Origin of the sequence: Citrobacter sp. Cpo126 (assembly GCF_030332445.1) — a bacterium.
Taxonomy (GTDB): domain Bacteria; phylum Pseudomonadota; class Gammaproteobacteria; order Enterobacterales; family Enterobacteriaceae; genus Citrobacter; species Citrobacter portucalensis.
In genome coordinates, this window is the sequence record NZ_JAOWHT010000021.1 from 1 (window position 1) to 57,671 (window position 57,671).

Consider the following 57,671-nt stretch of genomic DNA (forward strand, 5'->3'; position numbering starts at 1 on the left):
GTCAGTGGAGGCGCATTATAGGGAGTTATTTCAGGCTGACAAGGGGAAATTTAAAATAATCTTCCGAGTGCGTATTTTTTATTCTTTGCGCTTATTTTAACAACGCTTTGTTGGTTAATTGGGCTATTTCTCGCGCGAATCTCGCAACCTGTTCCCAATCGGTATACACCACTTCTTTATTCGTATCCGTTTCACCGCCTGACATCTTCATTATCAGTTGGATCATAACGCGGTCATACCAGCGATAGCGTGGATACCGCAAAGCACCCGCAATGACTGCGCTGTGGTCTGGTCGCCACGGCGAACTCATCAGGAACTTACGCGCATAGCTGTTGGTTTGCGGCGTACGTTTCTCCGGTTTACGGGCAACCAGGTTTACGGAGTAGAACGCGCTCGGCATCGAATTCAGCCGTGTGGCATGCTTTTTCACAAACTCCTGAAAAGCAGCATGGTAATGACCGTAGCGAATCGAGGCGCCAATTACCACGCTGTCATAATTTTGCCAGTCCGGCTCCGCGGTACGATGCAAATTAACAACATCTGCCCAAACGCCCAGCTCTTTGAGTTCAGAAGCCAGATACTCAGCGATTTCACGCGTTTGTCCGTCCCGGGAAGAAAAAAGAATCAGTGTTTTCACGTGTTACTCCATTATTCACGCCAGAAGGTAGGGGTAAAGAGCACCAGCAGAGTAAAGACCTCCAGACGACCAAACAGCATATTGGCAATCAGGATCCACTTCGCCACAGGGTTCATACTGGCAAAGTTGTCGGCGACAACCCCCAGTCCAGGCCCCAGGTTATTCAACGTTGCCACTACGGAGGCAAACGCGGAGAAGTCATCAACACCGGTCGCAATAATCGCCAGCATACTGATAATAAAGACCAGCGCATAGGCAGAGAAGAATCCCCATACGGCTTCAAGAATTCGCTCCGGCAACGCACGGTTACCCAGTTTGATACTGTAAACCGCATTCGGATGGACCAGTCGTTTCAATTCGCGGTTACCCTGCTTAAACAGCAGCAGGATACGAATCACCTTCAAGCCACCGCCCGTCGACCCGGCACAGCCGCCGATAAAAGCAGAACACAGCAACAGCACTGGCAGAAACAGCGGCCAGCGGGCAATACTGTCCGTGGTAAATCCGGCGGTCGTCGCCATCGATACCACCTGGAAAAAGGCCTGGTTGATCGTCGTGAGCGCCGAGCCATAGGTATTGTGTATCCATAGCACCAGCGTACAGACTGCCACCAGCGTCAGCTGCACGCCGATAAACATGCGGAATTCCGGATCCCGCCAGTAGACCTTCAGACTACGCCCACTTAATAAAGAGAAGTGCAGACCATAGTTACAACCGGAGATCAGCAAGAAGATAGCAATGATGGTGTTAATCGTGGGACTGTCGAAATACCCCACGCTGGCATCGTGTGTGGAAAAACCACCGATGGCGATTGTGGCAAAACTGTGCCCAATGGCGTCAAACGCGGGCATCCCGGCAAACCATAGCGCCAGCGCGCACGCCACCGTCAGTAATACATAGATTAGCCACAGCGTTTTCGCCGTTTCGGCAATACGCGGGCGCATTTTATTATCTTTCAGCGGCCCCGGCATTTCTGCACGATAGAGCTGCATCCCACCAACGCCAAGAATAGGCAGGATAGCCACCGCCAGCACGATGATCCCCATCCCGCCGAACCATTGCAGCATCTGGCGATAAAAGAGAATCGCGTGTGGCAATGAATCCAGCCCCACCAGCGTCGTCGCACCTGTAGTGGTTAATCCGGAAAAGGATTCAAAAAAAGCGTCGGTTATCGTTAGGTTAGGGCTTTCTGCAAAGATGAACGGTAGCGCACCCACACTGCCCAGAACGGTCCAGAACAAAACGACAATCAGAAATCCTTCGCGCGATTTCAGCTCGCCCTTCTCTTTACGGTTTGGCCACCACAGCATGGAGCCGATCGCCAGAGCAACGAAGAAAGTTTGGGTGAATGCACGCCCTGCCCCATCGCGGTAGATGAGCGCTACCAGTCCGGGGATAATCATTGTCCCCGAGAATAAGATGACCAGTAGTCCAACGATTCGGGTGATGGCGCGAAAATGCATCTCTGCCGCTTCCTTAGTTCTTTAAAATGAGGTGGGGATTATTCTTCAATCGCTAACAATTGCAATGAACCACGACTAAAATCCGCCAGTTTTGCCGAAAACTCATCCACTTTGGCAAAAGGAAGCGCCACCCTGAGCCGAACAAAAGCCTGGTAATCACTGGCAACGACTTTACCGTCAAACTGCCCCAGCAAGGCTTCAATGCCTGCCAGCTGACCGTACTCACACTGCAAAGTATATTCGGTTAATGGCGTCTTGCGCTGTGTCGTTAACTGGCGCAACGCTTGATTCACACCACCACCGTAGGCTTTTACCAACCCTCCAGTACCGAGAAGGATACCGCCGTAGTAGCGCACGACTACAGCGGTAATCTCGCCGACACCGCTCCCCATCAGCTGCGCGAGCATCGGTTTACCTGCCGTACCCGCCGGTTCGCCATCGTCTGAAAACCCTAGTTGCTGCGAGTCATTGGGCGCACCCGCCACCCACGCCACACAATGGTGGCGGGCGTCCGGGTGTTCCGCTTTGACTGACTCAACAAACGCCTTTGCCGCTTCTACGCCGTCCGTATGGGCGAGCAGCGTAATGAAGCGGCTTTTTTTGATCTCTTCGACGACGCTAACCGGCGCCGCAGGGATTAACCAACTGTCCATTACGCCAGTTTCAAATCCCGCGTCATGTTTTCGATATTGTTTTCGTGGACCACCACGTTGTCTTCAATACGAATACCGCCGAACGGTTTCAGTGCTTCAATTTTCTGCCAGTTGAAGTGCTTGCTGAACTGTCCTTCACGCCACGGTGCCAACAGAGATTCAATGAAGTAAATGCCCGGTTCGATGGTCAGAACCATGCCTGGTTGCAGTACGCGGGTGCAACGCAGGTAAGGATACTTCGACGGCGCGGCCAGATGAGTACCGCTGTCATCCTGCATAAAGCCTGCGACATCATGTACCTGCAGGCCCAGCGGGTGACCAATACCGTGCGGCATAAACGGCCCGGTAAGATCGTTTTCCACCATCGCTTCTTCACTCATACTGGTGATGATTTGATGCTTACGCAGCAGCTTCGCGATACGTTGATGGAACTGAATGTGATAATCCACGTAGCTGGTGCCTGCTTTCATGGTGGCAATCAGCGCCAGCTCTTCGTCGTTAACGTCTTTCACCAGATGCGCATAGTCGTTGTCGTTTTTCGCCGACCAGGTACGCGTCAGGTCTGCCGCATAGCCGTTGTATTCCGCACCAGCGTCGAGCAGGAAACTGCGGATTTCAGACGGTGCCTGATGATCCAGCTTGGTGTAATGAAGAACCGAAGCATGCTCGTTAAGCGCCACGATGTTGCTGTATGGCACGTCGGTGTCGCGGTGACCGGTGGCAGTCAGGTAAGCGAGGTTGATGTCAAACTCGCTCATTCCGGAACGGAACGCTTCTTCTGCTGCACGGTGTCCATTTACCGCCATTTTCTGCGCTTCGCGCATACAGGCTAGTTCGTATTCCGTTTTATAGGCGCGGTAATAATGCAGGTAGTCGATCACCCCTTTCGGGTTGATGTTGCTGGCCGCGATGTCTAGTTGCAGCGCACGTTCCGGAACCGGGCCGATATAACCAATATTGCCTCGAGCAGCAGGCAGTTGGCTACCGATACCATCCGCTTTCGGCAGCGCGATGATCTCGATTTCTTCCGTCCAGAAAGAGGTTGGTAGCGGCTCAACGTTGTGCCAGTAATCGACCGGCAGGTAGAACCACAGTTTCGGCTTGTTTACGCCATCCACCAGCAACCAGCAGTTAGGAACCTGTGTTACAGGCACCCAGGCTTTAAATTGTGGATTGACCTTAAACGGATATGGATGATCGTCGAGAAAGACGTTAACAAGTTCGCCAGAGTGAATAAGTAACGCATCCAGTTTGAAGCGATCCAGCGCGTCGCGCGTCCGTTCCTGTAAGGTAACGATATGATTTTTATAGAGTGCGGCCAGCGATTCCATTTTCTATCCTTCTGTTTTTTGACCTCAAGTCTCCGCATCTTAGCACATCGCTTTGTGAGTGCGTGATTTCTGCCGAGCGTGATCGAATCGTCATTTCTTTAATCATTCATTTGCATTTTATTAACATAAAACACACACTTCGATTCATCTGGTATGACCAGATCACCTTGCGGATTCAGGAGACTGACATGCTTTACAAAGGCGACACCCTGTACCTCGACTGGCTGGAAGATGGCATCGCCGAACTGGTGTTCGATGCCCCTGGTTCGGTCAATAAACTCGACACGGCCACCGTTGCCAGCCTGGGCCATGCGCTTGATGTGCTGGAAAAACAACCGAATTTAAAAGGGCTGCTGCTGCGTTCTAACAAAGCAGCCTTTATTGTTGGTGCCGATATCACCGAATTCCTTTCACTGTTCCTCGTGCCTGAAGAACAACTGAGCCAGTGGCTGCATTTTGCCAACAGCGTCTTTAATCGCCTCGAAGATCTGCCTGTTCCGACCCTGTCAGCAGTAAACGGCTACGCGCTGGGTGGCGGCTGCGAGTGTGTTCTGGCAACCGATTATCGTCTGGCAACGCCGGACCTGCGCATTGGCCTGCCGGAAACCAAGCTGGGCATTATGCCGGGCTTTGGCGGCTCCGTGCGTATGCCACGTATGCTGGGTGCGGACAGCGCGCTGGAAATTATTGCGGCAGGTAAGGATGTTGGTGCTGAGCAGGCGCTAAAAATCGGCCTGGTCGATGGCGTAGTGAAGCAAGACAAACTGCTTGATGGCGCGATCGCAGTATTACGTCAGGCGATTAACGGCGACCTCGACTGGAAGGCCAAACGTCAGCCGAAGCTGGAGCCGTTGAAACTCAGCAAAATTGAAGCGGCTATGAGCTTTACCATCGCTAAAGGTATGGTGGCACAGACGGCAGGGAAGCATTATCCCGCGCCGATTACCGCGGTAAAAACCATTGAAGCAGCGGCCCGTTTTGGCCGTGAAGAAGCGCTGAATCTGGAAAATAAAAGCTTTGTTCCACTGGCGCACACCAGTGAAGCTCGCGCGCTGGTTGGGATCTTCCTTAACGATCAGTTCGTCAAAGCCAAAGCCAAAAAACTCACCAAAAATATTGAAGCACCGAAGCAAGCTGCGGTGCTGGGCGCGGGCATTATGGGCGGCGGCATCGCTTACCAGTCAGCCTGGAAAGGCGTGCCGGTTGTCATGAAAGATATCAACGACAAATCATTAACGCTGGGCATGACCGAAGCGGCCAAGCTGCTGAACAAACAGCTTGAGCGCGGCAAAATTGACGGTCTGAAAATGGCGGGCGTGATTTCCACTATTCATCCAACCCTCGACTATAGCGGTTTTGAGCGTGTGGACGTGGTGGTTGAAGCTGTCGTGGAAAACCCGAAAGTGAAAAAAGCGGTACTGGCAGAAACCGAAGATCAGGTACGCCCGGACACCGTACTGGCTTCAAATACCTCCACCATCCCAATCAACGAGCTGGCCAGCGCGCTCAAGCGCCCGGAAAACTTCTGTGGGATGCACTTCTTTAACCCAGTACACCGCATGCCACTGGTTGAGATTATTCGCGGCGAGAAAAGCTCGGATGAAACCATCGCCAAAGTTGTCGCCTGGGCAAGCCAGATGGGCAAAACCCCAATTGTGGTCAACGACTGCCCCGGTTTCTTCGTGAACCGCGTGCTGTTCCCGTATTTTGCCGGTTTCAGCCAGCTGCTGCGCGATGGGGCGGATTTCCGCAAAGTCGACAAAGTCATGGAAAAACAGTTTGGCTGGCCGATGGGCCCGGCTTATCTGCTGGACGTGGTGGGAATTGATACCGCACATCACGCGCAGGCAGTGATGTCCGCAGGCTTCCCTCAGCGTATGCAGAAAGATTATCGCGACGCGATAGACGCCCTGTTTGATGCGAACCGTTTCGGACAGAAAAACGGTCTTGGATTCTGGCGTTATAAAGAAGACAACAAGGGCAAGCCGAAGAAAGAAGAGGATGCCACCGTTGACGATCTGCTGGCAGAAGTCAGCCAGCCGAAACGCGACTTCAGTGATGAAGAGATTATCGCTCGCATGATGATCCCAATGGTCAACGAAGTGGTGCGTTGTCTGGAAGAAGGCATTATCGCCAGCCCGGCAGAAGCCGACATGGCGCTGGTGTATGGCCTGGGCTTCCCTCCGTTCCATGGTGGCGCGTTCCGCTGGTTGGATACGCTCGGCAGCGCGAAGTATCTCGATATGGCCCAGCAGTATCAGCACCTCGGAGCACTGTATGAAGTTCCGGCTGGTCTGCGTGATAAGGCGCGCCATAACGAACCGTATTATCCCCAGGTTGAGCCTGCCCGCCCGGTTGGCAGCCTGAAAACGGCTTAAGGAGTCACAATGGAACAGGTTGTAATTGTTGATGCGATCCGTACCCCGATGGGCCGTTCGAAAGGGGGCGCGTTTCGTAACGTGCGGGCAGAAGATCTCTCCGCACACTTAATGCGTAGCCTGCTGGCGCGAAATCCTGCGCTGGAGCCATCCGCGCTTGATGATATTTACTGGGGCTGTGTGCAGCAAACGCTGGAGCAGGGTTTCAACATCGCCCGTAACGCCGCGCTGCTGGCGGAAGTTCCTCACTCCGTTCCAGCCGTCACGGTCAACCGCCTGTGCGGTTCGTCCATGCAGGCGCTGCACGATGCGGCACGCATGATCATGACCGGCGATGCTCAGGCGTGCCTGATTGGCGGCGTGGAGCATATGGGCCATGTGCCAATGAGCCACGGCGTTGATTTCCATCCGGGCATGAGCCGCAACGTGGCAAAAGCCGCGGGAATGATGGGTCTGACTGCGGAAATGCTCTCTCGCATGCACGGCATCAGCCGTGAAATGCAGGATGCTTTCGCCGCACGTTCACATGCTCGCGCCTGGGCTGCAACACAGTCTGGCGCATTTAAAAACGAAATCATCCCGACCGGCGGCCATGATGCCGACGGCGTGCTGAAGCAGTTTAACTACGATGAGGTTATCCGCCCGGAGACAACCGTTGAAGCGCTCTCCACCCTGCGTCCGGCGTTCGATCCGGTTAGCGGAACGGTCACTGCCGGTACCTCCTCCGCACTCTCCGACGGCGCTGCGGCGATGCTGGTCATGAGCGAAAGTCGCGCCCGTGAGCTGGGTCTGACGCCGCGTGCCCGTATTCGTTCGATGGCTGTTGTTGGCTGCGACCCTTCAATCATGGGTTACGGCCCGGTTCCGGCCTCAAAACTGGCGCTGAAAAAAGCGGGACTCTCCACCAGCGATATCGGTTTGTTTGAGATGAACGAAGCCTTTGCCGCTCAGATCCTGCCGTGCATTAAAGATCTGGGGCTGATGGAGCAGATCGATGAGAAGATCAACCTCAACGGCGGGGCGATCGCTTTGGGCCATCCGTTGGGTTGCTCTGGGGCGCGTATCAGCACCACCCTGCTCAATCTGATGGAACGCAAAGACGTACAGTTTGGCCTGGCGACGATGTGTATCGGTTTAGGCCAGGGCATCGCGACGGTATTTGAGCGAGTTTAATCAAAGCATGTGACTTATTGTAGGCCGGGCAAGCGAAGCGCCCCCGGCGACTATGCCGGATGGCGACGCTGATGCGTCTTATCCGGCCTACAACACAAATGCCATTGTATAACAATTTAGTTGCCGTTCTTCCCGCCTGTCAGGGGCGGGTTTTTTATTTCCCTGAACTACCACGTACCACTAACTGCACCGGCAACAGCAGATTCTCTTCCTGATTTTCTTCCAGCAATAAACGCAGCGCTTCACGCCCCAATTGTTGTTTATCAACCGCAATGGTGGTGAGTGGTGGATGTGACCATGCCGCAGCATCGATATCATCAAACCCAACCAGCGCCAGATCTTCCGGGATACGTATACCCTGCTGCGCACACACCCGTTGAACGACCAGCGCTGCCGCATCGTTATAGGCAAAAATAGCGTCGGGCGGCTCTGGCAGACTGAGCAATTCATTCACCGCCTCCACCAAAGATTGCTCGGTATCCAGCAGCGGCGGCGCAATGGCTTCATACTCTGGCGGCATCAGCAAACGGGCCTCATACAATGCCTGACGGTAACCCTTCTCGCGCTGACGGATGCTGTAGTGCGCAAGCGTGCTGGCAAGAAAAGCAATACGGCTGCGACCTTGTGCAATCAAATGTTGTGTAGCCAGATAACCGCCCTGGGTGTTGTCCGGATTCACGCAAGGCAGGCCCGGCGCCCAGAGATCCACCAGCACCAACGGCAGCTTCATCTGTTGCAGCAAGCCAAGTAATTCAGGCTCAAAAAATCCGGCACAGATCAGCGCATCAGGCTGGTGCAGCAGCACCTGTTCACTCACTGCATCGCCTGGACCAATGGAGAGAAAGCTCAGCGCAATACCATGGTCACGGCAGTTATCTTCTATGCCCAGCAGCAGTTGAGAGTAAAACGGCAATGCCCGGCTGATATTGTGCTGGCGGTGAAGCAAAAACAGGACGCGTTTGATCTTGTCAGTGCGCAGACGGGAAAAATCATAACCCTGCTGCTGCGCCACAGAAATAATGCGCAGCCGGGTGTCTTCACGCAGCCCCGGCTGCCCTTTTAGGGCGCGGGAAACTGCACCAACTGAAACACCACAAGCTTCGGCAATATCTCTGATACGTACAGGTTTTGTCATTTCACTCTCATTGATTCTACTATGGCTTGTTGCGCCCCCAGCCAGGCCGCACCGCGTACGCCGCTGCTGTCGCCGTGACGGGCCCGAACGATCGGTGTGCGGCACTGCTTACCAAATACGTACTGCGCCACTCGCGCCTGCAAACCCGAATACAGTAAATCGATATTGGATACCCCACCCCCAAGCACGATAACATCGGGATCGAGCGTATTCACCACGCCCGCCAACGCACGCGCCAGTTGATCGCAATAACGTTCCCATACAAAGCAGGCATCCGCATCACCCGATTCTACCTGTTGCATAATTTGTGGCACACCCACATGCTGCGCGGTGTGATTCAGGTACTGGCGTTCCAGACCGCTGCCGGAAATAAAGCTCTCAATACAGTTCAACTGTCCGCAATAGCATCTCACTCCAGCCCCGTCCTGAGATTCGTGGTAGCGCGGCAATGCATTATGCCCCCACTCTCCTGCGCAGGCGTTAGGTCCAGAGATCAAGCGGTTATCGATGCATAGTCCACCGCCGCAACCGGTACCGAGGATCACGCCAAATACCACGCTATACCCGTGTCCGCTACCGTCCATCGCTTCCGACAAGGTAAAGCAGTTGGCATCATTAGTAACCGGCACTGGCATTCCTGATGCTCGCTCAAGGTCTTGCGCAAAGGCCTGTTGATTGAGCACCAGGATGTTCGAATTCTTAATCAAACCTTCGCTATCCACCGCGCCTGGCACCCCAACGCCAACCGATAAAGGCTGATTAACGGCCAGTCTGGCCTTAACAATCATCTCCGTCACGGCCTGGAAAAAATCACCGTAACTCTGCTTTGGTGTCGCGCATCGCTCGCGGTAAACAATTTCCCCCGCGTTATCAATCACCACCGCTTCGATTTTAGTCCCGCCAATATCCAGTCCGAGTCTCATGGTCTTCCTCGTTTGCGCCTCGCAATTTGATTGTGTCTAGTTTGCCAATTTTGTTTACTAAACAAAAAGAGACCTGTCACAAAAGCTAATTTTTGTGATTAATAGATAGGAAAAACATGTTTACTAAAAAACGTGGTGAAAAAGAGAAACAACGAGACCGGGCTTGCACCCTGTTAGAAGAAGTAAGGTTGGTGATGAATGCGCCGGAAGGGCTCCGGCGCACAGCGCTTAAATGAACGCGAAAGCGTCGCCAAACAGGCGATCTTCACGCGCACTGCGCTCATTACAGAAGAGATCGCGCGCGATTTTGGCCATTTCAAAACGCCCGGCAATGTAGATATCATGCTCCGCCAGGGTACCGTAATCCTGCAATACTGCCGTTAACACGGTTCCCGTACGACCACGCCAGCCGTCTTCAGGCTGTTCCACCACTGGCTCAACGCGCAGATTCGGGTGGTTCACAGACAGCGCTTCCAGCTCGGAGAGATCGTAGAGATGCTTCTCCTCGCGACCGCCCCAGTAAATGGTGATATCGCGGTTTGGGTTGCGCGCGAGCGCGGTAAGCAGAATAGAACGCACGTAAGAGAACCCTGTACCACCGGCAATCAGGATCAGCGGGCGCTCGTCTTCATCTCGCAGCCAGGCTTCGCCATGCGGAATGTCGACTTTGATTTCCCGGTCTTTCAGAATGCGGTCCATCACGGCCATGGCGTAAAGATTTAGCTCAGAGGCGCCAACGTGCAGCTCAATGAATCCTTGCTCGTCCGGCGTTGATGCCATGGAGAACGGACGCTTATCCCTTTCATCCATCACGACCATTAAATACTGGCCAGCACGAAAGGAAAACGCCGCGTCTGGCACTAAACGAACGCGATATACGGTGTCAGTGATAGCTTCTACCGAGGTCACTTTACAGCTTAAGGTTGTCATGCGCTCTCTCTGTCGGATCAATAGGCAAAACGATCGCGCCTCAGGCGCTTTTGCCGTCATTAAAGATGGCCAGTTCATCCCAAATTGCGTCAATGCGCGCAGTCACTTCAGGATCTTTTTTAATCGGACGTCCCCATTCACGTTGGGTTTCGCCCGGCCATTTATTTGTGGCATCCAGCCCCATTTTTGAACCAAGGCCGGAAACCGGCGAGGCAAAGTCCAGGTAATCAATTGGCGTATTCTCTACCAGTACCGTATCCCGGGCCGGGTCCATACGGGTAGTAATTGCCCAAATCACATCATTCCAGTCGCGTGCGTTGACGTCATCATCGCAAACAATAACAAATTTGGTGTACATAAACTGACGCAAAAACGACCAAACACCCATCATGACGCGTTTGGCATGGCCAGCGTACTGTTTTTTCATCGTCACGACGGCCAGGCGATATGAACAGCCTTCCGGAGGTAGATAAAAATCGACGATTTCCGGGAACTGCTTTTGCAGAATAGGCACGAAGACTTCGTTCAGCGCCACGCCGAGCACCGCGGGTTCATCTGGCGGGCGTCCGGTATAGGTAGAGTGATAAATTGCATCTTCACGCTGGGTAATGTGCGTGACGGTAAAGACCGGGAAGCTATCTACTTCGTTGTAGTAGCCGGTATGATCGCCATACGGCCCTTCCGGAGCCAGCTCGCCCGGTTCAATGTACCCTTCCAGCACGATTTCTGCGCTGGCAGGCACTTCCAGGTCGTTGGAAATACATTTAACCACTTCGGTCTTGGTTCCGCGCAACAGCCCGGCAAATGCGTACTCGGATAATGTATCAGGGACCGGCGTCACGGCCCCCAGAATGGTCGCAGGATCTGCTCCTAACGCCACAGAAACCGGGAAGCGTTCACCCGGATGCGCTGCGCACCACTCCTGGTAATCAAGCGCGCCGCCGCGATGGGACAGCCAGCGCATAATGAGCTTGTTTTTGCCAATCAGCTGCTGACGATAGATGCCCAGATTCTGCCGCTCTTTATGCGGACCACGCGTTACGGTGAGCCCCCAGGTAATCAGCGGCGCGGCATCTTCCGGCCAGCAGGTCATAATCGGAATGCGGTTTAAATCAACGTCATCGCCTGAGTAGATTTTTTGCTGACAAGGCGCACCGCGCAACCGCTTAGTCGGCATGTTCAACACCTGCTTAAACTGCGGCAGCTTATCAAACAGATCGCGGAATCCTTTCGGTGGCTCTGGCTCTTTCAAAAACGCCAACAGTTTACCGACTTCTCGTAGCGCCGAGACATCTTCTTGTCCCATCCCCATCGCAACACGCTTTGGTGTGCCAAACAGGTTACACAGCACCGGCATTGAATAGCCTTTCGGATTCTCAAACAGTAACGCAGGCCCACCGGCACGCAGAGTGCGATCGGCAATTTCAGTAATTTCCAGATGGGGATCCACCTCAAGCGAAATGCGTTTGAGCTCGCCCTGCTGTTCAAGCAGCGTCAGGAAGTCGCGTAAATCGTGATATTTCATGGCGTCCATTGTGGCCTCTTCGTAAGCGCTTCATTATACGGCGTTCATCATTGTGATGCTGTATTTTTGTTAAATTAGCGTGAACTCTGGCGATACATATAAGCCCCGGGCGTATATACCCATTGGGTTTCAGCCTGCGTTGAGGTGGGTATAATTAACTTAACGCATGGCTTTTGCTATGCTTGCGCTCAGAACAAGCGGATAAGAGTTATTATGCAATCCTGGTATTTACTGTACTGCAAACGTGGGCAACTTCAGAGAGCCCAGGAACACCTGGAAAGACAGGCGGTGAACTGCCTGACGCCTATGATCACCCTGGAAAAAATAGTGCGCGGTAAACGTACCACAGTCAGTGAACCACTATTCCCTAATTACATGTTTGTCGAGTTCGACCCGGAAGTGATCCACACCACCACTATCAATGCCACGCGTGGTGTCAGCCATTTCGTCCGTTTTGGCGCGACGCCTGCGACCGTCCCTTCTCCCGTTATTCACCAGCTTTCTATCTACAAGCCTGAAGGTATTGTGGACCCGCAAACTCCTCAGCCAGGGGACAGCGTGATTATTACTGAAGGGGCATTTGAGGGGCTAAAAGCGATCTTCACCGAACCGGATGGCGAAGCGCGTTCCATGCTACTGCTTAACCTGTTGAATAAAGAAGTTAAGCAGAGCGTGAAAAATACCGGTTTTCGAAAAATTTAAGCCGTTTAGAAGGTCACTTCGAACAACGTTCGGACGTTAGCATCAATGGTTGCTGACAGCCATTGAGGATCTTCTCCGCGCCAGTGGGCAATACGCTCAAGAATATGTGGCAGGTGCGCCGGTTCATTGTGCCGTGACGTCGGTTTAGGCGTTAAGTCGCGAGGAAGTAGGTAAGGCGCATCGGTTTCGATCAGTAGTCTTTCTACCGGAATAAACGGCAGCAGTTCCCGCAGTTCCATCCCACGGCGCTCATCACAGACCCAGCCGGTAATACCAATATAAAGCCCTCGGTCCACACAATCCTGCATCTCCTGCCGCGTTCCGGTAAAACAGTGCAGCACCGCGCCCGGGAGACTATCCAGCCACGGCTCCAGCAACGTCAGAAAACGCTCATGGGCATCCCGACAATGCATGAAAACCGGCATCTGCAGTTCAGCGGCAATGCGCAGTTGTGCCTCAAAAGCACGTTCCTGCTCCTGTGGCGTGGAGAAATTGCGATTGAAATCCAGACCGCACTCGCCAATAGCGACCACCTCAGACTGGTTTGCCAGCGCGATAATCTCGTCTTCCGTTGAGGATTGCCATTGGCTACTGTCATGCGGGTGCACGCCAGCCGTGGACCAGCAATGCGGATAATGTTGCGCCAACTTCAGCGCCTGCTGGCTTTCGTGCAGGTTTGTTCCGGTCAGAAGCATACCGTTTACGCCCGCAGCAAAGGCGCGCGCCACAACATCATCCCTGTCTTTCGCAAATTGTGAACTGGTTAAATTAACGCCAATATCAAACATGCTACCTCCCATATGACAACCGCCCTGACGGGCGGTTGAATTTACTCTTCTGTTTTCTCGGTGGCTTCGGCTTCTTTTGCTTCTTCAGCCTCGTTGTCCTCATCTCGCGTACGTCGCTTACCGACATAGAAACGAGAGAAGAAAACGCCCACTTCAAACAGGCAGTACATCGGTATCGCCAACAACGTTTGCGAGAAGACATCTGGCGGGGTCAGTAACATCCCGACGACGAATGCTCCCACCACAACGTAAGGTCGTTTCTTACGTAAATCTTCAGGTGTCGTAATGCCCATCCAGCATAGCAGCACAATGGCGACAGGGACCTCAAAAGAGACACCGAAAGCCATAAATAGCGCCATTACGAAGCTGAGATAGCTGGCAATGTCCGTCGATACCTGCACGCCTTGCGGAGCCGTGTTAGCCAGAAAACCAAACGCCAACGGGAAGACGACAAAATAGGCGAATGCCATGCCGATGTAGAACAACAACGAGCTGGAGACCAGCAGCGGCACAACCAGGCGACGTTCATGTTTGTACAAAGCAGGCGCAATGAATGCCCATACCTGGTAGAGGATCACTGGCGCTGACAGGATCAGCGACACCATGAAGGTTAACTTTATAGGGGTAAAGAACGGTGAGGCCACATCGGTGGCGATCATCGTTGCACCCTGCGGCATCTGTTTAATCAGCGGTGCCGCAACCATATGGTAAATGTCGTTGGCAAAGTAAACCAACGCCAGAAAGATCACGATAACCGCAATAATGCAGTTCAGGAGTCGCTTACGCAGCTCGATAAGATGCGTAATGAGCGGTTGGGTATCTTCTACAGCCATGTTTACGGTTTATCACTCGACGAGGGGGAGGATTCGACAACAGGTGCGGCAGCTTTCTTTTCTGCATCCATCAACGTGGCGGAAGTGTTTTCCGTCTGCTCTGGCGTTTTAGCACCCGCGGATTCCGGTTTTTGCTCCGGCGAACTGGCCTGGTTTTCAGCGGCGGCAGGGGTGACCCCTTCTCGCTGCGCTTCACCTTCTTTCACCACCGGATTATGGATAGTGTGCGCTTCATCGCTCGCTTTCTCAGGATCGTGCACGCTGTAAGAACGCTTCATCGATTCCGCCGCTTCACGCAGCTCATCCATTGACGCTTTCAGCTCCGGGGTCAGATTTGTCAGGCTCGCTTTCTCTACTTTCTTCAGGCTGTCCTGAAACTCCTGAAGCTTAAGCTCCTGGGTCAGTTCATTCTGAACAGTAGTTGCAAGGGAACGCAAAGCGCGAACCCAGCCAGCAACCGTTTTTACCGCTACAGGTAATCGTTGCGGCCCCAGAACAATGAGGCCGATCACGAACACCAATAACAGTTCGCTAAAACCGATATCAAACACGGATTATACCTGCTCTTTATCTTGGCTTTTGGCGTCTTCCTTTTTCACTTCACCCTGCTTATCGGTGATGGATTTAGCAGTAAAATCAGCGTCCTGGCTGGTCTTATCTTGCTTAGGCTCATCATCACCCATCGCTTTTTTGAAGCCTTTGATCGACGCGCCAAGATCGGAACCGATGGAGCCGAGTTTCTTGGTGCCAAATAGCAGTACAACGATGACGGCAATGATCAACAACTGCCAAATACTGATACCACCCATACATGTTCCTCTGTCATAGATGATGAATTAATAAGGCCGTAGTATACGTTACACGACCTGCCTTGGGCGATGAAAAATTCAGCGCATTTTGCGCCAGCCGATCAACCAGGCTATGACGCCTCCCGCCATTAACCAGCCCGGCATAAGCCCCCACTCAGGGCGGCTTACCAGCAGGAATGTTCCACTTAGCAACAATGTTGCGCCAATGCCCAATAAATAACGGGATTGTCCCTGGCGTACATGATTCGCGTGAAGCTCGCGGGCAATCTTATCAACACTGTGCTGTAAATATTTGCCCTGGCGCAAACTGTCATACACCAGTTCAGGTATTTCTGGCATTTTTTCGACCCAGAACGGTGCTTTTTCTTTAAATGCCCTAACGAGCGCTGGAATACCGACCTGATCTTTAATCCAGGATTCGAGGAATGGCTTAGCCGTTTTCCACAAATCTAACTGCGGGTAGAGTTGTCGTCCGACACCTTCAACGTACAGCAGCGTCTTCTGGAGCAATACCAGTTGAGGCTGAACTTCCATATTGAAGCGGCGCGCAGTGTTGAACAGATTCAACAGCACGTGACCAAAGGAAATCTCCGCCAGCGGCTTTTCAAAAATCGGCTCGCACACGGTACGAATGGCAAATTCAAACTCTTCTACGTTGGTATCCGGCGGAACCCAACCAGAATCTACGTGCAGTTCAGCAACTTTGCGGTAATCGCGGTTAAAGAACGCAATGAAGTTTTCAGCCAGGTAACGCTTATCTTCTTTGTTTAAAGAGCCCACAATCCCACAATCAATACCAATGTATTTCGGGTTTTCAGGGTGCTCATAACTGACAAAAATGTTCCCGGGGTGCATATCCGCATGGAAAAAGCTGTCGCGGAATACCTGAGTAAAGAAGACCTGAACACCACGCTCGGCCAACAGTTTCATATTGGTGCCGTTCTTCTCAAGCGTGGTGACATCTGAAACCGGGATGCCGTAAATACGCTCCATCACCATCATGTTCTGACTGCAGTAGTCGGAATACACTTCCGGGATGTACAGCATCGGACTATCTTCAAAATTACGTCGTAGCTGAATGGCGTTCGCCGATTCGCGCAGCAGATTCAGTTCATCGATCAACGTTTTTTCATATTCACGGACGACTTCTGTTGGTCGCAGGCGACGCCCATCTGGCAGCAGACGAGGAACCCAACGAGCCAGGCGGTAGATCAGTTTTAAATCCGCTTTGATGACCGGGAGTATGTCCGGGCGAATAACTTTGATCACCACCTCTTTGCCATTCGATTTCAATCGCGCAGTGTGGACCTGAGCAACAGACGCAGATGCCAGTGGCGTGATTTCAAAATCATCAAACCATTCCTCAACGGGCAGCCCGCCCATAGCCTCTTCGATTTGTTTTTTCGCTCTAAGCCCATCGAACGGGGCAACCCGATCCTGCAATAGCGCAAGCTGATCGGCGATGTGCGGAGGGAAAAGGTCACGACGGGTAGAGAGCATTTGCCCAAATTTGATCCACACCGGGCCCAGTTCCTGTAAAGCCAGTCTCAGCCTTTCTCCCAGCGGTTTGTCTTTATGTCGGTTGGGCATCCAGAACAACGAGTAACGCCACAACCGAAGCGGCAGCGTGATTCGCATTTTGGGGATGAGTTCATCAAGACCGTAGCTTAAAAAAGTGCGAATGATGAAATAAAGGCGCCGTACTTCACCTGGCGTCATTTGGCCTCCAGTTTTTCCAGCCGTTTGGCCAGAGATTCAACCGCGCGCTCAACGGCTGCCGTTTCTTCAGCAAACCATGCAACCTCTAGTGGACCAGGAGCCATGCGCCACTCTTCAGTGATCGCTTCGGCGACATAGCGCTGCTGGCGCTGAAAGTTATGGCACAGGAACTTCACTCCACCACGCAAGACTTTGCTGACCCCTTCCGCGACGATATCGCCGGTATAGGGTGCTAACAGTTCTGCAGGATCCAACTCCGCCAGATCGGCCAGCGCAACAAAGTTCTGTACTACCTGGATATCGCCCTGGACTTCCAGCTCACCGCTGCGGATAAGCGTGGTGAGTTGCTGTCGATCACGCAATTTCGGTAACACACTGGCATATGTGATTACGGTGCAATCGGCTTCGCCTTCCCATGCCCCCAGCACATCGACCTGGCGCTCGCTAAATACCAGGACTAACGGTGTTGAAAATCCTTTGAGATCAACACGCAGCACCTTACCCTGTAAACGCGTTCGGGCTGACTTCAGCGCAGGAGAACGGTACAGAAAGGTGTTGAGCAGATTTTCAACGCCTGCGGTTACTAAGGGTTTTAAAGGCATCCCCACTCTCCTGTCAGAACTTGTAACCACGATGCAGCGCAACGACACCTGCTGTCAGGTTGTAGTAATCAACGCTTTCGAACCCGGCATCTTGCATCATTGCTTTTAAGGTGTCCTGATCGGGATGCATACGGATGGACTCCGCCAAATAACGGTAGCTGTCCGCATCGCTTGCTACCATTGAACCTATGCGCGGCAGAACATGGAAAGAGTATGCGTCGTAGGCTTTGCTCAACGGTTCGATGATGGGTTTGGAGAATTCCAGCACCAGTAGACGTCCGCCTGGCTTCAATACGCGGTACATGGAGCGTAATGCTTTGTCTTTATCCGTTACGTTGCGCAGACCGAAAGAGATGGTGATGCAGTCAAACGTGTTGTCAGGGAAAGGTAATGCTTCCGCATTCGCCTGAACGTACTCAACGTTACCTACCACGCCAATATTACGCAGCTTTTCGCGACCCATTTTGAGCATTGAGTCATTGATATCCGCCAGCACAACTTTGCCGGTTTCACCAACCATGCGAGAGAATTTCGCCGTCAGATCGCCGGTACCGCCTGCTAAATCGAGAACGGTTTGCCCGCGACGCACGCCACTGCAATCAATGGTGAAGCGCTTCCACAAACGATGAATGCCAAATGACATTAAGTCATTCATAACGTCATATTTAGACGCCACAGAATGAAAAACGTGGGCCACCATGTCAGCTTTCTGCTCTTTAGCGACGGTCTGAAAGCCAAAGTGCGTCGTTTCTTGTGAATTATCCACCATCTCAGTGCCTGCTCATCCAAAAAATGTTCGAGAAGTGTAACAGATTGGGCCAATTTGCCCTACCCTTCTGCCGGGTTCAACTACCCCAAATGGGCTAGTTTGATTGCTGATTTACCGCTTCATCCTCGGGGTAAGACGCATCTTGTTGCGTCTCAGGGACCGAGCGCAAGCGGTATTCTTCATCCTGTGTAGTAGCTTGTTCAGCCAGCTCAGGATTAATCTCGCGCTTAATTTCCACGCCTAAACTACGAAAAGCTTCTGCCTGCGACAGGACGTTTCCACGACCGGAAGAGAGTTTTTTCATCGCCTGTCGGTAGTTGTCCTGGGCTTTGTCCAGGCTTTGACCTATTGCCGACATATCATCCACAAACAACCGCATCTTGTCATAAAGTTTGCTGGCCCGATCGGCAATTTGTTGCGCATTACGACTCTGATGCTCGTAGCGCCACAGGTTGGCGATCGTGCGCAATGCCACCAACAGCGTAGTAGGGCTCACCAGCATAATGTTATTTCTAAGCGCTTCGGTAATCAGTTCGGGCTGTCGGTCGAGCGCCAGTAAAAAAGCGGGCTCAACGGGGATAAACATCAGCACGTAGTCAAGCGTACGCAGCCCAGGAAGCTGCTGATAATCTTTGCGCCCCAGCAGACGGATATGGTTTCGCACCGAGGCGATGTGCTCCTGCAATGCACTTTCGCGGGTGTATTCGTCTTCTGCGTTAAAATAGCGCTCATAGGCGACCAGCGTCATTTTCGCATCGATCACCACATCTTTACCCTGCGGTAGCCGAACGATGACATCAGGCTGCATTCGCGAACGGGCGTCGTTTTCGATGCTGACCTGGGTTTCATATTCATAACCTTCACGCAGACCAGAGGCTTCGAGTACCCGCGTGAGTACGACCTCTCCCCAGTTACCCTGCGTTTTGTTATCGCCTTTTAATGCCCGCGTCAGGTTCACCGCTTCCTGCGCCATCTGCGCATTCAGTTGCTGGAGATTACGAATTTCGTGTGCCAGGGTATGGCGTTCTTGCGCCTCTTTACCAAAGCTATCCTGAACCTGGCGACGAAAACCGTCCAGTTGTTCACGAAGCGGCGCAAGCAGGCTGTTCAGACTTTGGCGATTTTGCTCATCAACACGGCGGTTGCTGTGCTCAAAAATACGATTCGCCAGATTTTCAAACTGTTCACTCAGACGCTGTTCGCTGTTGATCATCTGGCGGATTTTATCTTCCGCATGCTGTTGCGTTGCTTCCAGCCGGGTAGTGACTTCACGGAGATCGGCTTCCAGAGAGGTGTTGATACTGTGCAGACTGCGTAATTCGTTATTGAGTAGTTCGCACTCATCACGCCAGTGAGCTTCCTGCGAGAGCTGCTGGCGAGCGGCGCTTAGCGCAATATCCAGTTCACGTCGCTCTTCGATGAGGTCGGCACGGATTTGATCGGCGCGTGCTTTTGTCGCCAGCCACCCTACCAGTAGCCCTGCGGCTAACGCCAACACGGCACTCATCATAATTGAAATATCCACAACGCCCCCTTACAGCAACGACTTACCCGCACAAAATAGAATTGTGCTGTATAAACGTCCAGTTTAAAAGGAATTTCCTGCGAGGCACTACGCAAAATAAAAAGGCCGAACGCGTCGGCCTTTTTGAATAGACGGGAGAATTACAGTAAACGACGCGCGGCTTCTACCACGATTTTCACCGCGTGACTTTCCGTTTGTTTCATCGTTTCCGCATTAGGGATCTCTTGCTGAGTACGGTTCACGATAACACCCGCGACCATACCGGCACGCAGACCCTGGCTTGCGCACATGGTCAGCAGCGTAGCAGATTCCATTTCGTAGTTCATGACGCCCATAGACTGCCACTCTTCCATTGAGCCTTTGAAACGGCTCACGACGCGACCAGAGAAGGTGTCATAACGCTCCTGGCCTGGGTAGAAGGTGTCAGAAGACGCAGTAACACCCACGTGAGTGGTGGCGCCGATAGATTTCGCCGCTTCCACCAGCGCGGTGGTGCACTCGAAGTCCGCAACGGCCGGGAATTCCATTGGTGCGAAGTGTAGGCTTGCACCGTCCAGACGAACAGATGCAGTGGTAACCAGTACATCACCCACGTTGATATGCGGCTGGATAGCGCCAGTCGTACCGATACGCAGGAAGGTACGAATGCCCAGCTGTGCCAGTTCTTCTACGGCAATAGAGGTGGACGGGCCGCCGATACCGGTAGAGCAAACGATCACGGCTTTACCATCCAGCTCAGCACGCCAGGTGGTGAACTCGCGATGAGATGCCAGCTTAACCGGCTTATCCATCAGCGCGGCGATCTTTTCCACACGCTCCGGGTCGCCAGGGACGATAGCAAGCGTAGCCCCTTGTAAATCGTTCTTAGTGAGGCCGAGATGAAAAACATCAGACTTAGACATAAAAACTCCTCTGTGAATCGGTTTTGTCAGAAGAAGCAAAAACACACTTTACCGAAGGCATAAACATATTTTCGTGACAGTCATCACTATGATGTAAATCAATTGCATTCGATTACCATTAAATAGTGATCTTTATCACATAAATGATGCGATATAAGTAAGCCCTGCACAAAAGATAGACCGTTTAAGGCAATGTGGTTCGTTGCATGTGTCTATAGTTAACAATGCGCTTTTTTGCTGAATATTTAAGGGTACGGAGAATACCATGACAACACGACAATCTGGCTTTGCACCTGCTGTATCTCCACCGACGTCTACCACGGTTCACACCCCGGATAATGCAATTATCGCCGGTGTAACGTCTATACCTTCACAAGGCGATGATATGCCAGCGTATCACGCACGACCAAAACAGACTGATGGCCTGCTGCCCGTAGTCATTGTCGTGCAGGAGATTTTTGGTATTCATGAGCACATTCGTGACGTTTGCCGTCGTCTGGCACTGGAAGGGTATCTGGCTATCGCACCAGAACTCTATTTTCGCGAAGGCGATCCCAATGACTTTGCCGATATCCCTACGCTGCTTAGTGGCCTTGTCGCCAAAGTGCCTGACTCTCAGGTACTGGCCGATCTGGACCACGTCGCCAGCTGGGCCTCCCGCAACGGAGGAGATGCGCACCAGTTGATGATCACCGGATTTTGCTGGGGTGGACGCATCACCTGGCTGTATGCCGCACATAATCCGCAGTTAAAAGCGGCCGTGGCGTGGTATGGCAAACTGGTGGGTGATAAAACCCTCAACTCGCCAAAACATCCCGTTGATATCGCAACCGATCTTAACGCCCCCGTTTTGGGGCTTTATGGCGGCCAGGACACCAGCATTCCGCAAGATACCGTTGAAACAATGCGCCAGGCGCTACGCGCCGCCAATGCTAAAGCGGAAATCGTGGTCTATCCCGATGCCGGACATGCGTTCAACGCCGATTATCGCCCGAGCTATCACGAAGAGTCCGCGAAAGACGGTTGGCAGAGAATGCTGGAGTGGTTCGTGCAATACGGTGGGAAGAAATAAACGTTAATTGCCCGGTGGCAGCGACGCCTGACCGGGCCTACAACTATTGCGATTTCCTGTAACCCGGGTAAGCACCAGCGCTTCCCGGGCACCGAATTACGCCTGACGCAGATTCTGCGCCGCTTTGACCATGTTCGCCAGCGCGGCACGGGTTTCCGGCCAGCCGCGGGTTTTCAGGCCGCAGTCCGGGTTCACCCACAGACGTTCTGCTGGAATGCGCTGCTCGGCTTTCTTCAACAGGGCTTCAATCCACTCCACGCTCGGAACGTTCGGCGAGTGAATATCGTATACGCCCGGCCCGATTTCATTCGGATAGTCGAACTCTTCAAACGATTCCAGCAACTCCATATCAGAGCGCGAGGTTTCAATGGTGATCACGTCCGCATCCAGCGCCGCAATGGAGTCCATGATGTCGTTGAACTCGCAATAACACATGTGGGTGTGGATCTGGGTTTCATCCTTCGCTACCGCCGCGTTAATGCGGAAGGCCTCCACTCCCCACTCCAGATACGCCGCCCAGTCGCTGCGACGCAGTGGTAAACCTTCGCGCAGTGCCGGTTCATCAATCTGGATGATGCCGATACCCGCCGCTTCCAGATCCGCCACTTCATCACGCAGCGCCAGCGCGATCTGCTTCGCGATGGTTTCACGCGTCACGTCTTCACGCGGGAATGACCAGCAGAGAATGGTCACCGGACCGGTCAGCATGCCTTTTACCGGTTTGTCGGTCAGCGACTGGGCATATTTCGCCCACTCCACGGTGATCGCTTCCGGGCGGCTGACGTCGCCAATCACCACCGGCGGCTTCACGCAGCGAGAGCCGTAGCTCTGCACCCAACCGTTCTGGGTAAAGACGAAGCCGTCCAGGTGTTCGCCAAAGTATTCGACCATGTCATTACGCTCGGCTTCACCGTGTACCAGCACGTCGAGACCCAGACGCTCCTGTTCAACAATCGCCTGTTTAATATGTTCCGCAATTCCGGTGCGATAGTTCCCAGCATCCAGGTTGCCCTTTTTGAAATCCAGGCGCAGGCCGCGAATTTCTGTGGTTTGCGGGAATGAACCGATAGTCGTAGTCGGCCATGCCGGCAGATTAAAGCGGGCACGTTGCGCCTCGGCACGAACCGGGTAAGCGTTAGCGCGCTGGCTGTCCTGGGCGGTGATTGCCGCCAGACGTTTTTCCACTGTGGCGTTGTGTACGCGGGTAGAGTGACGACGAGCCTGAATCGGTGCGCTCCACTCGACAATTGCTGCCGTATCACCGCTATTCAACGCATCGCGCAGCAGCGCCAGCTCGCCGCACTTTTGCAACGCGAAGGCAAACCAGCTCTTCACTTCTGCATCAAGGCGGGTTTCCACACTGAGATCGATTGGGCTATGCAGCAGGGAGCAGGAAGAAGCCACCCACAGGTTACGTTTCCCGACGATGTCTTTGATTTGTGCGTATTTTTCGCTGAGATCGGCACGCCAGACGTTGCGGCCGTTCACCAGCCCCGCTGACAGCAGCCAGTCGGCTGGCAGACGCGTGTGCAGCTCGGCTGCATCATCTTTGCCGTGCACGAAGTCAACGTGCAGTCCCTGTACCGGTAGGGCGGTAATGGTATCCAGGTTTGGCGTTACGCCTTCGAAGTAAGTGGTCAGTAGCAGCTTCACCTGACCCGTCAGCGCGTCATAAGCAGGTTTGAAGGCGTCCAGCCACGCTTGCGGCAGCTCCAGTACCAGCGCGGGTTCATCAACTTGCACCCACTCAATACCGCGTTTCGCCAGCTCGCCCAGCACCTGCTGGTAAACCGGCAGAATGTCGTTCAACAGGCTCAGGCGGTCAAACTGTTCGCCTTTCACTTTACCCAACCAAAGGTAGGTTACCGGCCCCAGCAGCACAGGCTTCACCTTGTGACCGAGCGCCAGCGCTTCGTCCACTTCATCCAGCAGTTGGGTCCAGGTCAGTTTGAACTGCTGACCTTTAGTGAACTCTGGCACCATGTAGTGATAGTTGGTGTTAAACCATTTGGTCATTTCTGCCGCCGCCGCGGGTTCACCCGTTGGTGCGCGGCCACGGCCAATGCGGAATAAGGTATCGATATCGACCGAGCCGTCTTTATTTTGATGGCGAGCCGGAACGTTGCCGAGCAGCAGGCTGGTAGTCAGCACGTGATCGTACCAGGCAAAATCACCCACCGGCAGCAGGTCAACGCCCGCCTGCTTCTGCTGATCCCAGTGGCGGGCACGCAGCTCGCGGCCAACGGTCAGCAAATCTTCACGGGAAGAATTTCCCGCCCAGTAGCTTTCTTGCGCTTTCTTCAACTCGCGACGCAGGCCAACGCGAGGGAAACCGAGGGTGTGATTCAATATTGTCATTTTTCTTCCTCTAATTATATGTAAATCCTATGGATTTTGAATTTAGGGAAGGCGGCAAGTTTACTCATCCCCAGGAGCTTACTGAAGTAAGTGACTGGGGTGGGGAAACGAAGCCAACGCACCATAAATTTAAAAGACGAAGGATTTTAGCCGTCCAGATGTTTACACATCCATAATTGGCGGTTACTGTATATTCCTCAAGCGCAATTTGTTCATGCCGAAGTGAAGGACTTTCATGATCGAGATTAAACACCTGAAAACGCTCCAGGCGTTGCGGAATAGTGGTTCTCTGGCAGCCGCAGCGGCGACGTTGCATCAGACCCAATCCGCCCTTTCTCACCAGTTCAGCGATCTGGAGCAGCGCCTTGGCTTTCGACTTTTTATCCGTAAAAGCCAGCCTCTGCGCTTTACGCCGCAGGGAGAAATCCTGCTGCAGTTAGCCAATCAGGTGTTGCCGCAAATTGGTCGTGCGCTGCAGGCCTGCAACGAACCGCAGCAAACCCGGCTGCGAATCGCGATTGAATGTCACAGTTGTATTCAATGGCTGACGCCCGCGCTGGAGAATTTTCGTGCCAACTGGCCGCAGGTGGAGATGGACTTTAAATCCGGCGTGACGTTCGATCCGCAACCAGCGCTACAGCAGGATGAGCTGGATCTGGTGTTAACCTCCGACATCCTGCCGCGCAGCGGATTACACTACTCACCGATGTTTGATTTTGAAGTCCGCCTGGTACTGGCGCCTGACCATCCGTTGGCCAGCAAAACACAAATCACACCGGAAGATTTGGCCAGCGAGACGCTGCTGATTTACCCGGTACAGCGGAGTCGACTGGATGTATGGCGGCATTTTCTGCAGCCTGCAGGCGTTAGTCCGTCGCTGAAAAGCGTGGATAACACCTTGCTGCTGATTCAGATGGTTGCAGCCAGAATGGGTATCGCGGCATTACCGCACTGGGTGGTGGAGAGTTTTGAACGCCAGGGCCTGGTAGTGACCAAAACCCTGGGTGATGGATTGTGGAGCCGACTGTACGCCGCCGTGCGTGATGGCGAGCAGCGACAGCCGGTCACAGAAGCGTTTATTCGCTCAGCGCGGAATCACGCCTGCGATCACCTACCGTTTGTACGGAGTGCGGAACGACCCACTTTCGATGTACCCACAGTGAAGCCACTATCACAGCCGCACCAATGATGAAGCTTGGCCAGTGAGGTTGTTGATGCCAGATAGCCAGGTTAACCAGCAGTCCGGCAGGGACATGCATATTGTTCATGATGCCCAGCGTGCCCGCATCCACCTGGGTCGCGCCGTAGTTCCACATAAAGTAACCAATGCCGGACGCCGCCACGCCAAGAAAGACCAGAATTCCCCACTGTAGCGTGGTTGCAGGCATTTTCTGCGCATTGCCCAGCATGAACCAGGCCACGACAGCCACCATAAAGGCGCCCATATAAAACCAGGCAAAGGCGTTGTGCTGCGGCATTGGCCGCGTCTCCATCAGACGTTTATAGCCCACCATACCAATGGCAAAGCTGATATTGGACAACTGCACCAGCAGCAGACCGGTCCAGAAGTGGCTGGTCACCTGATCGTAACGAATGATCCCCGCGCCAATCACCGCCAGTAACGCACTAAAGGCGTAACTCCAGCGCAGACGACGTCCGCTCATCAGATCATAAATCAGCGTAATGTAGAGCGGCGTCAGCACGGTAAAGAGCAGCAGTTCTGAAACCGTCAGGTACAGATAGGCGTGAAAACTCAGCATGTACATAATGCCAAGCTGCATGGCACCCACCAGCATATACAGCCCGATCGTTTTTACGCTGTGCCCACGAGTACGTAGAAACGGCAGGAACACCAACGCCGCCAGCCCAACGCGCACCAGCACCGCAAAATAGCTATCGACATGACCGGCAAGGTACTCGCCAAACAGGCTAAAGGAAAAGGCCCACAGAATTGTGGTAATGATGAGTAACGCCACAATGGATGTCTCTTAACAAAAGGTACACCCATTGTAGCGAAGTTTTTAGTTGACAACTGGTCAGCTAACGAACAGAAGGTTACTGCAAAAACAGTTCACGCAGATAGTGTGGCACGGCATCGTCGGCATTAAGACCAATGACTTCCAGTTCCGGGTGCAGATCCTTCAGGCGCTGGTGGGCGTTGCCCATGATGCAGCCTTTACCTGCCATGGAGAGCATTTCCGCATCGTTCATCCCGTCGCCAAAGGCGATGCAGTCTTTCAGGCTGTAGCCCATCGCTTTTGCTACCGCTTCCAGCGCATGACCTTTCGATACGCCGCCAGCCATGACTTCCAGACAGGTAAGCGTAGAGAAGCTGACGTTGACGCGATCGCCCCAGCGGGCGTTAATCGCCTGCTCCAGCGGCAGTAGCCTTTCGTGAGAGTCGGTGGTGAAGAACACTTTGCTGACGCCCTCAGGCTCCAGTAATGCAGGTTCAAACAGTGAATAGTTAAACACCGCTTCTTTGAAGAAACGCATTTCGTCCGGACGATGGCGATTCATAAACCACTCATCATCACGATATACGTTGGTCACGATGCCCGGGTTTGCATTCACTACGCCAAACAGGTCGCTGGCAATATCGCGATCCAGGTTATGGGAAAACACCAGATTCCCGTCAGAATCATGCACGCGCGCGCCGTTGGACGTGATCATGTAGGTTTTAATGCCGAGGTTATCGCGAATTTGCCCCACATCAACATGATGACGGCCAGTCGCAAACACGAAGTTAACGCCGCGAGCGGTCAATAACTTCAGCGTCTCTTTGGCATAAGGGGACAGAGTATGGTCGGGAGAAAGCAGCGTACCGTCTAAATCAGACGCAACAACCTGATACATAAGAAAATTCAACCTCTAGGCAAAGCGGGTTCCGCTGGATGAGTTATGCCTGTCGAAAAATTCGACAATAGCGTTAAGCGCGACTGAGCGCATGGCGTCCTTTTCAAAAAGGATCTCATGGTACGCGCCTTTGATGACAAGCGGCTGCCCCCCTTCTACAGGATGGCCTGCTGCGGCGCGGAGTTCACAAAAACGATCGTGCATGCGGTTATCTACCACACGCTCTTCTTCAGCCTGAATCAGCAGCGTCGGCGTCGCATCATCCCCGGCGCCAGCCAAAACCTGTTCGCCAGCCAGAATCCCTTCACGTACCCAGTGATAGGTGGGACCGCCAACGCGCAACCGCGGCTCATCAGCATAAAAGCGTAGATTGCGCCGATAGCGCTGTCGACTATGGGTTAACGCATTCATACCGAACGGCAGCGCCCGCCAGCGCCCGGTTCCCATCGCATAGCCTTCGCGGATCCGCGGATGCCCTTCGGCCCAGTCCAGTATATGGCGCACCATCCAGTCGGGAAAGCGCATCACAATACCAAACATCGGTGCGCAAAGCGCGATGGCATCACACTGATTCGGGTGGCGCTGCAGGAATAACGTGGCAATCGCCCCGCCCATTGAATGCGCCAGGATATAGCGTTTTCTCCACGGGCCGGGTAGCACTTCCTGCTGCCAGAAGGCGGTTAGATCGTCGACATAATCATTAAAGTTATCGACATGACCGCGATGCGGATCCGAAAGCATACGCCCGGAACGCCCCTGGCCACGGTGATCGATAATGAGAACGTCAAAACCAGAATGAAACAGGTCATACGCCAGTTCAGCGTATTTCACGTAGCTTTCAATGCGTCCAGGACAGACGACGATGACGCGATCGTTTTTTTCTGCATGAAAACGAACAAAATGTACGGGAATATCATCCACGCCCGTAAATTCCGCTTCTTCCCGCTGACGCCAGAAATCTGTCAGTGGCCCCATGGAAAAAGCAGCAAACGCGTTTTCTCTTGTTTCCCAGTCTTTTTGCTGCTGAAACATCGGGTATCCAGCCTCGCTGACCAAGTAAAATCGTTTTTTTCGCCGTCACTGACACAACCTAACGGCAGTAGCGTATTGTGGCATAAAAATAGACAATCCGGGAGTTTCTCATGACCTTTGAATGGTGGTTCGCCTACCTGCTGACCTCTATTATTTTGAGCTTGTCCCCAGGCTCTGGCGCAATCAATACCATGACCACCGCCATCAGCCACGGATATCGCGGTGCCAGCGCGTCGATTGCGGGTTTGCAGACCGGGTTGGGTATTCATATCGTTCTGGTTGGCGTAGGACTGGGAACGCTATTTTCACGTTCGGTGATCGCATTTGAGGTGCTGAAGTGGGCGGGAGCGGCCTATCTGATTTGGCTGGGTATTCAACAATGGCGCGCGGCGGGTGCTATCGATCTGAATACCATGGCGAATACGCAATCGCGCAGCCGGCTGTTCAAACGCGCGGTCTTTGTTAATCTGACCAATCCCAAGAGCATAGTTTTTCTTGCCGCTCTGTTCCCGCAGTTCATCCTGCCGCAGGAACCGCAGTTGATGCAGTACGTGGTGCTTGGCGTCACGACCATCGTGGTCGATATCATTGTGATGATCGGTTACGCGACGTTGGCCACGCGCATTGCTGGCTGGATTAAAGGGCCAAAGCAAATGAAGGCGCTCAACAAAGTGTTTGGCTCGCTGTTTATGCTGATAGGCGCCCTGCTGGCATCGGCAAGGCATGCCTAGCAAATGGAACGTCGCTCGCAATGAAATGCTATCTGTAAGAGCCTCTGAACATGGCTTTTCGTACTTCGCCGCAAAGGGAGAAAAGCCTTTTATCCTGTACTGTTAGACGTTGATTGCTAATGCCAGAATGCTGCCATATTCACCACTCACGGATGATTAACGATGGCGGAAGTAGCAACACCACATGACGCAGTATTTAAAACCTTCCTCTCCCGCGTGGAAACCGCGCGGGACTTTATCGAACTTCATCTTCCTCCCTCGTTAATCAAAATATGCAAACTGGAAACGCTCCGTCTGGAATCAGGCAGTTTTGTGGAGGACGATCTGCGCCCCTATTTCAGCGATATTCTCTACTCACTGGAAACCACCAGCGGACATGGCTATGTACATGTGCTCATTGAGCATCAAAGCTCACCGGATAAGCACATGTCATTTCGCCTGATGCGCTACGCTATCGCAGCGATGCAGCGTCATCTTGAGGCTGGAAACGACACTCTGCCGCTGGTTATTCCAGTGCTCTTTTACCATGGCAAGCAAAGCCCATGGCAAGGCTCAATGAACTGGCTGGATCACTTTGAGGATTCTGGAACCGCCCTTCAACTTTACAGCACACCATTTCCGTTGGTGGATGTGACGGTTATTCCAGATGATGAGATCATGCAGCATCGCAGCATGGCGGCACTGACATTAGTACAAAAACACATTCGCCAGCGCGACATGGCGCAGTTGCTGGATAAACTTACCCGCCTGTTTATGCTGGAGAAGATGAGCGGACAACAAATAACCGTGCTGGTAAACTACATGGTGCAAGCAGGGAATACACAAGATGTTCAGACATTATTGTATAAGCTGGCACAGCGGGTGCCGCAGCATGGAGACAAACTGATGACAATGGCGGATCAACTAAAGCAGATAGGCCGTGAAGAGGGGAGGCGCATTGCCCTTACTGATGTAGCAAAAGCGATGCTAAAACGGGGTCTTGATACCGACGCGATTATGGAAATGACCGGCCTTTCGAAGGATGAGCTACAGAAGCTTGCGCAATAAGCCGCATACCGCCTGGGACTCCCAGGCGGGCAACAAACTTAGCGCGAAATAATCAGATGGATACCGAAGCCTGCGAACAGCGCGCCGGCAAAACCATCAATCCACTTCGCCAGACGCTGATAGCCACGACGCATTTTCGGGAGCGCAAACAGGCTGGCGACCACGGTAAACCACGCCAGCGTTTCCACGATAATCAGAGCAAAGATCCCCCAGCGCGCGCCCGTTCCCACGTTGTCGCCAACGAACAATGAGAAGACGGAGCCAAAATAGATAATGGCTTTAGGGTTCGCCAGGTTGGTCAGCAGACCTTTCAAAAAGCTGCGTCCGCTCTGCGCCAGCTCCACCTGCGGAGTGGGCGCTGCAACATCCTGTTTTTTAAACGCGCCGCGCAGCATCTGATAACCCATCCAGCACAGATACAGCCCCCCGCCGACCATAATAATGGTATGCAGCCAGGCCATTTTTTCGATAATCAGATGCAGGCCGAGCAGTGCCACGCCAGCCCAGACCATGACGCCGCAGGTAATGCCCAGCACGCCCATCATAGCTTCTTTGCGCGAACGGCTAACCGCAGTTTGAGAAACAAAAAAGAAATCGGGACCGGGGCTCATCAGCGCAACGATATGCACCAACGCAACGGTGAAAAATAGCGTTAACATAAAAATGACTCGCGGGGGAATAGTTCAGTGAGTCACCATCCTGGCACTTTTTTGCCCGGCTGACTACTCTTCGTCGTCACCATCAACGTGTGCGCGAATAAGCGCCATAAACTCTTTACCGAAACGCTCCAGTTTACGCATCCCCACACCGTTGACGCTTAGCATTTCACTCGGTGAAACCGGCATCTGCTCCGCCATTTCAATCAGCGTGGCGTCGTTGAACACCACGTACGGCGGAATGTTCTCTTCGTCGGCAATGGCTTTACGCAGCTTACGCAATTTGGCGAACAGTTTGCGGTCGTAGTTACCACCGAAGGATTTCTGCATCGCACGCGGTTTCAGCGCCACAATACGTGGTACAGCAAGCTGTAACGCAACGTCACCGCGCAACACCGGACGCGCGGCTTCTGTTAGCTGTAACGCGGAGTGATGAGCAATATTCTGCGTCACCAGGCCCAGGTGAATAAGCTGGCGAATAACGCTCACCCAGTGTTCGTGGCTTTGCTCGCGACCAATGCCATAGACCGGCAGTTTGTCATGGGCCAGTTCGCGAATACGCTGGTTATTCGCTCCGCGCAGCACTTCCACGACGTACCCCATGCCGAAGCGTTGGTTAACACGGTAAATCGTCGACAGCGCTTTGCGCGCATCCATAAGTCCGTCGTACTGTTTTGGCGGGTCGAGACAGATATCGCAGTTGCCACACGGCTCCTGGCGCCCTTCGCCAAAATAGTTCAGCAACACCAGACGACGACAGGTCTGCGCCTCGGCAAACGCCCCCATCGCATTGAGCTTATGACGTTCGATATCCAGCAGTTGCCCGGCGGGTTTCTCTTCGAGGCAACGGCGTAGCCATGCCATATCAGCCGGATCGTAAAACAGCATCGCTTCCGCCGGCAGGCCATCACGCCCGGCGCGGCCGGTTTCCTGGTAATAGGATTCGATGTTACGCGGAATATCGAAATGCACCACGAAGCGTACGTTAGGTTTGTTGATCCCCATACCGAACGCCACGGTCGCCACTACGATTTGTAGGTCATCACGCTGGAATTTCTCCTGCACCTCGGCGCGTACGGCGTTTTCCAGCCCGGCATGATAAGCCCCGGCGCTGATGCCACGGCTTTGCAGACGCGCGGCGGTGTCTTCGACTTTGGCGCGACTGTTACAATAGATAATGCCAGACTTACCGCGCTGCTCTTGCACGTAGCGCATCAGCTGATCGAGCGGCTTAAACTTCTCCATCAGCATGTAGCGAATGTTCGGGCGGTCAAAGCTGCTGATCTGAATTAACGGATCGTTCAGTCCCAGCAGACGCACAATGTCCAGCCGGGTTGTCTCATCCGCGGTCGCGGTCAGCGCCACAAACGGTAGCTTCGGGAAACGCTGACGCAGCTGGCCCAGCGCAGCGTACTCGGGGCGGAAATCATGCCCCCACTGCGAAATACAGTGCGCTTCATCAACCGCCAGCAGCACCGGATTCCAGTGCGCCAGATGCTCAAGGAAGTTATCCAGCATCAGGCGTTCGGGCGCAATATACAGTAAGCGAATCTGCCCGCTGCGACAGCCCGCCATCACCTCAAGCTGTTGTTCACGACTTTGAGTAGAATTCAGGCACGCCGCCGCCACGCCGTTGGCTAGCAGTTGATCGACCTGATCTTTCATCAGGGAAATCAGCGGGGAAACAACAACGGTGAGTCCGTTTAGCAATAATGCGGGAATTTGATAGCACAGGGATTTACCGCCGCCGGTCGGCATAACGACCAGGCAGTCGCGACCAGAGAGCACGGTATCAATGATTTCTTCCTGACCGGGGCGAAACTGTTGGTAGCCAAAGGTTTCCTGCAAAACCTGTTTAGCGCCCATTTCCAGATTCAACACTTCCGCCTGCGCCACATTAACCCCATTCGCCCGAAATAAAAACAGGCGCTATTTTCAGCGCCTGAGAGAGAAACTGCAATGATTAAAATACTCTCAATACTTATCAGAAGATATCGTTGAGCATCACGCCCACACCAACACGCGTCTGATTGAAGTTGTAGTCAATCAGCGATTCGCCGTAACCACTGTAGACCTGAGTGTATAGACGCACATGCTTCGTGATGGGGTAACTGGCCCCCAGCTCTGCGCCGCCGTAGCCGGTATTCCAGTTGTACTGGCCTTTCACGCTGATAACCGCGTCACCCAGGTGATATCCCATTTTCAGCTGATAGTAGCCCATGTATTTAGTGATATCAGGGTTATCGTCGGTGCTACCAATCACGTACCACGGCTTAACTTCCACCAGCCAGTTACCATTTTCAGCCATCAGACGGGTATAAAGACGGTTCCAGCTACGTGACGTGGGATCGGAACGGCCGTTGGAGTCATGGTTATAACCCATTTCGACATCACGAAGAGTCCAACCGGCAAAGCGATAGTCGGTGGCGAAACCTAGGAACAACTGCGGTTCGTAGTTGGTTTCGCGAAACGGTGAAGACTCTTCACTGTTCGAAAGCTGCCACCAGGACTTCTGGGTATAGGAACCACCAAGTACCGAGTTTGGGCCTAATATCCCGCGCCAGAGCGGAAACGCCAGGCTTAGCTGAAACTTAACCTCATCTTTGCGCGCATTTTCGGACCAGCTATAACTGCTGATCGCCTCTTTGTTCATGTCGCTGGTATTGGTGTAAATAAGATAGTTGGTATCATAAGGATAAAGCGTGAAAGGGTTGTCATGTTCCTGCAGCATATTGGCGATAATACTGCCACGAACCGCCGGTGCATCATGAATCTCTTTCACTGTCGCTTCCTGCGCATACGCGGTCAACGGCAGCATAATTGCTGGTAGTAACCATCCCAGAATCGCCCGCATCGGTAATGTTCTCCTGAACCAAAATATTGATGAATTGTATAATTATCTGGCAAGTATTCTACATACTTAGCTAGTTACTCGTTAGTTATCCCGTCCTAAAGTAGAAAACAACAAATAATAAGCATAATATCAACATTTCATTAACCACCGAGATGTAGGGATCGTATGTCTGCCGTACTTACTGCTGAGGAAGCGCTGAAGTTAGTGGGTGAAATGTTTGTCTATCATATGCCGTTTAACCGGGCGCTGGGACTAGAGCTCGAACGCTATGAGAAAGAATTTGCTCAATTAGCCTTTAATAACCAACCGATGATGGTCGGCAACTGGGCGCAAAGCATTCTGCATGGCGGCGTGATCGCCTCGGCGCTGGACGTCGCCGCCGGGCTGGTATGCGTTGGGAGTACGCTGACCCGCCATGAAACAATCAGCGAGGACGAACTGCGTCAGCGGATGTCACGCATGGGTACAATCGATTTGCGTGTTGATTATCTGCGCCCCGGAAGAGGGAATCGCTTTACCGCCACCAGTAGCCTGCTGCGGGCGGGTAATAAAGTCGCTGTTGCGCGCGTGGAATTGCATAACGAAGAACAGCTTTATATTGCCAGCGCAACCGCCACTTATATGGTGGGGTAAGTGCCTAAAAAAAGGTAAACTGCTGTTACATTTCTGCAATGAGTTTTCCCGATGGATGCTAAACAAACGCGGCAGGGCGTGCTACTCGCTCTTGCTGCTTATTTTATTTGGGGTATCGCTCCCGCCTACTTCAAGCTGATTTACTATGTCCCGGCGGATGAGATCCTGACGCACCGCGTCATCTGGTCATTTTTCTTTATGGTGGTACTGATGAGCATCAGCCGCCAGTGGTCAGGCGTCAAAACGCTGCTACAAACGCCAAAGAAGATCTTCCTGCTGGCGCTCTCTGCAGTGCTCATCGGCGGAAACTGGCTGCTGTTCATTTGGGCGGTCAATAATCACCATATGCTGGAAGCCAGCCTCGGCTATTTTATTAACCCACTGGTGAATATTGTGCTGGGAATGCTATTCCTCGGTGAGCGCTTTCGTCGCATGCAGTGGCTGGCGGTACTGTTAGCCGCCTGCGGCGTGCTGGTACAGCTGTGGACCTTCGGATCGCTGCCAATAATCGCGCTGGGACTGGCGTTCAGCTTTGCATTCTATGGGCTGGTGCGCAAGAAGATTGCCGTCGAAGCACAAACCGGCATGCTGATCGAAACCCTGTGGCTTTTACCTGTCGCCGCCATCTATCTGTTTGGCATTGCGGACAGCTCAACCAGCCATATGGGGCAAAACCCCATGTCGCTCAACCTGCTGCTGATTGCCGCGGGTGTCGTGACCACCATTCCACTGCTGTGCTTTACCGGCGCGGCAACCCGCCTGCGTCTGTCCACGCTGGGATTCTTCCAGTATATCGGGCCTACGCTGATGTTCCTGTTGGCCGTCACCTTCTACGGTGAAGTCCCGGGAACGGATAAAATGGTCACGTTTGCGTTTATCTGGGTGGCGCTGGCGATTTTCGTGATGGATGCGATTTATACGCAACGACGGGTTCGTCGGAGCTAGGGGAGTGTCGGATGGCGCTTCGCTTATCCGGCCTACAAAAGCACATCGCCGTAGGCCGGATAAGTACAGTTATTACAGCCAGTTCTTGCGCTTAAAGTACAGATACGGCGCCAGTCCCGCGAGCATCATAAAGACAATCGCGCCCGGGTAACCGAAGCTCCAGTGCAATTCCGGCATAAACTCAAAGTTCATCCCGTAGCTGGAAGCCACCAGCGTCGGCGGCAGGAATACCACAGAAACCACCGAGAAGATCTTGATGATGCGGTTCTGCTCGATGTTGATAAAACCCATCGCCGCCTGCATCAGGAAGTTAACCTTCTGGAACAGCGATTCATTATGCGGCAGCAGTGACTCGATATCGCGCAGGATCTCACGCGCCTGCTCCAGCTGACTGCCCGGCAAACGCGCTTTACGCACCAGGAAGTTCAGCGCGCGCTGGGTATCCATCAGACACAGACGTACTTTCCAGCCGATATCTTCCTGTTCCGCCAGCGTCGACAGCGCTTCATCATATTCATCGCCCTGACGCCCTTCCATGATCACACGGCTGAGTTTTTCCAGGTCGCTGTAGATGTTTTCGATCTCATCCGCCAGCTGTTCAATTTTGGTTTCGAACAGGTCGAGCAACAGCTCGTAGGCGTTGCCATCCACCATCGCCTGGTTACGCGCACGCATGCGGTACAGGCGGAAAGCCGGCAGTTCGCGCTCGCGCAGAGTAAACAGGCGGCCTTCGCGAATGGTAAATGCGACGGTTGAGTTACCCGCGTGATCGTCGGCGTCTTCGTAAAAGAAGAAGGAGTGGATGTGCAGACCGTCTTCGTCTTCAAAAAAACGTGCGGATGCTTCGATGTCTTCCAGTTCAGGGCGCGTAGCCAGATTCTGGCCCAAGTCCTTTTGCACACGGTTTCGTTCTTCGTCATCCGGCTCGACTAAATCGACCCAAACCGAACTGGCCAGGTGCTCGATCTCGTCTGCCTCAAGGCGAGTTAAACGATTGTTTTCCAGTTGAAATGCGCTCAGCATGACCGGGACTCCCAATGCAAAAAATTATCGGACAGTTCGGAGGGCACACAGAAACAAATTGGGTTTCAGACCATTAAACAGCCTGACTCAGCGCGACGGGAAAAAACAGAAGGTCGCTGACAACCGCGAAGGCTATCAGCAAAAAGGGATAGCCTTAGGAGTTGATCCTGGATGACAGGATAATGAGCCAGTATCTACTGGGTGTGTCCAAGGCGAATGTCCTCTTAGCGTAATCGTGCGCGCATGTTACGCCAGCAAAATTTTGACGTCAACACGCAACGGATGGCGAAAAAGTAATAATTTCCCCTTATACAGAAAGGTTAGCAGAGGGGAATTATTTATCTATGATTTCAGAATATTAACCGACAGATAGCCGGATGGCGGCTTCGCCTTATCCGGCCTACAAATCAAAATATTACGTTCCGCGTAGGCCTGATAAGCGCAGCGACATCAGGCGATCATACCGTTTCCAGTCTGGCGTAGGCGGCAACCAGCCATTTGATCCCCTGCCCCTGGAACGCGACCTGCAAACGACTGTGTTCGCCGCTTCCTTCCAGGTTGACGATGGTGCCCTCGCCAAATTTAGCGTGGCGAACGCGCTGGCCGAGCTTATAGCCGGTATCATTTTCCGCCATTGGCGTGCCCATCCGCTGATGGCTCACCGGGCGGCTGACAGTGGCGCGCAGGCGAACCTCTTCAACACACGCTTCCGGCAGTTCGCCGATAAAGCGCGACGGACGATGGTAAACCTCTTTGCCGTACAGACGACGCGTTTCGGCGTAGGTCAGCGTCAGCTTTTGCATTGCGCGGGTCACGCCTACGTAAGCCAGGCGGCGCTCTTCTTCGAGGCGACCGCCTTCGTCCAGCGACATCTGGCTGGGGAACATACCTTCTTCCATCCCGACGATAAACACCTGCGGGAACTCCAGACCTTTCGCCGAGTGCAGCGTCATCAGCTGTACCGCATCCTGCCAGGTATCCGCCTGCCCTTCGCCCGCTTCCAGCGCGGCGTGAGACAGGAACGCCTGCAGCGGCATTAAGTCTTCGTCTTCTTCGTTGTAGCTGAACTGGCGCGTTGCCGTCACCAGTTCGTCTAAGTTTTCGATACGCGTCTGGCCTTTCTCGCCTTTTTCCTGCTCGTACATCATGCGCAGGCCGGAGTCTTTAATCACCCGGTCAGTCTGCACGTGCAGCGGCATATCGGCGGTCTCCTGCGCCAGTGCGTCAATCAGCTCCATAAAGCGCTGTAAGGCGCTGGCGGCGCGACCCGCGAGAGCTTTTTCCTGCAACAGCTCACGACAGGCCTGCCACAACGTTAGCTGGCGGTCACGGGAGGTCTGACGCACCACGTCTAAAGTACGATCGCCAATCCCGCGGGTGGGCGTATTCACCACGCGCTCAAACGCGGCGTCGTCATTGCGGTTGGCGATCAGGCGCAGGTAAGAGAGCGCATCTTTGATTTCCTGGCGTTCGAAGAAGCGCATCCCGCCATAAATCCGATACGGCATGCTGGCTTGTAACAACGCCTCTTCCAGTACGCGCGACTGGGCGTTGCTGCGATACAGAATGGCGCATTGTTCCAGCGCACCGCCGTTGTCCTGCCAGGTCTTGATACGATTGACCACAAAGCGCGCTTCATCGAGTTCGTTGAACGCGCAATACAGCGAGATCGGCTCGCCGTCGACGCCATCGGTCCACAGCTTTTTACCCAGACGCCCGTTGTTGTTTTCAATCAGGGCGTTGGCCGCGCTGAGGATATTGTTAGTCGAGCGGTAGTTCTGCTCCAGGCGAATAGTTTCTGCGCCGGGGAAATCCGTGAGAAAGCGCTGGATGTTCTCCACCTGCGCTCCGCGCCAGCCGTAGATTGACTGATCGTCATCGCCGACGATCATTACCTTGCCGGTATCGCCCGCCAGCAGGCGGATCCACGCGTACTGAATGTTGTTGGTATCCTGGAATTCGTCCACAAGGATATTGGTAAAACGTTCGCGGTAGTGCTGCAGGATATGCGGTTTGTTGAGCCACAGCTCGTGGGCGCGCAGCAGCAGCTCGGCGAAATCCACCAGCCCCGCGCGGTCACACGCTTCCTGGTAAGCCTGATACACTTTCTGCCAGGTTTGCTCAACCGGGTTGCCGTAGCTTTGCAGATGATGCGGACGCAGCCCTTCGTCTTTCTGGCTGTTGATGAACCACATCGCCTGACGCGGCGGCCACTGCTTCTCATCAAGGTTCATCGCCTTGATCAGACGCTTGAGCAAACGCAGTTGGTCTTCACTGTCGAGGATCTGAAAATCCTGCGGCAGGTTCGCATCCATATGGTGCGCGCGCAGCAGACGGTGGGCCAGACCGTGGAATGTACCTACCCACATACCGCCCTGGCTGGTTCCCATGATCTGGCCGATACGGTGGCGCATTTCCGCCGCCGCTTTGTTGGTAAAGGTCACCGCCATAATGGAGTACGGCGAGTTGTTCTCAACCGTCAGTAACCAGGCGATACGGTGCACCAGCACGCGCGTTTTACCACTCCCCGCGCCTGCCAGAACCAGCATGTTGCTGCGTGGCGCGGCCACCGCTTCACGCTGTTTATCATTAAGGCTGTCGAGCAGGTAAGAAACGTCCATTGGCACCGCCGCGTAAAAGTAGGTAAGGCGGATAAGCGTAGCGCCATCCGCCAAAAAGCTGGGTATATATACAGAGTTCTGCTGGTGATTATATCAGCGAGGTCAGAGATGCCAACTGTGAAATTTCGATATGCGGAAGCAAACGACTGTCTGCGGTTTGCATCAGGTCGGCATTTTCCGGTTTGATCCAGCAGGCCTGCATACCACAACGGATGGCGCCCGCGACGTCCGTCGTCAGGTCATCACCCACGTGCAGAATCTCACCCACAGGCATTTTCAGTTTTTCCGCCGCCAAGGTGTACATGTCGCTAAAGGGTTTTGATCGCCCGTCGGGACCGGCGCGCAGCACAAACTCAAAGTAATCACCCAGCCCAAACAGTTCCGGCTGCGCGTTACCGTTGGTGATCGCCACCAGCGGCCATTTGCGGGCCAGCGCCTTCAGCGTGTCATGCGTCGTCTGCGGGACTTCAATGCGGCTACGCCATTTGGCAAAATTCATCATCGCCGCATTCGCCCCCATTCTGGCTTCTGCCGCTGACAACCCAGCTTCCAGCATAGCGCGTTCTACGGCCCGGTGACGCCATTGGGTAACATCGTGGTAGATTTCCGGCTCGGCGTCGCGAACGGCCTGACGTAAGCGCTGTAGGTCGCTATTTTGCAGCGAATTCAACGCCGGATGGTAATTCTGTACAAACGCGAGCGCTTCCTGCTCGGTGCGTGTGATAACAGGACGGTTATCGTAAAGGGTGTCATCAAGGTCAAAGGTGAGCGCAGAAATGCGCCCCAAAGGCCGGTAAAAACGCATTATTTCCCCCGTTTGGCGCGCGGATGCGCCGCATCGTACACTGAAGCCAGGTGTTGAAAATCAAGATGGGTATAGATTTGAGTCGTGGAGAGATTGGCATGACCCAATAACTCCTGCACTCCGCGCAGATCGCCGCTCGACTCCAGCATATGCGTCGCAAAGGAGTGACGCAATTTGTGGGGATGTACGTGGCTGTTCAGCCCCTGCTTGATACCCCATTCAGCAAAGCGTTTCTGCACATTACGCGCCGAGATGCGTTTGCCCAGTTTGGACAGAAATAGCGCATCGTCATCGCTACCAAATAGCCCGCGTAGATCCAGCCAGTGCTCAATCCACGCCACCGCGTTGCGGCCAATCGGCAGGCGACGCTCTTTACTGCCCTTACCCATCACCCACACTTCGCCGGTGTCGAGGTCGAGATGTTTAATATCCAGCCCAACCAACTCAGATAAACGCAGACCCGCGCCGTACATCACTTCCAGCATTGCTCTATCGCGCACAGCAAGGGGATCGTTGAGATCGATATCCAGCAGACGATTAACATCGTCGACATCGATATTTTTAGGGAGATGACGCGGTGCTTTAGGCGCGGAAACGCTTTTTGCCGGATTGGCTTTCAGCTCGCCCTGATTAACCAGCCAATCGAAGAAACTGCGTAACGCGGAGAGACGCAGTGCCAGACTCGCCGGCCCCAGTCCTTTACGACGGCTGCGAACAGCAAAACTACGTACCATCGCAGCATCACATTGTTGCCAGCTTTGCAGACCGGTCTCTCCGGCTAACGCAATGATGGCATCAAGCTGACGCTGATAATTAAGCAATGTGACCGGGCTAAGCTGACGCTCAACGCCCAGATAGCGCAAAAAGCGCGCCACATCCTGAGAAAGGGGTGAATCGGTCATACGCGTTCAATCCAGCGCTCCAGCAGTTCCGGCAACATCAGCGAGATTTCCTGCAGCAATTGCGTGCCTTGCCCCTGCTGGTAATGATTAACGTCACGGCTGCTGAACAGCATCACGCCCAGAGAGCCATCTTGCCCGAGCATCGACATCGCCACCGAACCTATGGCTTTCGCCTCCGGCATCATGACCAGCAATTCCGGACCATTGAGCGGCCCAAGATAGTGCTGTGACTGACCCAGACGCTGGATACGCAGCGGTTCAAAAGCCTGACGGCTTAATGCCAGATGGGTGAATTTTGATGGCGCGCCAAGTCGCCAGCGATCCGGGAACAGACGAACCGTCGCTCCGGCCAGCCCTAACTCACGCGCCCAGCGATGAAATCGCATCAGCATGTCGTCAAGACTGCTGGCCGACACCAGCCGTCCTTGCAGATTTAACAGACGATAGAACAGGCTTTCATTGGCGTTGGCTTGTTCCATCAACAACGCCATGTTCTCTTCCAGCACGTTAATATGATTACGTGCCCGCGCCATATGCCATTCCACTAAAGAGACCGTGCCCCGCACTGGGTGCGGAACTCGCATCGCTTCAACGGCCTGGGCATTACGGATAAAAAACTCAGGATTACGTTGCAGGTAATCGACGACCGCCCGGTCGTCCAGCTCCATGAGCGTTTCCTGTAGTTCTTCCCCTGGTTGCTTCATAAGTGAATAAATCCGTCGTAGACATGTGCCGCCGGGCCAGTCATATACAGCGGATGACCCGGACCTTTCCAGGCGATATCAAGTCGACCGCCCGGTAATTCCACCCTCACTTCTTCTGCCAGCAGACCCTGCTGGATACCGACCGCAACGGCAGCGCACGCACCGCTGCCGCAGGCCTGCGTTTCACCCGCGCCGCGCTCATAGACGCGCAGTCGGATATGCTCGCGTTTTACCACCTGCATAAATCCGATATTGGCGCGCTCAGGGAAGCGTTCGTGGCTTTCCAGAACCGGTCCCAGTGTTTCTACCGTGGCCGTATCAACATCATCAACCTGAATCACGCAGTGCGGGTTCCCCATTGAAACCACGCCGCACAATACTGTCTGTTCGGCCGCGCGCATAATATAGGTCTTCTCTGCTTTGTTAGCGCGAAAAGGAACCTGCGAGGGTTCAAAATTGGGTTCGCCCATATTCACCCGCACCAGTTCGTCGTCGGTTACGGTTAATACCATACGACCATTCGCGGTACTGACGCGAATATCACGTTTATTAGTCAGCCCTTTCAGGCGAACAAAACGGGCAAAACAGCGGGCGCCATTGCCACACTGTGACACTTCACTGCCGTCGGCATTAAAAATACGGTAGTGGAAATCCAGCTCCGGATCATACGGAGGCTCAACCACCAGCAGTTGATCAAATCCAACGCCGAGATGTCTGTCGGCCAGGCGGCGGATCAGCTCTGGTGAGAAAAAGACATTCTGCGTTACCGCGTCGACGACCATAAAATCGTTGCCAAGGCCATGCATTTTAGAGAATTGCATCATTCACTCCGTTCACGCGGGTACAGAAATGTAAAATCTATTCCTGCCGTTAGTAATTCACCTGAGAAGGCCCATCACTAATCCCACGATCGTTTTTCTCAGGCGTGGTGGATTGCGATTGCGGCTGAACGCTCTTGGTCGGAGGCGGCGCGGTTTTATCAGCTGGCGGGAAATAGAGCGGGCCTTTTAACCCACAGCCCGTAAGGCTGAACAGAGTAAAAATGACAGCGAGTGGCTTTAACACGTTTTTCATTATGGATTGCCTGTAAAGTTCATGCTTTCTGTTTTCTATCATCGCAGGAGAAGGCGTAAAAGCAAGAGTTTGGCTAAAAACTGCATCGCGATTTATTCCACGTTATACTGCGGGCATCACGAAAAACAGGATAAGAAAATGAACGACAGTGAATTTCATCGCCTTGCTGACACCCTTTGGATGACCATTGAAGAACGTCTGGATGACTGGGACGGCGACAGCGATATCGATTGTGAGATCAACGGCGGCGTGCTGACCATTAGCTTCGAAAACGGCAGCAAAATCATTATTAACCGTCAGGAGCCGCTGCACCAGGTGTGGCTGGCAACCAAACAAGGCGGCTACCACTTTGACCTGAAAGGCGACGAGTGGATCTGCGACCGAAGCGGCGAAACGTTCTGGGATCTGTTGGAACAAGCGGCAACACAGCAGGCGGATGAAGAGGTGAGCTTCCGCTAAGCTTTAGTGCCGGATGCGCTTTGCTTATCCGGCCTACTTTAGCCCGGTAAGCGTCGCGCCACCGGGCAAGTTAACTCACGAGAAATACTGCTGTAACAGCGGCGTGTCGTTGTCCTGACTGGCTGGCGGAACAGCGCTAATCGGCTGGGTGCGGAACGGAATCACCTGCGCGCGCCCGTCGGTTTTCACAATCTGATAGAACTGCGGCAGGTTAAAGTTGATGAAGCTGGAGCCGTAGGTAAAGCGATCGTGCGATGATGAGTAGAAACGGCTGACATCGCGTACCAGTTCCTCTTTGCTACCTTCGCAGTGGTGATACACCTCGGCCCGATTGCTTTCGTCCAGAATGTAGATATTAAAGCCCTGCTCATCACCCGTTTCTTCGAAAAAGAACTGAATAATCCCTTCACTGGCAAAACCGTCGACCACCGACGGCAGTTTCACATGGTTGGTCTCAACCTGGACGGAAAGCCCGTGCAGTTTGTTATGTGAAATCGCGCCATAGAATTCAATTGCGTTTTCCAGCTTCTGTACCGAAACGTTCAGGCGCTCGAAGAACAGTCCCCACGTCTGCCCGGAAACGCGCAGCGCTTTGAAGCGTCCGGTTTCCTGACGAGTGCTGGAGAGGCGTAATTCGATACACTCAGACACCAGTTGCTGCACACGGGTGCGAATTAAACCGCGCAGATGCTGGCTATAGCAGAAGACCTCAACGCTATCCGGCGGCGCGGCATCCTGGTGCATTTTGCCCAGAATCGTTTTTAACGCTTCAATCATCGCCTGCTCGCCGTTGAAGTGCAGCGTACGCACTTCATTCCACGAGTTGCGGTACAGCAGGTCGACGCTTCCTACCAGGCAATTTTGCTCTTCGCCAAAGCTGAAGACGTCCAGCTTACGGAAATCAAAATGTACCACCTGATTACGGAATGCGGCCGTTGGGTCATATTCGAGGTTAACGATAATCGCCAGATGGCGAATTTCGCATGGGCTATAGAGCGCTTTCGGCGTTGGTGCAGGCAGTCGCAGCGGGAAGTGGTGCGACACGTCGGCGACCATTTCCTGCAGCTTCGGCAAATCAACAATGCCGTTGCCCTTAATAAACAAATGCGTACGCGAGGTCAGCAGGCCGTTGAACCAGGCCCACGCCACCAGCTTGTTGAGATAGCGGTTATATTCCAGCGGCTGATGGCTGATTATCGAGTCCATGTTAGGCGCGCGGTTGTAGAGATACCAACCTGAACGGTTGGCACGACCCGGCGGTACATGGATAAAGGTCAAATTCGGTTCCGAGAGATCCGGAGATATCTGTGGGTTCACCAGCGTGACTTTACCCGGCAACGCTTCAAACGCGGCATACAGCTTACGGGTCAGCACGCCGATATCCTGCGGGCTGGCGCTGACGCTGAGGTTATTGCGCCGCGCAAAGCGGATCAGGTTACGATAGCTCTGCATCATCGCATCGAGCAGTTCGTTATGTGCTTCGCGTACCTGGTCAATCTTCCAGTTAGCACGGTTATCCAGCATGGTCAGACGGGCGTCATCCCAGCCCCACTCTTTCACTAACTGACTTAATACTTCACGACGCCAGCCCACGCAGGCGCGCTCACGGCTCAGTTTCTCACACACTTTTAAGTAAAAACATCGACGCACTAAATCCAGTCGCGTCGGGTCTTCGATTGCCGTGAGGTACTCGGTAACACGCTCCAGCATCATGCAGTAAGGATCGAGACCAAAAGAGACGATCTCGCCATCGTGCAGGCGCTGTTTTATATCTTTCGCCAACAGGCGCGGATTGGGGTATTCCCAGGAATAGGCTTCCAGCAGCAGCGTTTTCAGCACCGCCTTGTAAGGGGAGTCGATACTCTTGTACAGCTGCCACAGGCTGGCGCCAAAGTATTCTTCGGCGGAGAGCGAACTGAGTCCGCCGAGATCCAGCCATTCGTTTGGCGTTAGCACCCCCTGTGCGTAGAGCGTCATGACGTAATCGTCGTAATGCTCTTCTTCGTCGCCCGGCACCATATTCCACAGAATACGTTTACCCGCGAGACGCACAGCGGTGCGATAGAATTCATCAAGCAACAGGATATGCTGCGTCGAGCCACAGTCTTCACCACCCAGACTGCCGCTTTCATTGTGACGGAAACGGTTTTCATCAATCAGGAAGAAACTGACTTCAACGCCCAGCGAAGCGGCCCAGCTTTCCAGCAGGCTACATTTACGCTGCAGCAGCTGGCGCTCTTCGCTATCCAGCCAGGATTGATGGCAGACCCAGATATCAAGGTCAGAGGAACAGCTTTGCCCTACCGAAGAGGTGCTGCCCATTGAGTAAACGCCGGTGATCGGCAGTTCGCCCTTGGGAGGATCCTGCGGCGACATACCGCGGTACAGTTCCAGTTCGTTCAGGTAGTGGCGTTGGGTTTCATCAGGCGTGTAAAAGCATATGCCTTTGGGAACGTTACCATCGAGGTAACCCGGCATCAGCGGATGGTGGTAGTGCAATAATGTCGGCAGCAGACTGTATACCTGCTGGAAGGCAGGTCCCATGGCAGCAAGCGCGCGATCCACACGCAGTTGATTTATGGCATCCAGTCTCTGTTTCAGAGTCTCAATATAGAGGTACAAGACGTATCGCCTGATGTTGCTACCCGTCATGTTGTCGATTGCTGCGGCGCAAGCGCGCACAATAATCGTCATCAATTCGGATAAACCGTATGTCAAAAATAACCGTTACCTGTTTTTCGGCCATATTTTTTTATGCTGTACAGCCGAAAAAATGGTCTAAAACGTGATCAATTTAACACCTTGCTCATTGACCGTAAAGAAAGATGCGCTACATACAAGTGTAGCACCGTTCGTTACGTGTAAATTCCTTCATACGGTCGGGAGGTTTCTCGTCATTATTCACTGCCAGTGATGATGCAGCGCCTTTTCCTCTCACTTACGTTTGAGCGTAACGCTGACATCCCTTTGATAAGGATGTTAGGATGGTCAATGATTGATAATGACGGTAACAAGCATGTTAGACAATGTTTTGAGAATTGCCACACGCCAAAGCCCCCTTGCGCTCTGGCAGGCACATTATGTCAAAGACGCCTTAATGGCAAACCACCCCGGTCTGATCGTGGAACTGGTTCCTATGGTAACCCGTGGCGATGTGATCCTTGATACCCCACTGGCGAAGGTCGGGGGGAAAGGGTTGTTTGTTAAAGAGCTGGAAGTCGCGCTGCTGGAAAAACGCGCCGATATCGCCGTGCATTCCATGAAGGATGTGCCGGTTGAATTCCCTGACGGTCTTGGGCTGGTCACCATTTGTGAGCGAGAGGATCCGCGCGATGCTTTCGTCTCAAATAAGTACAACACGTTGGATGAACTCCCCGCAGGCAGCATCGTCGGGACATCCAGTTTGCGTCGCCAGTGCCAGTTGGCGAAGCGTCGCCCGGATCTCGTCATCCGTTCGCTGCGCGGCAACGTAGGCACGCGCCTCAGCAAACTGGATAACGGCGATTATGACGCCATTATTCTGGCGGTCGCCGGATTAAAACGTTTAGGTCTTGAGTCGCGAGTCCGCACCGCTCTGCCGCCGGAAGTCTCCCTGCCCGCTGTCGGGCAAGGCGCAGTAGGCATAGAATGTCGACTGGATGATATGCGCACTCAGGCGCTGTTAGCGCCGCTCAACCATGAAGAGACCGCGCTACGCGTCAAAGCAGAACGCGCCATGAACACCCGCCTGGAAGGGGGATGTCAGGTACCTATTGGTAGCTATGCCGAAATCATCGACGGTGAGATTTGGCTACGTGCGCTGGTCGGCGCGCCAGACGGTTCACAGATGGTATGCGGAGAACGTCGCGGCGCCACACAGGATGCCGAACAGATGGGTATCTCTCTGGCAGAAGAACTGCTGGAGAACGGTGCGCGCGCCATTCTGGCGGAAGTTTATAACGGAGAAGCCCCCGCATGAGTATTCTGGTCACCCGCCCGTCTCCCGCAGGGGAAGAGTTAGTGAGCCGACTGCGCACACTGGGGCAGGTGGCCTGGAGTTTTCCGCTCATCGAGTTTTCACCTGGTCGGGAGCTGGCAACGGTTGCTTCCCGACTGTCGGCGCTGACGGAGAACGATCTGGTCTTCGCCCTCTCGCAGCACGCCGTTACCTTTGCAGATGCCGAGCTTCAGCAGCAAGAGAAAAGCTGGCCATCTCTTCCACGTTATTTTGCCATTGGCCGTACAACGGCGCTGGCGCTGCATACTGTTAGCGGCTTCAATATTCACTACCCTCTGGATCGGGAAATTAGCGAAGTCTTGCTACAATTACCTGAATTACAAAATATTGCGGGAAAACGCGCGCTTATATTACGCGGCAACGGTGGCCGGGAGCTGATAGGTGAAACCCTGACGGCACGCGGAGCCGATGTCGATTTTTGTGAATGTTATCAACGCAGTGCAAAACATTACGATGGTGCGGAAGAAGCGATGCGCTGGCAATCCCGTGGCGTAACCACGGTGGTTGTCACCAGCGGAGAGATGCTACAACAGCTCTGGTCGCTCATTCCGCAGTGGTATCGTGAGCACTGGTTACTACGCTGTCGGCTGTTGGTCGTCAGTGAGCGTCTGGCGCACCTCGCCCGGGAACTGGGCTGGCAAGATATTAAGGTCGCTGATAACGCCGACAACGATGCGCTACTACGCGCATTACAATAACTCTCATAATGGGATGCCATAATGACGGAACAAGAAAAATCCTCCGCCGTGGTTGAAGAGACCAGGGAGGCCGTGGAAACCACGTCACAGCCAGTCAATACTGAAAAAAAGAGTAAGAACAGCACGGCGCTGATTCTGAGCGCTGTGGCGATTGCTATTGCGCTGGCTGCAGGCGTTGGGCTGTACGGCTGGGGGAAACAACAGGCAACAACACAAACGGCAACCAGCGATGCGCTGGCGAACCAGCTGACGGCGCTGCAAAAAGCGCAGGAAAGTCAAAAAGCTGAGCTGGAAGGCATTATTAAACAGCAGGCAACACAGCTGGATGAAGCCACTCGCCAGCAGGCCACGCTGGTCAAACAGCTTGATGAAGTCCAGCAAAAAGTCGCCACCATCTCCGGCAGCGATGCGGGCACATGGCTGCTGGCGCAGGCTGATTTTCTGGTGAAACTGGCCGGTCGTAAATTATGGAGCGATCAGGACGTCACCACCGCCGCTGCGCTGTTGAAAAGCGCCGATGCGAGCCTGGCAGATATGAACGACCCGAGCTTAATTACCGCGCGACGTGCGATTACTGACGACATCGCGAGCCTGTCCGCGGTGACTCAGGTCGACTATGACGGCATTATCCTGAAAGTGAATCAGCTCTCTAATCAGATTGATAACCTGCGTCTGGCCGACAACGACACCGACGATTCTCCAATGGACTCTGACAGCAGCGAGCTTTCCAGTTCGATTAGCGAATGGCGCGTCAATCTGCAAAAAAGCTGGCAGAACTTTATGGACAGCTTTATCACTATTCGCCGTCGTGATGAAACCGCCGTCCCGCTGCTGGCACCGAACCAGGATGTTTACTTACGTGAGAACATCCGTTCTCGTCTGTTAGTAGCCGCCCAGGCCGTGCCGCGTCATCAGGAAGAGACATACCGCCAGGCGCTGGAAAATGTCTCCACATGGGTGCGTGCTTACTACGACACCGACGATGCAGCGACCAAAGCGTTCCTTGAAGAAGTAGACCAACTGAGCCAGCAAAGCATCAGTATGGATGTTCCGGAAACGCTGCAGAGCCAGGCTATTCTCGACAAGTTAATGCAAACCCGCGTACGTAATTTACTGGCGCAGCCTGCCACAGCACCTGCACCTGCACCTGCACCTGCACCTGCAGCAGACGCTCCGGCAACTGCGCCGCAAGGAGAATAATGATGCTAAAAGTATTATTGCTCTTTGTGCTGTTGATAGCCGGGATCGTTGTCGGTCCGATGATTGCCGGTCATCAGGGCTACGTGCTGATCCAGACGGATAATTACAATATCGAAACCAGCGTGACGGGCCTGGTGATCATCCTGATCGTCGCCATGGTCGTCCTGTTCGCGATTGAATGGCTGTTGCGCCGAATTTTCCGCACCGGCGCACATACCCGTGGGTGGTTTGTGGGTCGTAAGCGTCGTCGCGCCCGTAAACAGACCGAACAGGCGCTGCTCAAACTGGCAGAAGGTGACTATCAGCAGGTTGAGAAGCTGATGTCGAAAAATGCCGATCATGCAGAACAGCCGGTAGTGAATTACCTGCTGGCGGCAGAAGCGGCTCAGCAGCGCGGTGACGAAGCGCGCGCCAACCAACACCTTGAGCGTGCTGCCGAACTGGCCGGAAATGATACGATCCCGGTAGAAATCGCTCGCGTTCGCCTGCAACTGGCGCGTAATGAAAATCACGCCGCACGCCACAGCGTAGACAAACTGCTGGAAGTGACGCCACGTCATCCGGAAGTGCTGCGTCTGGCTGAGCAGGCCTACATTCGCACCGGCGCATGGAGTTCCTTGCTGGATATCATCCCATCCATGGCAAAAGCGCATGTGGGTGATGATGAGCACCGCGCCATGCTGGAACAACAGGCATGGGTTGGCTTGATGGATCAAGTCCGCGCCGATCAGGGCAGCGAGGGGCTGCGTGCATGGTGGAAAAACCAGAGCCGTAAAACCCGTCATCAGGTTGCTTTGCAGGTAGCGATGGCTGAACATCTGATTGAGTGTGACGATCACGATACGGCGCAGCAGGTCATCATTGATGGTTTGAAACGTCAGTACGATGACCGCCTGGTGCTGCCGATCCCGCGTCTGAAAACCAATAATCCGGAACAGATAGAAAAAGTGCTGCGCCAGCAGATTAAAGCCGTGGGCGATCGCCCGTTGCTGTGGAGTACGCTGGGTCAGTCGTTAATGAAGCATGGGGAATGGCAGGAAGCTACGCTCGCCTTCCGTGCCGCTCTCAAACAGCGCCCGGATGCCTATGACTACGCCTGGCTTGCTGACGCGCTGGACAGATTGCACCAGCCGGAAGAAGCTGCCACCATGCGCCGTGATGGCCTGATGTTGACGCTGCAGAACAACAATCCCCCGCAGTAATTCCCTCTTGCCCGGTGGCGCCTCGCTTACCGGGCCTACATATTTTTCAATCGCATAAACAAAATCCTTCGAGAAGTCACTTGAAGGATTTTGTTTATGCATAAAAAAACGCCCGCTCGGTAAGGAGCAGGCGTTAAACAGGTCTGTATGACAACATAAATGGGTGCTTCACTCAACGTTATGTCCATGGTGTTTGATGAGGCCTGAGCGACATCTGTCTGTGGACGATAAGCACCGTAAACGGCTCTGCATCATTCCTGAGTTTATGAGGCCAGATGGCGAACATAAGAGATGGAATGAGCATCTACCCGCATATTATTGCACAACGCATGCCACGATTGCACTGCAAAAACCAGGTATTCGGACTTTTTAAGACTTCAGGAAATTCGCAGATGCGCAGGCTAAGAAGGGAAAATCTGAAAACAAAAAACCCCGCCGAAGCGGGGTTCAAAATTGGTCGGCGAGAGAGGATTCGAACCTCCGACCCACTGGTCCCAAACCAGTTGCGCTACCAAGCTGCGCTACTCGCCGTTTTACTGCTTTTTGAATTTTTAGTTCAATTCTTTAAGTCGTGGTGCGAGGGGGGGGACTCGAACCCCCACATCCTAAGGACACTAACACCTGAAGCTAGCGCGTCTACCAATTCCGCCACCTTCGCATTTCACAACTTTAAATTAATGGGGTGGCTAATGGGATTCGAACCCACGACAACTGGAATCACAATCCAGGGCTCTACCAACTGAGCTATAGCCACCACTGCAAATCTTTTACGCGGTATTAAAACCACCGCAGCTCTGGCACCCTACTAAATGGTGCGCCCGACAGGATTCGAACCTGAGACCTCTGCCTCCGGAGGGCAGCGCTCTATCCAGCTGAGCTACGGGCGCTTAGCGCCGTTGCGGGGCTGGATATTACGGAGGTCTCGGTCTTCTGTCTAGTGCTTTTTTAAAATAAATTATCGTTTGGTCATGGTTTGTGCGTTTTGTCGCTTATTCCCGCAATTTATGGGCTGTGCCATGACGATTCAGACCAAAAACCTTATAAATGAGCGTCACGGCCAGTAAGAAACCCATGCCAACAAAAAGCGACATTCGGGTATCTTCATTAAAGTACATGCCAATTAATACACAAATCAGGAACGCCATCGTCAAATAATTCGCCCACGGGAACAGAATGGAGCGGAATGGATGACTGGCAATCGCCGCTTTATGCGCCTGACGGAAACGCAACTGGCTTATCAGGATCACAAACCACGGCACCATCCCCGGCAACACGCTGGCACTATAGACATAAACAAACACGCGCTGCGGGTTAGGAATGATGTAGTTCAGGCATGAGCCAATCAGCAGGATCGCGATAGAAATAGCCACTCCGGCAACCGGCACGCCATGGCGTGATACTTTTCCAACAACGGCAGGAAGCTGGCGATTCTTTGCCAGCGCGTAGAGCATACGCCCACAGCTGTACATGCCGCTGTTACAGCCAGACAGCGCCGCCGTCAGCACCACAAAGTTAATAATCCCTGCCGCAGCAGTAATACCAATCTTGGCAAAGGTGAGAACAAACGGGCTGCCGTTGCTGCCAATCTCATTCCACGGGAAAATAGTGACGATGACAAAAATCGCACCAACGTAGAAAATCAGAATGCGCCACAACACTTTACCCACCGCGCTACGCAGCGTGACCTGTGGATTCTTCGCTTCCCCTGCAGTGATGCCGATCAGCTCCACGCCCTGGTAAGACGCCACAACAATACACAATGCCGTCAGGAAGCCCTTCCAGCCCCCAGCAAAGAAGCCACCGTGCTCGGTCAGGTTGCCAAAACCAATCGCCTGGCCACCATTGCCAAAGCCGAAGAAAATCACCCCAACCCCAATGACAATCATCACAATGATGGTGGTCACTTTGATCATGGCAAACCAGAACTCAATTTCACCATACAGGCGAACCGCAGCGAGGTTTGCCAACGCAACCAGTCCGACCGCGATCAGTGCGGGTATCCATTGCGCCATTTCCGGAAACCAGAACTGCACATACACCCCGATGGCGGTAATCTCTGAGATCCCCACAGCCATCCACATAAACCAGTATGACCAGGCGGTGAGATAGCCAAAGAAGGGGCTCATATAACGGTGAGCGTAAACAGCGAATGAACCTGCAACCGGCTCGAGGAATAACATCTCCCCCATAGAACGCATAATGAAAAACACGAACAGCCCGGCGACGATATACGCCAGCAGAACCGAAGGTCCCGCCCATTTCAGGGTACTGGCGGCCCCCATAAATAGCCCAACGCCAATAGTGCCCCCAAGGGCAATTAATTCGATGTGACGAGCCTCCAGCCCACGCTGTAGCTCAGGTTTGTTCTCAGCCATAAATCCTCTTGATGTGTTTGCATGCTGTCCGGTATTACCGGTTCTCGTTATGGGTACATCTTGTTATGCCATAACAGGCCATGCGGCACCGACCGCTTTACGGTTGGCGCCAAAAACACCACGGCACTGCAATGATTGTTGCGAATGGTTTCCTAAAATCGCTTAAATGGCAATTAAAGCATTCAAAAAATGAATAGATTGTGCGATAAAGCAGCGATTATGTTGTGAATAAGTAGCGTAATTAGCAGATCACGCTACTTATCAGAGGAGAGAGGGCGTCAGAGGTTGCCGGTATAGTGCCAGCGGAGATAGCGCAACAAACGAAGTTGACGGGTGATACGGCTCGGCTGCGACAATAAGCGATACAGCCACTCCAGCCCCAGATTTTGCCAGATTTTAGGCGCACGCTTAACGTGACCGGTAAAGACGTCGTAGGTGCCCCCTACGCCCATATACAGCGCGTCAGGGTGAGTCTTGCGGCAATCACGCATAAAGATCTCTTGTTTTGGCGAGCCCATCGCCACCGTCACAATTTGCGCACCGCTGGCGTGAATACGCTCAAACAACGCCTGACGCTGCTCTGGGGTAAAATAACCGTCCTGACTACCCACAATGTTCACACGCCACTGCGCACGTAGTTTTGCTTCTGTTTGTGCCAGAACTTCAGGCTTGCCGCCAACCAGGAAAACTGGCGTTCCGTTTTGCCCAGCTCGCGCCATCAGCGCTTCCCAAAGGTCAGCTCCGGCCACGCGTGAAACCTGCGCCTGTGGGAATTTTTTGCGCACCGAACGCACCACGCTAATCCCATCCGCATACTTGAACTCCGCGGCGTTGATCAGCTCCCTCACTTCAGGGTTATCTTCTGCTGTCAGCATCTTCTCAGCGTTGATAGCCACCAGCGTTCCTGACCTGAGGTGTCCTTCGGCAAACAGGTAATTCAGCGCATGTTGCATATCGCGCCAGCCAATCAGTTGTAATCCGCGCAGCGAATACAGCGGCGCAGTTGTGTTATCTGTCATTACGATCCTTCAATCTGTGTCCGGGGCAGCGATTTGATTCGTTTATGAATGAGTCCCGCGCTATCAAACAGCCAGAACAGCAGTTTTGCCACCAGTAGGCAAACGCCGAAAATCACGAGGAAAAAGACCACTCGTGAGACAAACGAATCCAGCCCTTCACGTGCCAAAACGATCATATTGAAAATGGCGCCAAAACAGAAACTGTGCAAAATCGCCGCCTTATAGCGATTGGTTTCGCGATTGCCAAGCTCATACAGCCAGTCGAACCACTTGATAATGAGCCCAACAACAATCGCGCCTAATGGTATAAACAGCGCCCCGCCCATCACCACCAGTGAACCAATTAACGTCGGCGAAATCGCCAGTCCTGAGTGGTTGTTCAACACTTCCCAGGTAAAGTAGTTCGCTGAGTTGAGTACAATACTCGGCCGCCCAGGCCACAGCCAGGAGGGAATAAAGACGTAGAAGTCACGGACGATCGGCGCCAGCCCCTGGAACTCAATATTGTGGTAATTCTGCAGCAATAGCGCCAGGTTCTCCCACGGTGAGAAGGTGTCGCGCGTAAGGTACAGGAACGTATAGAACGCCTCATCGCCGCTAACGCTCATTCCGTAGCGCTTCAACGCCAGCCAGAACATCCCGACAATGCCCAACACGCCTGCAGCGGCCAACATCCACAGCGAAATCCAGCCGCGAATAATGCCGATAAACAAGAAGATGGCAAACGCGATAATGATATTGGCGCGCGTCCCACCCACAATCATATAGGTCAGCAAACCAAACGCGACGGTACTCACGAGGAAGAACACCCACGCTTTGCTGTCCTGACGCAAGAAATAAACCACCAGCATTGCCGGAATGAAGAAGTAGAAGAAACGCTTCAGAGCGACGCCAGAGACTTCACTGGAAAAAATCTGGCTATAGGATTGCAGTCTGAACAGCAGGAATCCGTTGTGCATAAAGAAGATGCCCACGCTCACCAACGCAATCGCCATCAGGATAACCCAGGTCAAATGGGCTTCAACACGATTGATGGTAAACAGCGGCCTGCGCGGCTTATCATCTACTCGTTTGCGCAAGCGCGTTTTATACGTCACGTAGTAGACGGCATAGAAACAGGCGGCTGACAGCAAGGCCTGTAGAAGGATCTCCGGCGGAGCCACTGCCACATCAAAGCGGAACACCAGGATGCTGGTTAACGGGAATCCGAAGAAGAACGTCAGCAAGAACAACAATGAGAAGAAAACATTGAAGTTAAAACGCACGCGGCGGAACTCAAACCAGGTCAGCGTGGCGATAAACAAGGTGGAGAGCAGCCAGACCACCAGAAGACCGCTGAATTGCATCAGGCTCATACGGTTTCTCCTGAAGCAATGCGCAGCGCGTTGTGCCACGGCTGCAGATAATTCGGGCTAAAGAAGGTAATAGTATTTTTATCTACCGATGCCAACTGGCGCTGCGCTTCACGTACGACGCCTTCATTGAGATCATCAGTGGTAAATAACACCGGAAGATTTTGTTCCACCATATCCTGCCAGAAGGGATTTTCACGGTTGAGCACGCATGGGATACCCGCCTGGATCAGTAAACACAGTGTACCGATTCCCTGTTGACGGGCAAAAATAAAGTAACCCAAATCGCATTGACGCAATAACGCGAGATAAGCGTCAAATTCCAGCTTTTCACTCAAAATTTGCAGATTATCAGCGCTAAATAACGCCAGGCCAGCCTGGCGAACCTCGTCGATATAGGCCGCATTATTGGCGGGATAACCCATCGGCACAATCACATTCACCGTGTCGCCAAACTGCTGATGGACGGCGCGAAGCGCGGCAACATGCTCATTGCTGCGATCGCCAGAGTTGCCAACCAGCACCGTCATCTTGCCGCTGCGCTGGCAATCATTGCTCATGTTATTGAGTGAAGGATCCATTCGCGTTGGGAAATAGAGCAACTCACCCCGCACACGGGGATGTTGCTCGGCGAAATAACGTAAATCGCCCCGTGTGGCAAACACGCAGCCCACACGATTCTGCGCCATGCGGCGAATCGGGTAAAACAGGCGGAATTTCAGCCCACTGGAGACTTCGTATAAATCAGCGCCCCAGATATGCCAGTAAAACTGCGCCGGTTTAATCCCGCCACTCAGCAGCGCCAGCCACAGGCTGGTGTTGAACTGGCCGTGGAAGAAGAAACGCTGTTGGCGATCCGCTTTTGCTTTCGCGATCACAGCGTCAGCAAGCGCCTTTTTCCCGCTGTAGAAGCTTAGCGATAACGCCGGGCAGCTCTCACTGAGTCCCGCATCCTGACCGGCAACCATAAACGTGCGCGCATGCTCGCTCGTCGCGGCCAGCGAGTCGTTGAAAAACCGCAACACGGTTTGGTTATGGTGAGGGATATCCGATCCCAGAACGTGAATCAGTACAGTCATGCCCGCCTACGCCAGAGTAAAAACACGCCACAACAAAGAGAAAAATAGACGATGTACGTTGCCATATAAGCCTGTGCCGCTCCCAGCGCACCGTGTGCAGGGATCAGCCAGTGAGCAAACACCGTCAATAACATGAACTGGCTAATTTCAGCCAAAATATAAAACCGCAGCGATGCTTTCGCGATCACCAGATACCCAAAGACATACGCCCCAACTTTCAGTACATCGCCGACCAGTTGCCAGGCAAACAGATCGCGCATGGCGGTGAATTTTGCGGAGAAAAGCAGCCAGATCGCAAAATCACGCAGCAACCAAACAGTAAAGCTCGCAGCGGCAACCGCCGGTAACACGAACTTCAGCGACTTAACCACCTCGCGCGTAATGTCGCGCTTTTCGGTCAGTCGAGACAACGTCGGAAGCAAGTAAACGCTGAATGAGGCGGTAATGAATTGCAGATAAGCATCAGAGATACTGCTTACTCCCTGCCAAATCCCTACATCATCCCAACTGTACTGCGCCGCCAGCAGGTTTCGCATCATCACGTATGCCACAGGCAGCGTTACGGAGGTAATCAGCGCCATCAGGGTAAACTTGCTTAGCTGTCCAGCCAGACCGTTATCCCACGAGGGTTTCAGGTAATGCAGGGGAATCGCCCCACGCTTAATCAGCATAATAGCGGCGGGGATAACGACCAACGCGGGCACTAACGCCAGACCCAGCAAAGCGCCTTCATACCCTCCCAGGCGATAACAACCATAATAAGCCACTACGCCCACCAGGCTACCCACAATCAGCGACAGCGCGTTACCCGCCGCATCGCGAAAGCCCTTCATCAACGCCAGCAGCAGGTTCGCCCAGGCAATACCCATCTGCACCAGCGCAACCAGTCTTACCAGCCCCTGATAATGAGTATGGCCAAACAATCCCTGACTGATTGGCGCGGCCGCCAGCAGAAAAATCACCGCCATCAGCGTAGAGAATCCCAGCACCATCGCGGAAGATGTACCGACCACCTTACGGAGCCGGGTCGGATCGTCATGATGCTGCGCAACGTATTTCGTGACGCCATTGAAAATGCCGGCCCCCGCCAGGACACCAAGCACGGTGACCATCTGGCGGAAGTTACCCGCCTGCCCCACGCCTGCCGGGCCAAACGACACCGCCAGCAGCTTCACGACCAGCAAACCTGCACCAATTTTTACCAGCGTACTGGCTGCCGTCCATAAGGACGCTTTAGCAAGCGACATATCAGGCGAAGTAGTTGAGTAAGGTCGAAATGACCGTTCGCTGGTTTACTGGCGACAGGTTGTAAAACAGCGGCAAGCGCAGCAGACGCTCGCTCTCTTTAGTGGTGAAACGATCAACACCGGCAAATACGCCGAATTTATCGCCAGCCGGACAATCATGTAGCGGGATATAGTGGAACACCGCCATAATTTCAGCTTCTTTCAAGAAGTTAATCAACGCCGTGCGATCGTCGATATCGCGCAGCTTGATATAAAACATATGGGCATTCTGCACGCAGTTTTCCGGGACAGAAGGCAGATCAATGCGTCCGACACGCGCCAGCGGTTCGAGAGCATCATAGTAGTTCTGCCACAGCGCCAGACGCTGCTGGTTAATACGGTCAGCCGCTTCCAGTTGTGCCCACAGATAGGCAGCCTGCAGATCGGACATCAGATAGCTGGAGCCAATATCACGCCAGGTATACTTATCCACCTGACCGCGGAAAAATTGGCTGCGGTTAGTTCCTTTTTCACGGATGATCTCTGCACGTTCCACTAATTTTTTATCATTAATCAGCGTCGCACCACCTTCACCGCCTGCGGTATAGTTTTTGGTCTCATGGAAGCTAAAGCAACCGATGTGACCAATCGTCCCCAGCGCCCGACCTTTGTAAGTCGACATGACGCCCTGGGCCGCATCTTCCACGACAAACAGGTTATGTTTGGTCGCCAGCGCCATGATGGTATCCATTTCACAGGCTACGCCCGCGTAATGCACCGGCACGATAGCGCGGGTCTTGTCGGTGATCGCCGCTTCAATTAGCGTTTCGTCAATGTTCATGGTATCCGGCCGGATATCAACAAAGACAATTTTCGCGCCGCGCAGCACGAAAGCATTGGCCGTGGAGACAAACGTATAGCTCGGCATAATGACTTCATCGCCAGGCTGGATAT

53 protein-coding genes and 4 tRNA genes (1 of these 57 running past the window's edge) are annotated in these 57,671 nt (G+C 53.4%); 14 read left to right on the top strand and 43 right to left on the bottom strand.

Annotation, left to right across the window (positions count from 1 at the left end; translation table 11 throughout):
• Window positions 1-91: 91 nt before the first annotated feature.
• The 4 genes from hemG to pepQ are packed head-to-tail and all read right to left on the bottom strand — an operon-like array spanning window position 92 to window position 4,084.
• Window positions 92-637, bottom strand: a complete 546-nt coding sequence (hemG, locus tag OGY17_RS01970) for a menaquinone-dependent protoporphyrinogen IX dehydrogenase (protein WP_048237121.1) — start codon at window positions 635-637, stop codon at window positions 92-94.
• Window positions 638-648: 11 nt separating this feature from the next.
• Complete coding sequence (trkH, locus tag OGY17_RS01975) at window positions 649-2,100, bottom strand: Trk system potassium transporter TrkH (protein WP_003017848.1); 1,452 nt, start codon at window positions 2,098-2,100, stop codon at window positions 649-651.
• A gap of 38 nt (window positions 2,101-2,138) precedes the next feature.
• Window positions 2,139-2,753, bottom strand: coding sequence for an IMPACT family protein (locus OGY17_RS01980; protein ID WP_003017851.1), 615 nt, complete (start codon window positions 2,751-2,753; stop codon window positions 2,139-2,141).
• Window positions 2,753-4,084: a Xaa-Pro dipeptidase gene (pepQ, locus tag OGY17_RS01985; RefSeq protein WP_191215282.1), complete on the bottom strand. Its 1,332-nt coding sequence runs from the start codon at window positions 4,082-4,084 to the stop codon at window positions 2,753-2,755. Before pepQ ends, OGY17_RS01980 begins: the two co-directional genes overlap by 1 nt.
• Before the next feature lie 188 nt (window positions 4,085-4,272).
• Here pepQ and fadB point away from each other — a divergent pair, with 188 nt between their 5' ends.
• Window positions 4,273-6,462 (top strand): fatty acid oxidation complex subunit alpha FadB, encoded by a 2,190-nt coding sequence (fadB, locus tag OGY17_RS01990; RefSeq protein ID WP_032941592.1) that lies wholly within the window; start codon window positions 4,273-4,275, stop codon window positions 6,460-6,462.
• A gap of 9 nt (window positions 6,463-6,471) precedes the next feature.
• Window positions 6,472-7,635, top strand: a complete 1,164-nt coding sequence (fadA, locus tag OGY17_RS01995) for an acetyl-CoA C-acyltransferase FadA (RefSeq protein WP_003828895.1) — start codon at window positions 6,472-6,474, stop codon at window positions 7,633-7,635.
• 154 nt (window positions 7,636-7,789) lie between these two features.
• On the opposite strand, the gene OGY17_RS02000 is transcribed toward fadA, so the two are convergent.
• From OGY17_RS02000 to ubiD, 4 genes are all read right to left on the bottom strand, one after another.
• Window positions 7,790-8,770, bottom strand: a complete 981-nt coding sequence (locus tag OGY17_RS02000) for a LacI family DNA-binding transcriptional regulator (protein WP_020996097.1) — start codon at window positions 8,768-8,770, stop codon at window positions 7,790-7,792.
• On the bottom strand, window positions 8,767-9,693 hold the full coding sequence (locus OGY17_RS02005) for an ROK family protein (RefSeq protein WP_032945719.1): 927 nt from the start codon (window positions 9,691-9,693) through the stop codon (window positions 8,767-8,769). The genes OGY17_RS02000 and OGY17_RS02005 overlap by 4 nt, the downstream gene beginning before the upstream one ends.
• A gap of 228 nt (window positions 9,694-9,921) precedes the next feature.
• Complete coding sequence (gene fre / locus OGY17_RS02010) at window positions 9,922-10,623, bottom strand: NAD(P)H-flavin reductase (RefSeq protein ID WP_003828903.1); 702 nt, start codon at window positions 10,621-10,623, stop codon at window positions 9,922-9,924.
• 40 nt (window positions 10,624-10,663) lie between these two features.
• Window positions 10,664-12,157 (bottom strand): 4-hydroxy-3-polyprenylbenzoate decarboxylase, encoded by a 1,494-nt coding sequence (gene ubiD, locus OGY17_RS02015; protein WP_003828905.1) that lies wholly within the window; start codon window positions 12,155-12,157, stop codon window positions 10,664-10,666.
• 204 nt (window positions 12,158-12,361) lie between these two features.
• Here ubiD and rfaH point away from each other — a divergent pair, with 204 nt between their 5' ends.
• Window positions 12,362-12,850 carry a transcription/translation regulatory transformer protein RfaH gene (gene rfaH, locus OGY17_RS02020; protein ID WP_003017881.1) on the top strand — a complete coding sequence of 163 codons (489 nt, stop codon included), beginning with the start codon at window positions 12,362-12,364 and terminating at the stop codon, window positions 12,848-12,850.
• A 5-nt stretch (window positions 12,851-12,855) separates the two neighbouring features.
• Here the strand turns inward: rfaH and tatD are convergent, their stop codons facing one another.
• From tatD to udp, 9 genes are all read right to left on the bottom strand, one after another.
• Complete coding sequence (tatD, locus tag OGY17_RS02025; protein WP_286606316.1) at window positions 12,856-13,638, bottom strand: 3'-5' ssDNA/RNA exonuclease TatD; 783 nt, start codon at window positions 13,636-13,638, stop codon at window positions 12,856-12,858.
• Between the two features lie 41 nt (window positions 13,639-13,679).
• Window positions 13,680-14,471 (bottom strand): Sec-independent protein translocase subunit TatC, encoded by a 792-nt coding sequence (gene tatC, locus OGY17_RS02030; protein WP_003828911.1) that lies wholly within the window; start codon window positions 14,469-14,471, stop codon window positions 13,680-13,682.
• A gap of 2 nt (window positions 14,472-14,473) precedes the next feature.
• Window positions 14,474-15,022, bottom strand: coding sequence for a Sec-independent protein translocase protein TatB (tatB, locus tag OGY17_RS02035; protein WP_008787098.1), 549 nt, complete (start codon window positions 15,020-15,022; stop codon window positions 14,474-14,476).
• Window positions 15,023-15,025: 3 nt separating this feature from the next.
• On the bottom strand, window positions 15,026-15,280 hold the full coding sequence (tatA, locus tag OGY17_RS02040) for a Sec-independent protein translocase subunit TatA (protein ID WP_003017888.1): 255 nt from the start codon (window positions 15,278-15,280) through the stop codon (window positions 15,026-15,028).
• Window positions 15,281-15,358: 78 nt separating this feature from the next.
• On the bottom strand, window positions 15,359-16,999 hold the full coding sequence (gene ubiB / locus OGY17_RS02045) for a ubiquinone biosynthesis regulatory protein kinase UbiB (RefSeq protein WP_003828916.1): 1,641 nt from the start codon (window positions 16,997-16,999) through the stop codon (window positions 15,359-15,361).
• Window positions 16,996-17,601: a ubiquinone biosynthesis protein UbiJ gene (gene ubiJ / locus OGY17_RS02050; RefSeq protein ID WP_204558618.1), complete on the bottom strand. Its 606-nt coding sequence runs from the start codon at window positions 17,599-17,601 to the stop codon at window positions 16,996-16,998. The genes ubiB and ubiJ overlap by 4 nt, the downstream gene beginning before the upstream one ends.
• Before the next feature lie 13 nt (window positions 17,602-17,614).
• Entirely contained in the window at window positions 17,615-18,370 is a 756-nt protein-coding gene (gene ubiE / locus OGY17_RS02055) for a bifunctional demethylmenaquinone methyltransferase/2-methoxy-6-polyprenyl-1,4-benzoquinol methylase UbiE (RefSeq protein WP_003017897.1), read from the bottom strand.
• A gap of 94 nt (window positions 18,371-18,464) precedes the next feature.
• A complete protein-coding gene (gene rmuC / locus OGY17_RS02060; protein ID WP_095533171.1) occupies window positions 18,465-19,895 on the bottom strand; it encodes a DNA recombination protein RmuC in 1,431 nt (476 codons plus the stop codon).
• Between the two features lie 140 nt (window positions 19,896-20,035).
• Window positions 20,036-20,797 (bottom strand): uridine phosphorylase, encoded by a 762-nt coding sequence (gene udp / locus OGY17_RS02065; protein ID WP_003828923.1) that lies wholly within the window; start codon window positions 20,795-20,797, stop codon window positions 20,036-20,038.
• Window positions 20,798-21,062: 265 nt separating this feature from the next.
• Between udp and OGY17_RS02070 the strand changes: the two genes are divergently transcribed.
• On the top strand, window positions 21,063-21,869 hold the full coding sequence (locus tag OGY17_RS02070) for a dienelactone hydrolase family protein (RefSeq protein WP_003828924.1): 807 nt from the start codon (window positions 21,063-21,065) through the stop codon (window positions 21,867-21,869).
• 96 nt (window positions 21,870-21,965) lie between these two features.
• Here the strand turns inward: OGY17_RS02070 and metE are convergent, their stop codons facing one another.
• A complete protein-coding gene (gene metE, locus OGY17_RS02075) occupies window positions 21,966-24,227 on the bottom strand; it encodes a 5-methyltetrahydropteroyltriglutamate--homocysteine S-methyltransferase (protein WP_191215287.1) in 2,262 nt (753 codons plus the stop codon).
• Window positions 24,228-24,462: 235 nt separating this feature from the next.
• Between metE and metR the strand changes: the two genes are divergently transcribed.
• Window positions 24,463-25,416 carry an HTH-type transcriptional regulator MetR gene (metR, locus tag OGY17_RS02080; RefSeq protein ID WP_003017908.1) on the top strand — a complete coding sequence of 318 codons (954 nt, stop codon included), beginning with the start codon at window positions 24,463-24,465 and terminating at the stop codon, window positions 25,414-25,416.
• Here the strand turns inward: metR and OGY17_RS02085 are convergent.
• The 3 genes from OGY17_RS02085 to pldB form a co-directional block, all read right to left on the bottom strand.
• Entirely contained in the window at window positions 25,304-26,203 is a 900-nt protein-coding gene (locus tag OGY17_RS02085) for a carboxylate/amino acid/amine transporter (protein ID WP_008787092.1), read from the bottom strand. The genes metR and OGY17_RS02085 overlap by 113 nt on opposite strands.
• Window positions 26,204-26,282: 79 nt before the next feature.
• The gene (gene yigL / locus OGY17_RS02090; protein WP_191215288.1) at window positions 26,283-27,083 is read right to left on the bottom strand and encodes a sugar/pyridoxal phosphate phosphatase YigL; all 801 of its coding nucleotides are present in this window, start codon (window positions 27,081-27,083) and stop codon (window positions 26,283-26,285) included.
• Window positions 27,084-27,098: 15 nt separating this feature from the next.
• Window positions 27,099-28,115: a lysophospholipase L2 gene (pldB, locus tag OGY17_RS02095; RefSeq protein WP_191215289.1), complete on the bottom strand. Its 1,017-nt coding sequence runs from the start codon at window positions 28,113-28,115 to the stop codon at window positions 27,099-27,101.
• Window positions 28,116-28,225: 110 nt separating this feature from the next.
• Between pldB and rhtB the strand changes: the two genes are divergently transcribed.
• Window positions 28,226-28,846, top strand: a complete 621-nt coding sequence (gene rhtB, locus OGY17_RS02100) for a homoserine/homoserine lactone efflux protein (RefSeq protein WP_003828938.1) — start codon at window positions 28,226-28,228, stop codon at window positions 28,844-28,846.
• Window positions 28,847-29,008: 162 nt separating this feature from the next.
• Window positions 29,009-29,893: an Rpn family recombination-promoting nuclease/putative transposase gene (locus OGY17_RS02105; protein ID WP_191215291.1), complete on the top strand. Its 885-nt coding sequence runs from the start codon at window positions 29,009-29,011 to the stop codon at window positions 29,891-29,893.
• Between the two features lie 38 nt (window positions 29,894-29,931).
• Here the strand turns inward: OGY17_RS02105 and rhtC are convergent, their stop codons facing one another.
• The 3 genes from rhtC to pldA all read right to left on the bottom strand — a co-directional run bounded on the left by rhtC (window position 29,932) and on the right by pldA (window position 33,403).
• Window positions 29,932-30,552, bottom strand: a complete 621-nt coding sequence (gene rhtC, locus OGY17_RS02110) for a threonine export protein RhtC (RefSeq protein ID WP_003828942.1) — start codon at window positions 30,550-30,552, stop codon at window positions 29,932-29,934.
• A gap of 63 nt (window positions 30,553-30,615) precedes the next feature.
• Window positions 30,616-32,445, bottom strand: coding sequence for an ATP-dependent DNA helicase RecQ (recQ, locus tag OGY17_RS02115; protein WP_079935194.1), 1,830 nt, complete (start codon window positions 32,443-32,445; stop codon window positions 30,616-30,618).
• 88 nt (window positions 32,446-32,533) lie between these two features.
• Window positions 32,534-33,403, bottom strand: coding sequence for a phospholipase A (gene pldA, locus OGY17_RS02120; protein WP_003828947.1), 870 nt, complete (start codon window positions 33,401-33,403; stop codon window positions 32,534-32,536).
• Between the two features lie 165 nt (window positions 33,404-33,568).
• Between pldA and yigI the strand changes: the two genes are divergently transcribed.
• Both yigI and rarD read left to right on the top strand, forming a co-directional pair.
• Complete coding sequence (yigI, locus tag OGY17_RS02125; RefSeq protein ID WP_003017917.1) at window positions 33,569-34,036, top strand: acyl-CoA thioesterase YigI; 468 nt, start codon at window positions 33,569-33,571, stop codon at window positions 34,034-34,036.
• A gap of 51 nt (window positions 34,037-34,087) precedes the next feature.
• Complete coding sequence (gene rarD, locus OGY17_RS02130; protein ID WP_003828953.1) at window positions 34,088-34,981, top strand: EamA family transporter RarD; 894 nt, start codon at window positions 34,088-34,090, stop codon at window positions 34,979-34,981.
• Window positions 34,982-35,053: 72 nt separating this feature from the next.
• Here the strand turns inward: rarD and corA are convergent, their stop codons facing one another.
• The 8 genes from corA to lptM form a co-directional block, all read right to left on the bottom strand.
• Complete coding sequence (gene corA, locus OGY17_RS02135) at window positions 35,054-36,004, bottom strand: magnesium/cobalt transporter CorA (protein ID WP_006686072.1); 951 nt, start codon at window positions 36,002-36,004, stop codon at window positions 35,054-35,056.
• 154 nt (window positions 36,005-36,158) lie between these two features.
• Window positions 36,159-36,215, bottom strand: coding sequence for a YsgD/CorL family protein (gene ysgD, locus OGY17_RS02140; protein ID WP_212723238.1), 57 nt, complete (start codon window positions 36,213-36,215; stop codon window positions 36,159-36,161).
• Between the two features lie 247 nt (window positions 36,216-36,462).
• Window positions 36,463-38,625 carry a DNA helicase II gene (gene uvrD, locus OGY17_RS02145; protein WP_003828957.1) on the bottom strand — a complete coding sequence of 721 codons (2,163 nt, stop codon included), beginning with the start codon at window positions 38,623-38,625 and terminating at the stop codon, window positions 36,463-36,465.
• 88 nt (window positions 38,626-38,713) lie between these two features.
• A complete protein-coding gene (gene yigB, locus OGY17_RS02150; protein ID WP_032945701.1) occupies window positions 38,714-39,430 on the bottom strand; it encodes a 5-amino-6-(5-phospho-D-ribitylamino)uracil phosphatase YigB in 717 nt (238 codons plus the stop codon).
• Window positions 39,430-40,332, bottom strand: a complete 903-nt coding sequence (xerC, locus tag OGY17_RS02155) for a tyrosine recombinase XerC (RefSeq protein ID WP_103015294.1) — start codon at window positions 40,330-40,332, stop codon at window positions 39,430-39,432. Before xerC ends, yigB begins: the two co-directional genes overlap by 1 nt.
• Entirely contained in the window at window positions 40,329-41,036 is a 708-nt protein-coding gene (locus OGY17_RS02160; RefSeq protein ID WP_008787084.1) for a DUF484 domain-containing protein, read from the bottom strand. The genes xerC and OGY17_RS02160 overlap by 4 nt, the downstream gene beginning before the upstream one ends.
• Window positions 41,033-41,857: a diaminopimelate epimerase gene (dapF, locus tag OGY17_RS02165; protein WP_003017933.1), complete on the bottom strand. Its 825-nt coding sequence runs from the start codon at window positions 41,855-41,857 to the stop codon at window positions 41,033-41,035. Before dapF ends, OGY17_RS02160 begins: the two co-directional genes overlap by 4 nt.
• 49 nt (window positions 41,858-41,906) lie before the next feature.
• On the bottom strand, window positions 41,907-42,110 hold the full coding sequence (gene lptM / locus OGY17_RS02170) for an LPS translocon maturation chaperone LptM (protein ID WP_003017937.1): 204 nt from the start codon (window positions 42,108-42,110) through the stop codon (window positions 41,907-41,909).
• Window positions 42,111-42,248: 138 nt separating this feature from the next.
• Here lptM and cyaY point away from each other — a divergent pair, with 138 nt between their 5' ends.
• Window positions 42,249-42,569, top strand: coding sequence for an iron donor protein CyaY (cyaY, locus tag OGY17_RS02175; protein ID WP_060683019.1), 321 nt, complete (start codon window positions 42,249-42,251; stop codon window positions 42,567-42,569).
• A gap of 75 nt (window positions 42,570-42,644) precedes the next feature.
• Here cyaY and cyaA read toward each other — a convergent pair whose 3' ends face one another.
• Window positions 42,645-45,191: a class I adenylate cyclase gene (cyaA, locus tag OGY17_RS02180; RefSeq protein WP_032934207.1), complete on the bottom strand. Its 2,547-nt coding sequence runs from the start codon at window positions 45,189-45,191 to the stop codon at window positions 42,645-42,647.
• Between the two features lie 394 nt (window positions 45,192-45,585).
• On the opposite strand from cyaA, the gene hemC reads away from it, so the two are divergent.
• Genes hemC through hemY form a run of 4 tightly spaced genes read left to right on the top strand, consistent with a single transcriptional unit; the run spans window position 45,586 to window position 49,666 of the window.
• Complete coding sequence (gene hemC / locus OGY17_RS02185; RefSeq protein ID WP_003841203.1) at window positions 45,586-46,527, top strand: hydroxymethylbilane synthase; 942 nt, start codon at window positions 45,586-45,588, stop codon at window positions 46,525-46,527.
• A complete protein-coding gene (gene hemD / locus OGY17_RS02190) occupies window positions 46,524-47,264 on the top strand; it encodes a uroporphyrinogen-III synthase (RefSeq protein ID WP_048237114.1) in 741 nt (246 codons plus the stop codon). The genes hemC and hemD overlap by 4 nt, the downstream gene beginning before the upstream one ends.
• Before the next feature lie 21 nt (window positions 47,265-47,285).
• On the top strand, window positions 47,286-48,464 hold the full coding sequence (gene hemX / locus OGY17_RS02195) for a uroporphyrinogen-III C-methyltransferase (RefSeq protein WP_284301807.1): 1,179 nt from the start codon (window positions 47,286-47,288) through the stop codon (window positions 48,462-48,464).
• 2 nt (window positions 48,465-48,466) lie between these two features.
• Complete coding sequence (hemY, locus tag OGY17_RS02200; RefSeq protein ID WP_048215221.1) at window positions 48,467-49,666, top strand: protoheme IX biogenesis protein HemY; 1,200 nt, start codon at window positions 48,467-48,469, stop codon at window positions 49,664-49,666.
• A 454-nt stretch (window positions 49,667-50,120) separates the two neighbouring features.
• On the opposite strand, the gene OGY17_RS02205 is transcribed toward hemY, so the two are convergent.
• The 10 genes from OGY17_RS02205 to rffA all read right to left on the bottom strand — a co-directional run.
• Window positions 50,121-50,197: transfer RNA gene (locus OGY17_RS02205), tRNA-Pro, on the bottom strand.
• Between the two features lie 41 nt (window positions 50,198-50,238).
• A tRNA-Leu gene (locus OGY17_RS02210) sits at window positions 50,239-50,324 on the bottom strand.
• 20 nt (window positions 50,325-50,344) lie between these two features.
• Window positions 50,345-50,420: transfer RNA gene (locus OGY17_RS02215), tRNA-His, on the bottom strand.
• A gap of 56 nt (window positions 50,421-50,476) precedes the next feature.
• Window positions 50,477-50,553, bottom strand: a tRNA-Arg gene (locus tag OGY17_RS02220).
• 102 nt (window positions 50,554-50,655) lie between these two features.
• Window positions 50,656-52,041, bottom strand: coding sequence for a bifunctional threonine/serine APC transporter ThrP (gene thrP / locus OGY17_RS02225; protein WP_003828980.1), 1,386 nt, complete (start codon window positions 52,039-52,041; stop codon window positions 50,656-50,658).
• A 278-nt stretch (window positions 52,042-52,319) separates the two neighbouring features.
• Window positions 52,320-53,060, bottom strand: coding sequence for a lipopolysaccharide N-acetylmannosaminouronosyltransferase (gene wecG / locus OGY17_RS02230; protein WP_003017964.1), 741 nt, complete (start codon window positions 53,058-53,060; stop codon window positions 52,320-52,322).
• Complete coding sequence (wzyE, locus tag OGY17_RS02235; RefSeq protein WP_020996101.1) at window positions 53,060-54,415, bottom strand: ECA oligosaccharide polymerase; 1,356 nt, start codon at window positions 54,413-54,415, stop codon at window positions 53,060-53,062. Before wzyE ends, wecG begins: the two co-directional genes overlap by 1 nt.
• Window positions 54,412-55,491, bottom strand: coding sequence for a TDP-N-acetylfucosamine:lipid II N-acetylfucosaminyltransferase (locus OGY17_RS02240; protein ID WP_057067468.1), 1,080 nt, complete (start codon window positions 55,489-55,491; stop codon window positions 54,412-54,414). The genes wzyE and OGY17_RS02240 overlap by 4 nt, the downstream gene beginning before the upstream one ends.
• The gene (wzxE, locus tag OGY17_RS02245; protein WP_003017971.1) at window positions 55,488-56,738 is read right to left on the bottom strand and encodes a lipid III flippase WzxE; all 1,251 of its coding nucleotides are present in this window, start codon (window positions 56,736-56,738) and stop codon (window positions 55,488-55,490) included. The genes OGY17_RS02240 and wzxE overlap by 4 nt, the downstream gene beginning before the upstream one ends.
• Before the next feature lies 1 nt (window position 56,739).
• Window positions 56,740-57,671: the 3' portion of a dTDP-4-amino-4,6-dideoxygalactose transaminase gene (gene rffA, locus OGY17_RS02250; protein ID WP_008787075.1), read on the bottom strand. Its footprint extends 199 nt past the window's final position; 932 of the gene's 1,131 nt are visible here — the last part of the coding sequence; its start codon lies beyond the right edge, outside the window; it ends in the stop codon at window positions 56,740-56,742.

Bases quoted from the DNA above. Each gene is read 5' to 3' on its own strand.
- trkH (WP_003017848.1), bottom strand. From the start codon at position 2,100: ATGCATTTTCGCGCCATCACCCGAATCGTTGGACTACTGGTCATCTTA.
- OGY17_RS01980 (WP_003017851.1), bottom strand. From the start codon at position 2,753: ATGGACAGTTGGTTAATCCCTGCGGCGCCGGTTAGCGTCGTCGAAGAG.
- pepQ (WP_191215282.1), bottom strand. From the start codon at position 4,084: ATGGAATCGCTGGCCGCACTCTATAAAAATCATATCGTTACCTTACAG.
- fadB (WP_032941592.1), top strand. From the start codon at position 4,273: ATGCTTTACAAAGGCGACACCCTGTACCTCGACTGGCTGGAAGATGGC.
- fadA (WP_003828895.1), top strand. From the start codon at position 6,472: ATGGAACAGGTTGTAATTGTTGATGCGATCCGTACCCCGATGGGCCGT.
- OGY17_RS02000 (WP_020996097.1), bottom strand. From the start codon at position 8,770: ATGACAAAACCTGTACGTATCAGAGATATTGCCGAAGCTTGTGGTGTT.
- OGY17_RS02005 (WP_032945719.1), bottom strand. From the start codon at position 9,693: ATGAGACTCGGACTGGATATTGGCGGGACTAAAATCGAAGCGGTGGTG.
- fre (WP_003828903.1), bottom strand. From the start codon at position 10,623: ATGACAACCTTAAGCTGTAAAGTGACCTCGGTAGAAGCTATCACTGAC.
- ubiD (WP_003828905.1), bottom strand. From the start codon at position 12,157: ATGGACGCCATGAAATATCACGATTTACGCGACTTCCTGACGCTGCTT.
- rfaH (WP_003017881.1), top strand. From the start codon at position 12,362: ATGCAATCCTGGTATTTACTGTACTGCAAACGTGGGCAACTTCAGAGA.
- tatD (WP_286606316.1), bottom strand. From the start codon at position 13,638: ATGTTTGATATTGGCGTTAATTTAACCAGTTCACAATTTGCGAAAGAC.
- tatC (WP_003828911.1), bottom strand. From the start codon at position 14,471: ATGGCTGTAGAAGATACCCAACCGCTCATTACGCATCTTATCGAGCTG.
- tatA (WP_003017888.1), bottom strand. From the start codon at position 15,280: ATGGGTGGTATCAGTATTTGGCAGTTGTTGATCATTGCCGTCATCGTT.
- ubiB (WP_003828916.1), bottom strand. From the start codon at position 16,999: ATGACGCCAGGTGAAGTACGGCGCCTTTATTTCATCATTCGCACTTTT.
- ubiJ (WP_204558618.1), bottom strand. From the start codon at position 17,601: ATGCCTTTAAAACCCTTAGTAACCGCAGGCGTTGAAAATCTGCTCAAC.
- ubiE (WP_003017897.1), bottom strand. From the start codon at position 18,370: ATGGTGGATAATTCACAAGAAACGACGCACTTTGGCTTTCAGACCGTC.
- udp (WP_003828923.1), bottom strand. From the start codon at position 20,797: ATGTCTAAGTCTGATGTTTTTCATCTCGGCCTCACTAAGAACGATTTA.
- OGY17_RS02070 (WP_003828924.1), top strand. From the start codon at position 21,063: ATGACAACACGACAATCTGGCTTTGCACCTGCTGTATCTCCACCGACG.
- metE (WP_191215287.1), bottom strand. From the start codon at position 24,227: ATGACAATATTGAATCACACCCTCGGTTTCCCTCGCGTTGGCCTGCGT.
- metR (WP_003017908.1), top strand. From the start codon at position 24,463: ATGATCGAGATTAAACACCTGAAAACGCTCCAGGCGTTGCGGAATAGT.
- yigL (WP_191215288.1), bottom strand. From the start codon at position 27,083: ATGTATCAGGTTGTTGCGTCTGATTTAGACGGTACGCTGCTTTCTCCC.
- pldB (WP_191215289.1), bottom strand. From the start codon at position 28,115: ATGTTTCAGCAGCAAAAAGACTGGGAAACAAGAGAAAACGCGTTTGCT.
- rhtB (WP_003828938.1), top strand. From the start codon at position 28,226: ATGACCTTTGAATGGTGGTTCGCCTACCTGCTGACCTCTATTATTTTG.
- OGY17_RS02105 (WP_191215291.1), top strand. From the start codon at position 29,009: ATGGCGGAAGTAGCAACACCACATGACGCAGTATTTAAAACCTTCCTC.
- rhtC (WP_003828942.1), bottom strand. From the start codon at position 30,552: ATGTTAACGCTATTTTTCACCGTTGCGTTGGTGCATATCGTTGCGCTG.
- pldA (WP_003828947.1), bottom strand. From the start codon at position 33,403: ATGCGGGCGATTCTGGGATGGTTACTACCAGCAATTATGCTGCCGTTG.
- yigI (WP_003017917.1), top strand. From the start codon at position 33,569: ATGTCTGCCGTACTTACTGCTGAGGAAGCGCTGAAGTTAGTGGGTGAA.
- rarD (WP_003828953.1), top strand. From the start codon at position 34,088: ATGGATGCTAAACAAACGCGGCAGGGCGTGCTACTCGCTCTTGCTGCT.
- corA (WP_006686072.1), bottom strand. From the start codon at position 36,004: ATGCTGAGCGCATTTCAACTGGAAAACAATCGTTTAACTCGCCTTGAG.
- uvrD (WP_003828957.1), bottom strand. From the start codon at position 38,625: ATGGACGTTTCTTACCTGCTCGACAGCCTTAATGATAAACAGCGTGAA.
- yigB (WP_032945701.1), bottom strand. From the start codon at position 39,430: ATGCGTTTTTACCGGCCTTTGGGGCGCATTTCTGCGCTCACCTTTGAC.
- xerC (WP_103015294.1), bottom strand. From the start codon at position 40,332: ATGACCGATTCACCCCTTTCTCAGGATGTGGCGCGCTTTTTGCGCTAT.
- OGY17_RS02160 (WP_008787084.1), bottom strand. From the start codon at position 41,036: ATGAAGCAACCAGGGGAAGAACTACAGGAAACGCTCATGGAGCTGGAC.
- dapF (WP_003017933.1), bottom strand. From the start codon at position 41,857: ATGCAATTCTCTAAAATGCATGGCCTTGGCAACGATTTTATGGTCGTC.
- lptM (WP_003017937.1), bottom strand. From the start codon at position 42,110: ATGAAAAACGTGTTAAAGCCACTCGCTGTCATTTTTACTCTGTTCAGC.
- cyaY (WP_060683019.1), top strand. From the start codon at position 42,249: ATGAACGACAGTGAATTTCATCGCCTTGCTGACACCCTTTGGATGACC.
- hemC (WP_003841203.1), top strand. From the start codon at position 45,586: ATGTTAGACAATGTTTTGAGAATTGCCACACGCCAAAGCCCCCTTGCG.
- hemD (WP_048237114.1), top strand. From the start codon at position 46,524: ATGAGTATTCTGGTCACCCGCCCGTCTCCCGCAGGGGAAGAGTTAGTG.
- hemX (WP_284301807.1), top strand. From the start codon at position 47,286: ATGACGGAACAAGAAAAATCCTCCGCCGTGGTTGAAGAGACCAGGGAG.
- hemY (WP_048215221.1), top strand. From the start codon at position 48,467: ATGCTAAAAGTATTATTGCTCTTTGTGCTGTTGATAGCCGGGATCGTT.
- thrP (WP_003828980.1), bottom strand. From the start codon at position 52,041: ATGGCTGAGAACAAACCTGAGCTACAGCGTGGGCTGGAGGCTCGTCAC.
- wecG (WP_003017964.1), bottom strand. From the start codon at position 53,060: ATGACAGATAACACAACTGCGCCGCTGTATTCGCTGCGCGGATTACAA.
- wzyE (WP_020996101.1), bottom strand. From the start codon at position 54,415: ATGAGCCTGATGCAATTCAGCGGTCTTCTGGTGGTCTGGCTGCTCTCC.
- OGY17_RS02240 (WP_057067468.1), bottom strand. From the start codon at position 55,491: ATGACTGTACTGATTCACGTTCTGGGATCGGATATCCCTCACCATAAC.
- wzxE (WP_003017971.1), bottom strand. From the start codon at position 56,738: ATGTCGCTTGCTAAAGCGTCCTTATGGACGGCAGCCAGTACGCTGGTA.